At 62.7% G+C, this 57,215-nt stretch carries 49 protein-coding genes (2 of these 49 running past the window's edge); 26 read left to right on the plus strand and 23 right to left on the minus strand.

The window, feature by feature from the left end:
- The 8 genes from ACP7AD_RS07570 to ACP7AD_RS07605 form a co-directional block, all read left to right on the plus strand.
- Positions 1-757, plus strand: partial view of an aminotransferase class I/II-fold pyridoxal phosphate-dependent enzyme gene (locus tag ACP7AD_RS07570; protein ID WP_426148179.1) — the 3' portion only. Its footprint begins 314 nt before the window's first position; 757 of the gene's 1,071 nt are visible here — the last part of the coding sequence; its start codon lies off the left edge, out of view; it ends in the stop codon at positions 755-757.
- 43 nt (positions 758-800) lie between these two features.
- Positions 801-1,106 (plus strand): type II toxin-antitoxin system RelE/ParE family toxin, encoded by a 306-nt coding sequence (locus tag ACP7AD_RS07575; RefSeq protein ID WP_426148180.1) that lies wholly within the window; start codon positions 801-803, stop codon positions 1,104-1,106.
- Positions 1,099-1,392, plus strand: a complete 294-nt coding sequence (locus tag ACP7AD_RS07580; protein ID WP_426148181.1) for an addiction module antidote protein — start codon at positions 1,099-1,101, stop codon at positions 1,390-1,392. The genes ACP7AD_RS07575 and ACP7AD_RS07580 overlap by 8 nt, the downstream gene beginning before the upstream one ends.
- Before the next feature lie 65 nt (positions 1,393-1,457).
- Entirely contained in the window at positions 1,458-1,727 is a 270-nt protein-coding gene (locus ACP7AD_RS07585) for a DUF1778 domain-containing protein (RefSeq protein ID WP_426148182.1), read from the plus strand.
- Positions 1,728-2,330 (plus strand): GNAT family N-acetyltransferase, encoded by a 603-nt coding sequence (locus tag ACP7AD_RS07590; protein ID WP_426148183.1) that lies wholly within the window; start codon positions 1,728-1,730, stop codon positions 2,328-2,330. It begins immediately after the preceding gene.
- Positions 2,331-2,557: 227 nt separating this feature from the next.
- Positions 2,558-4,003, plus strand: coding sequence for a cobyric acid synthase (locus tag ACP7AD_RS07595; protein WP_426148184.1), 1,446 nt, complete (start codon positions 2,558-2,560; stop codon positions 4,001-4,003).
- 228 nt (positions 4,004-4,231) lie between these two features.
- A complete protein-coding gene (locus ACP7AD_RS07600; protein ID WP_426148185.1) occupies positions 4,232-5,734 on the plus strand; it encodes a DUF4331 domain-containing protein in 1,503 nt (500 codons plus the stop codon).
- Positions 5,735-5,745: 11 nt separating this feature from the next.
- Positions 5,746-5,994 (plus strand): hypothetical protein, encoded by a 249-nt coding sequence (locus ACP7AD_RS07605; protein ID WP_426148186.1) that lies wholly within the window; start codon positions 5,746-5,748, stop codon positions 5,992-5,994.
- A gap of 341 nt (positions 5,995-6,335) precedes the next feature.
- Here ACP7AD_RS07605 and ACP7AD_RS07610 read toward each other — a convergent pair whose 3' ends face one another.
- On the minus strand, positions 6,336-9,125 hold the full coding sequence (locus ACP7AD_RS07610; RefSeq protein ID WP_426148187.1) for a PAS domain-containing protein: 2,790 nt from the start codon (positions 9,123-9,125) through the stop codon (positions 6,336-6,338).
- Positions 9,126-9,444: 319 nt separating this feature from the next.
- On the minus strand, positions 9,445-9,873 hold the full coding sequence (locus ACP7AD_RS07615; RefSeq protein ID WP_426148188.1) for a hypothetical protein: 429 nt from the start codon (positions 9,871-9,873) through the stop codon (positions 9,445-9,447).
- 248 nt (positions 9,874-10,121) lie between these two features.
- On the opposite strand from ACP7AD_RS07615, the gene ACP7AD_RS07620 reads away from it, so the two are divergent.
- Both ACP7AD_RS07620 and ACP7AD_RS07625 read left to right on the plus strand, forming a co-directional pair.
- On the plus strand, positions 10,122-10,769 hold the full coding sequence (locus ACP7AD_RS07620) for a glutathione S-transferase (RefSeq protein WP_426148189.1): 648 nt from the start codon (positions 10,122-10,124) through the stop codon (positions 10,767-10,769).
- Positions 10,770-10,849: 80 nt separating this feature from the next.
- Positions 10,850-11,653 (plus strand): NYN domain-containing protein, encoded by an 804-nt coding sequence (locus ACP7AD_RS07625; protein ID WP_426148190.1) that lies wholly within the window; start codon positions 10,850-10,852, stop codon positions 11,651-11,653.
- 124 nt (positions 11,654-11,777) lie between these two features.
- Here the strand turns inward: ACP7AD_RS07625 and ACP7AD_RS07630 are convergent, their stop codons facing one another.
- From ACP7AD_RS07630 to ACP7AD_RS07670, 9 genes are all read right to left on the minus strand, one after another.
- Positions 11,778-12,311: an ureidoglycolate lyase gene (locus ACP7AD_RS07630; RefSeq protein ID WP_426148191.1), complete on the minus strand. Its 534-nt coding sequence runs from the start codon at positions 12,309-12,311 to the stop codon at positions 11,778-11,780.
- Between the two features lie 2 nt (positions 12,312-12,313).
- Positions 12,314-13,243, minus strand: coding sequence for a MurR/RpiR family transcriptional regulator (locus ACP7AD_RS07635; RefSeq protein ID WP_426148192.1), 930 nt, complete (start codon positions 13,241-13,243; stop codon positions 12,314-12,316).
- 22 nt (positions 13,244-13,265) lie between these two features.
- The gene (hydA, locus tag ACP7AD_RS07640; RefSeq protein WP_426148193.1) at positions 13,266-14,678 is read right to left on the minus strand and encodes a dihydropyrimidinase; all 1,413 of its coding nucleotides are present in this window, start codon (positions 14,676-14,678) and stop codon (positions 13,266-13,268) included.
- A complete protein-coding gene (locus ACP7AD_RS07645) occupies positions 14,675-15,925 on the minus strand; it encodes a cysteine desulfurase-like protein (RefSeq protein WP_426148194.1) in 1,251 nt (416 codons plus the stop codon). The genes hydA and ACP7AD_RS07645 overlap by 4 nt, the downstream gene beginning before the upstream one ends.
- 18 nt (positions 15,926-15,943) lie before the next feature.
- Complete coding sequence (locus ACP7AD_RS07650) at positions 15,944-16,729, minus strand: amino acid ABC transporter ATP-binding protein (protein WP_426148195.1); 786 nt, start codon at positions 16,727-16,729, stop codon at positions 15,944-15,946.
- Entirely contained in the window at positions 16,726-17,397 is a 672-nt protein-coding gene (locus ACP7AD_RS07655; RefSeq protein WP_426148196.1) for an amino acid ABC transporter permease, read from the minus strand. Before ACP7AD_RS07655 ends, ACP7AD_RS07650 begins: the two co-directional genes overlap by 4 nt.
- A gap of 92 nt (positions 17,398-17,489) precedes the next feature.
- Positions 17,490-18,272 (minus strand): transporter substrate-binding domain-containing protein, encoded by a 783-nt coding sequence (locus ACP7AD_RS07660; protein WP_426148197.1) that lies wholly within the window; start codon positions 18,270-18,272, stop codon positions 17,490-17,492.
- 393 nt (positions 18,273-18,665) lie between these two features.
- Positions 18,666-18,959: a DUF4389 domain-containing protein gene (locus ACP7AD_RS07665; RefSeq protein WP_426148198.1), complete on the minus strand. Its 294-nt coding sequence runs from the start codon at positions 18,957-18,959 to the stop codon at positions 18,666-18,668.
- A 10-nt stretch (positions 18,960-18,969) separates the two neighbouring features.
- Entirely contained in the window at positions 18,970-19,410 is a 441-nt protein-coding gene (locus ACP7AD_RS07670) for a universal stress protein (protein WP_029524536.1), read from the minus strand.
- Between the two features lie 499 nt (positions 19,411-19,909).
- On the opposite strand from ACP7AD_RS07670, the gene ACP7AD_RS07675 reads away from it, so the two are divergent.
- The 3 genes from ACP7AD_RS07675 (at position 19,910) to ACP7AD_RS07685 (ending at position 27,362) form a co-directional block, all read left to right on the plus strand.
- Complete coding sequence (locus ACP7AD_RS07675; protein WP_426148199.1) at positions 19,910-22,435, plus strand: hypothetical protein; 2,526 nt, start codon at positions 19,910-19,912, stop codon at positions 22,433-22,435.
- A gap of 86 nt (positions 22,436-22,521) precedes the next feature.
- On the plus strand, positions 22,522-25,656 hold the full coding sequence (locus ACP7AD_RS07680) for a hypothetical protein (protein ID WP_426166066.1): 3,135 nt from the start codon (positions 22,522-22,524) through the stop codon (positions 25,654-25,656).
- A 26-nt stretch (positions 25,657-25,682) separates the two neighbouring features.
- Complete coding sequence (locus tag ACP7AD_RS07685; protein ID WP_426148201.1) at positions 25,683-27,362, plus strand: caspase family protein; 1,680 nt, start codon at positions 25,683-25,685, stop codon at positions 27,360-27,362.
- A gap of 818 nt (positions 27,363-28,180) precedes the next feature.
- On the opposite strand, the gene ACP7AD_RS07690 is transcribed toward ACP7AD_RS07685, so the two are convergent.
- The 3 genes from ACP7AD_RS07690 to ACP7AD_RS07700 form a co-directional block, all read right to left on the minus strand.
- Complete coding sequence (locus ACP7AD_RS07690) at positions 28,181-28,561, minus strand: cyclic nucleotide-binding/CBS domain-containing protein (protein ID WP_426148202.1); 381 nt, start codon at positions 28,559-28,561, stop codon at positions 28,181-28,183.
- Positions 28,558-31,023: a phosphoenolpyruvate synthase gene (ppsA, locus tag ACP7AD_RS07695; protein WP_426148203.1), complete on the minus strand. Its 2,466-nt coding sequence runs from the start codon at positions 31,021-31,023 to the stop codon at positions 28,558-28,560. Before ppsA ends, ACP7AD_RS07690 begins: the two co-directional genes overlap by 4 nt.
- Positions 31,024-31,218: 195 nt before the next feature.
- A complete protein-coding gene (locus ACP7AD_RS07700; RefSeq protein ID WP_426148204.1) occupies positions 31,219-32,157 on the minus strand; it encodes a 1-phosphofructokinase family hexose kinase in 939 nt (312 codons plus the stop codon).
- Positions 32,158-32,411: 254 nt separating this feature from the next.
- Between ACP7AD_RS07700 and ACP7AD_RS07705 the strand changes: the two genes are divergently transcribed.
- Complete coding sequence (locus tag ACP7AD_RS07705; RefSeq protein WP_426148205.1) at positions 32,412-32,612, plus strand: hypothetical protein; 201 nt, start codon at positions 32,412-32,414, stop codon at positions 32,610-32,612.
- 325 nt (positions 32,613-32,937) lie between these two features.
- On the opposite strand, the gene nth is transcribed toward ACP7AD_RS07705, so the two are convergent.
- Positions 32,938-33,585 (minus strand): endonuclease III, encoded by a 648-nt coding sequence (gene nth, locus ACP7AD_RS07710; RefSeq protein ID WP_426148206.1) that lies wholly within the window; start codon positions 33,583-33,585, stop codon positions 32,938-32,940.
- A gap of 187 nt (positions 33,586-33,772) precedes the next feature.
- Between nth and ACP7AD_RS07715 the strand changes: the two genes are divergently transcribed.
- The 3 genes from ACP7AD_RS07715 (at position 33,773) to ACP7AD_RS07725 (ending at position 39,734) form a co-directional block, all read left to right on the plus strand.
- On the plus strand, positions 33,773-37,828 hold the full coding sequence (locus ACP7AD_RS07715) for a Pls/PosA family non-ribosomal peptide synthetase (RefSeq protein WP_426148207.1): 4,056 nt from the start codon (positions 33,773-33,775) through the stop codon (positions 37,826-37,828).
- 1 nt (position 37,829) lies between these two features.
- Positions 37,830-38,483, plus strand: a complete 654-nt coding sequence (locus ACP7AD_RS07720; protein ID WP_426148208.1) for a hypothetical protein — start codon at positions 37,830-37,832, stop codon at positions 38,481-38,483.
- Between the two features lie 63 nt (positions 38,484-38,546).
- Entirely contained in the window at positions 38,547-39,734 is a 1,188-nt protein-coding gene (locus ACP7AD_RS07725) for a PLP-dependent aminotransferase family protein (protein WP_426148232.1), read from the plus strand.
- 29 nt (positions 39,735-39,763) lie between these two features.
- Here ACP7AD_RS07725 and ACP7AD_RS07730 read toward each other — a convergent pair whose 3' ends face one another.
- The 3 genes from ACP7AD_RS07730 to ACP7AD_RS07740 all read right to left on the minus strand — a co-directional run bounded on the left by ACP7AD_RS07730 (position 39,764) and on the right by ACP7AD_RS07740 (position 41,931).
- The gene (locus ACP7AD_RS07730; RefSeq protein ID WP_426148209.1) at positions 39,764-41,023 is read right to left on the minus strand and encodes a hypothetical protein; all 1,260 of its coding nucleotides are present in this window, start codon (positions 41,021-41,023) and stop codon (positions 39,764-39,766) included.
- 292 nt (positions 41,024-41,315) lie between these two features.
- Positions 41,316-41,561, minus strand: a complete 246-nt coding sequence (locus tag ACP7AD_RS07735; RefSeq protein WP_426148210.1) for a hypothetical protein — start codon at positions 41,559-41,561, stop codon at positions 41,316-41,318.
- A 157-nt stretch (positions 41,562-41,718) separates the two neighbouring features.
- Positions 41,719-41,931: a DUF3606 domain-containing protein gene (locus ACP7AD_RS07740; RefSeq protein WP_426148211.1), complete on the minus strand. Its 213-nt coding sequence runs from the start codon at positions 41,929-41,931 to the stop codon at positions 41,719-41,721.
- Positions 41,932-42,226: 295 nt separating this feature from the next.
- Between ACP7AD_RS07740 and ACP7AD_RS07745 the strand changes: the two genes are divergently transcribed.
- On the plus strand, positions 42,227-44,266 hold the full coding sequence (locus ACP7AD_RS07745) for a penicillin-binding protein 1A (RefSeq protein ID WP_426148212.1): 2,040 nt from the start codon (positions 42,227-42,229) through the stop codon (positions 44,264-44,266).
- Positions 44,267-44,287: 21 nt separating this feature from the next.
- Entirely contained in the window at positions 44,288-45,520 is a 1,233-nt protein-coding gene (locus ACP7AD_RS07750; RefSeq protein ID WP_426148213.1) for an MFS transporter, read from the plus strand.
- Positions 45,521-45,640: 120 nt separating this feature from the next.
- On the opposite strand, the gene ACP7AD_RS07755 is transcribed toward ACP7AD_RS07750, so the two are convergent.
- Positions 45,641-46,690: an alpha/beta fold hydrolase gene (locus ACP7AD_RS07755; RefSeq protein WP_426148214.1), complete on the minus strand. Its 1,050-nt coding sequence runs from the start codon at positions 46,688-46,690 to the stop codon at positions 45,641-45,643.
- Positions 46,691-46,928: 238 nt separating this feature from the next.
- Here ACP7AD_RS07755 and ACP7AD_RS07760 point away from each other — a divergent pair, with 238 nt between their 5' ends.
- The 5 genes from ACP7AD_RS07760 to ACP7AD_RS07780 all read left to right on the plus strand — a co-directional run bounded on the left by ACP7AD_RS07760 (position 46,929) and on the right by ACP7AD_RS07780 (position 51,415).
- On the plus strand, positions 46,929-47,582 hold the full coding sequence (locus ACP7AD_RS07760) for a YidB family protein (protein ID WP_426148215.1): 654 nt from the start codon (positions 46,929-46,931) through the stop codon (positions 47,580-47,582).
- A gap of 84 nt (positions 47,583-47,666) precedes the next feature.
- On the plus strand, positions 47,667-50,084 hold the full coding sequence (locus tag ACP7AD_RS07765) for a penicillin-binding protein 1A (protein ID WP_426148216.1): 2,418 nt from the start codon (positions 47,667-47,669) through the stop codon (positions 50,082-50,084).
- 240 nt (positions 50,085-50,324) lie between these two features.
- A complete protein-coding gene (locus tag ACP7AD_RS07770; RefSeq protein ID WP_426148217.1) occupies positions 50,325-50,759 on the plus strand; it encodes a surface-adhesin E family protein in 435 nt (144 codons plus the stop codon).
- Positions 50,760-50,837: 78 nt separating this feature from the next.
- Positions 50,838-51,200: a translation initiation factor Sui1 gene (locus ACP7AD_RS07775; protein WP_426148218.1), complete on the plus strand. Its 363-nt coding sequence runs from the start codon at positions 50,838-50,840 to the stop codon at positions 51,198-51,200.
- A gap of 2 nt (positions 51,201-51,202) precedes the next feature.
- On the plus strand, positions 51,203-51,415 hold the full coding sequence (locus tag ACP7AD_RS07780; protein ID WP_029524564.1) for a DUF3820 family protein: 213 nt from the start codon (positions 51,203-51,205) through the stop codon (positions 51,413-51,415).
- Between the two features lie 103 nt (positions 51,416-51,518).
- On the opposite strand, the gene ACP7AD_RS07785 is transcribed toward ACP7AD_RS07780, so the two are convergent.
- Both ACP7AD_RS07785 and ACP7AD_RS07790 read right to left on the minus strand, forming a co-directional pair.
- The gene (locus tag ACP7AD_RS07785) at positions 51,519-52,250 is read right to left on the minus strand and encodes an amino acid ABC transporter ATP-binding protein (protein WP_426148219.1); all 732 of its coding nucleotides are present in this window, start codon (positions 52,248-52,250) and stop codon (positions 51,519-51,521) included.
- Positions 52,228-52,995, minus strand: coding sequence for an amino acid ABC transporter permease (locus ACP7AD_RS07790; RefSeq protein ID WP_426148220.1), 768 nt, complete (start codon positions 52,993-52,995; stop codon positions 52,228-52,230). Before ACP7AD_RS07790 ends, ACP7AD_RS07785 begins: the two co-directional genes overlap by 23 nt.
- 705 nt (positions 52,996-53,700) lie before the next feature.
- Between ACP7AD_RS07790 and ACP7AD_RS07795 the strand changes: the two genes are divergently transcribed.
- Positions 53,701-54,132, plus strand: a complete 432-nt coding sequence (locus ACP7AD_RS07795) for a hypothetical protein (protein ID WP_426166069.1) — start codon at positions 53,701-53,703, stop codon at positions 54,130-54,132.
- Positions 54,133-54,205: 73 nt separating this feature from the next.
- Here the strand turns inward: ACP7AD_RS07795 and msbA are convergent, their stop codons facing one another.
- Complete coding sequence (gene msbA / locus ACP7AD_RS07800) at positions 54,206-55,975, minus strand: lipid A export permease/ATP-binding protein MsbA (RefSeq protein ID WP_426148222.1); 1,770 nt, start codon at positions 55,973-55,975, stop codon at positions 54,206-54,208.
- A complete protein-coding gene (locus tag ACP7AD_RS07805; protein ID WP_426148223.1) occupies positions 55,972-57,162 on the minus strand; it encodes an O-antigen ligase family protein in 1,191 nt (396 codons plus the stop codon). Before ACP7AD_RS07805 ends, msbA begins: the two co-directional genes overlap by 4 nt.
- Here ACP7AD_RS07805 and ACP7AD_RS07810 point away from each other — a divergent pair.
- Positions 57,152-57,215: the beginning of a hypothetical protein gene (locus ACP7AD_RS07810; protein WP_426148224.1), read on the plus strand. It continues 119 nt past the right edge of the window; only the first 64 of its 183 coding nucleotides appear in the window; it begins with the start codon at positions 57,152-57,154; its stop codon lies off the right edge, out of view. The genes ACP7AD_RS07805 and ACP7AD_RS07810 overlap by 11 nt on opposite strands.

Genomic DNA, 57,215 nt, shown 5'->3' on the forward strand with positions numbered 1-57,215 from the left:
CACGCTGTGGTTGCCGCCGCACAGCTACGGCGACTATGCGCAAGCCGCCCGCGCCCACCGGCTGATGCTGGACAGCGAGCCCGGCCAGGCGCAACTGCTCTGGGCCTGCGAGCCGTCCAGCCCGCTGGGCGCCGCCCAGGCGGGGCTGGGCGCCATGGCCGATGCCTGCGCGGCCAGCGCCATGCTCGTGCTTGACCGCGCGTATGAACCGTTGCGGCTCGGCGGCGCGCCCACGCTGACGCAAGCGCAGTTGCAAACCGTCTGGCAGCTCTGGACGCCCAACAAGGCGCTGGGCTTGACCGGCGTGCGCGCCGCCTACGCGATTGCGCCCGTGGGTGCGGACGAGGCCGTGTTTCAACTCGACCAGCTCAGCGCGTCCTGGCCGGTGGGCGCGCATGGCGTGGCGCTGCTGCGGGCCTGGACCGATGGCGGCGTGCTGGCCTGGCTGGCCGGCAGCCTGAACACGCTGCGCGACTGGAAAGCGCGGCAAATCGCCCTGTGTGAATCCATGGGCTGGACCTGCTTGCCGAGCGACACCAATTTCTTCTGCGCGCGTCCCAAATTGCCCGAAGCCCTGAGCCTGCCGCAAGCCCTTGAGCAACTGCGCAGCCACGGCATCAAGCTGCGCGACACCGCCTCGTTCGGCTTGCCCGGCCATGTGCGCGTCAGCGTGCAGCCGCCGCTGGCGCAGGATGCGCTGCACAATGCCTGGCATCAACTCTCAGGAAAGCCAGTGAGAGCCAGTTGTTCACACTAAAATCACTGACTACTTGTAGTTTTTAAATTACAATTTCGTTACGATGATTGAGATAAAACAAACGGAAACATTCCGCTCGTGGGAGACAAGACTCAAGGATCGCCGGGCGCGAACCCTCATTGCAACTCGGGTGATGCGCCTGGCCGAAGGGTTGCCTGGCGATGTTTCTTCGATTGGCGAGGGAGTCAGTGAGCTCAGGATTCATCACGGTCCCGGCTATCGGGTCTATTTCCAGATGCGCGGAAATACCCTCGTTATCTTGCTCTGTAGTGGCGACAAAGGCACCCAGGGACGCGACATTGCGATGGCAAAAAAACTGGCTCAAGAATGGAGTACGCAAAATGGCTGAGAAACTGACAACCTATGATCCTGCTGCTGCGCTGGTCAACGATGAAGAAATTGCATTCTTCATGGCCGACGCGCTGCAAACCGGCGATGCCGCCTATATCGCCAAGGCACTGGGAATCGTGGCCCGCGCTAAAGGCATGACTCAAATTGCAGCTCAGACAGGGCTTTCCCGCGAGCAGCTTTACCGCTCTTTCAGTGAGAACGGCAACCCCACGCTAAAAACGACTCTGGCAGTCATGAACGCCTTGGGCATCGAACTCACCGCCAAGGTTCCGGCGGGCGCATAAGTAGCCTGGATCATAAAATTGTGTGTCAAAACGACGTACAATTTTGGTGAATCATGAGTTTTTCCATGCCCTCTAAAACTTCCCGCACCGAATCCGCCCGCATCAACCTGCGCACCAGCCCCGAGGCCAAGGCACTCATTGAGCGTGCTGCGTCCATCATGGGCGCCACCGTGTCCAGCTTCATGCTGCAAAACGCGTATGAAGCGGCGCGGCGCATCGTGGCCGACAAAGACACCCTGATGCTTTCGCAAGAAGCTTTTGAAGACTTCGTGGCATCGTGTGAACACCCCGCAGAGCCCACGCAAGCCCTGATTGACTTGATGGCCTTGCGCTGAATGGCGGTTCCCATTGAATTGCTGGCAGCGCATCACCAGCGCCAGGGCTTTGACTGCGGCGAGCCGGCCCTGAACGAGTTTTTGCAGCGCCAGGCCGGCCAGTTGGGCCGCAAGGGTTTTGGCAAAACCTATGTGGCGCTGGACGCGGACGGCTTGGCCGTGGTCGGCTTTGTCACCTTGAGCGCCGGACAGGTCCAGACGCCGCGCCTGCCCGCCGGCCTCAAGCTGCCGCGCTACCCGGCGCCGATACTGCGCATGGGCCGCTTGGGCGTGAACCGCCGCGCGCAAGGGCAGGGAGTCGGGCGGCAACTGCTGTCTTTTGCCTTGCAGCTGGCGCTGGAATTTTCAAAAAGCGTTGGCCTGTATGCCGTGGTGGTGGACGCCAAGCACGACAAGGCCAGGGCTTATTACCAATCCATGGGCTTTACTTCAACGCTGGATGATCCGCTGTGCCTGTATCTGCCGGTCAGCGTGCTGGAAAAAGCAAAGCCCGAGCGGATGCCGCCCGCTGCTTCACGCCAGGACTTTGAGAAGTTCCTCAAACTGGTGCCTGACGCGCCAGCGCAGGCTGGGGACGAACTTTTACCAAATACAGACAAATAATGATTGGTCATCACGCACTTATTCATGCTTATCCAAGACCAACTTCCCGACTTGCTTCATGCCAAGTCACAGCCGCGCTGGTGCGCGCCGCCGAGCGTGCGCGGGTCATCGCCGAGCAAACGGATACGAAGCTGATCGTGAGTTCGCCATCAAACAACATCGACGTAAATATCCAGCCACTGGCTGGAGAAGTAACCCAGCCGAAACCACCCAGAGCCAAAGCCGTCATGGTTTTAGGCACCACCAGCAACGCCGGCAAAAGCTGGCTGACCACTGCGCTGTGCCGCCATTACGCCCGCCAGGGGCTGAAAGTTGCGCCCTACAAGGCGCAGAACATGAGCAACAACGCCAGAGTGGTCGCCGGCGGCGAGATCGGCAGCGCGCAGTATTTCCAGGCGCTGGCGGCCCGCGCGGTGCCCGATGTGCGCATGAACCCGCTGCTGCTCAAGCCTGAAAAAGACACGCAAAGCCAGGTCGTGCTGATGGGCCAGGTGAATGCCGAACTCTCGCGCATGGAGTGGCGCGGGCGCAGCCTGTCGGTCTGGCCAGTGGTGGCGCAGGCGCTGGACGAGCTGCTGGCGGAAAACGACGTGGTGGTGATTGAAGGCGCGGGGTCGCCCGCCGAGATCAACCTCAAGTCCTGCGATATCGTCAACATGCGCGTCGCCCTGCATGCCAATGCGGCCTGCCTGCTGGTGACCGACATCGACCGGGGCGGCGCGTTTGCCCATTTGTACGGCACCTGGGCCATGCTGGACGAGGCCGAGCAAAAGTTGATCAAGGGCTTCGTGCTCAACAAGTTCCGGGGCGACGCGAGCCTGCTGGCACCCGGGCCGCAGATGCTGCAGGACCTGACTGGCGTGCCGACGGTGGCCACGTTGCCGATGTGGTGGCAGCACGGACTGCCGGAAGAAGACGGCGTTTTTGACGACCGCAGCACGGCCGCCGGCAAGGTGACGAAGACCGTCGCCATCGTCGCCTACCCGCGCATCAGTAACCTGGACGAATTCCAGCCGCTGAAGAACGTTCCCGGCGTGCGCTTGAAATGGGTGCGCAGCCCGTCCGAACTGGCGGGATTGGGGCCGGCCGACTGGGTCATTCTGCCCGGCTCCAAAGCGACCAGCGCCGACCTGGCCTGGTTGCGCGCGCAGGGGCTGGACCAGGCGGTTGCCGCGCATGCCGGCCGGGGTGGCGCGGTGCTGGGCATTTGCGGCGGTCTGCAGATGCTGGGCGAAGCGCTGATCGACCCGCACGGCATCGACGGCAACGGCCCCGGCCTGGGGCTGCTGCCGGTGGTCACGCTGTTTGACGAAGCCAAGACCGTGCGGCACCGGCAGGCTGCGTTTGCCAGCGTGGGTGGGTTGTGGGCCGGTTTGTCAGGCGTTGAGGTGCAGGGCTACGAAATCCACCACGGCCAGACCGCGCCGCATTCGGCCATGGCGGCGGCTGGCGATTTGGCCAGTGCCGTGATGCCCGATGGCCTGGCCTGGCAGAACGCCGACGGCAATGTGCTGGGCTTGTATTTGCATGGGTTGTTTGAAGACCCGCGTGTGCTGCAGGCCCTGTTTGGCGCGGCCACGCCGACGCTGGAGTCGGTGTTTGACGGGCTTGCCGACTACATCGAGCAGCACTTCGAGCCCGGCATTCTTGCCATGTTGACAGCGCCGCACTGAGGTTTTGCCGTGGGCGCCATGGGGAATTCGGCGTTTCGTTGGGCCGAAAACCGGGCATTTCTTGCCGTGCCGCACCCGCATGGAATGTATGGAAAAAAAAGAGCCATGTTTTTCGTTGAAAAATGGCGCTCGCACCTATTCAATGTGTCGTGCTTAACCTACAAATCCGTCAACCGGTGATCAGCCATCATGAATGTGGTTTTTCAATCAATTCAACTGGAGACATTCATGCCTGAGTTTGCCAAAAAAAATGTTGTTTGCGCTGCGGCCATTGCCGGCGCGCTGGCGCTGATGTATGCAGTTCCAGTGAGTGCATCCAGCCACCGAGAAGCGCCTTTTATCGCTGGACAACAAAAGGTTGACGGCACCGATTTGTATATGTTTCGAAGCTACGAGGCAGGTCGGCAGGACTATGTGACGTTGATTGCCAATTACATTCCTTTTCAGGATCCGCAGGGCGGCCCCAACTTCAATCAGTTTGATTCACACGCTCTTTATGAAATTCATATCGACAACGTGGGCGATGCCAAAGAACACCTGACGTTCCAGTTCCGTTTCAAGAATGACACGAAAAAACAGACACTGAAAGTGGGTGGCAAAGACGTGCTGATTCCGCTGATCAACTCGGGTTCCCTTAGCGCCGTCAACGATGCCAAGCTTAATGTGCGTGAAACCTACACCGTGAACATGGTCAGGGGTGACCGCCGTGGCGGAGTCAGCACACGGCTGACCAATGCGGTGGGCGGAGCCACTGAATTTGACAAGCCTGTGGACAACATAGGCGACAAGACTTTTGGCAGCGCCAGCGGTTACGAAACCTATGCCAACCAGCATATCTACCGTGTGGCGATTCCCGGCTGCGGCGAAGGCAAGGTATTTGTCGGCCAGCGCAAGGAACCGTTCTATATCGCGGTGGGCAAGATTTTCGATTTGTTCAACCTGAACCCGCTCGGCCCTGAGGTCAATGGCAACAAGAATGATCTCGAAAATAAAAATGTCAGCTCGATTGCCATGGAAGTGCCAATTTCCTGCCTGACCGCAGGTGGCGAGCCCGTCATCGGTGCTTACACAACGGCCAGTGTGCGCCAGGCGCGCCTGATCAATCCGTCGCCCAAGGGTTTCAACCGGGCCAGCTTGGAAGGCGGTGCATGGAGCCAGGTATCGCGGGTAGGCATGCCGCTGGTCAACGAGGTGGTGATTGGAATGGATGACAAGGATCGCTTCAATGCGTCAAAACCGTCAGGCGATGCACAGTTTCTCAACTATGTGACCAATCCGACCCTGCCTGCCCTGGTGCAGACCTTGTTCCCTACGGCACCGGCGCCGACCAACTTTCCCCGTACCGATTTGGTGACGGTATTCCTGAAAGGGCTTGAAGGGCTGAACCAGCCCAAAAACGTCGTGCCTTCAGAGATGCTGCGCTTGAACACCACGACCGCGCCAAAAGCTGCAGGGGCGCAAAATACGCTTGGAGTTGCTGCGGGCGACACTGCCGGCTTTCCGAATGGACGCCGCCCTGGTGATGACGTGGTGGACTTGTCGCTGCGGGTGGCCATGGGGGCGCTTTGCACCTTGACCGGAGCTGCCGATACCTTGAAGGTAGGTTGCAAACCAGCCGACGCGCCGGCTGGCGGGGCCGCCCTGACAGACGGCGTTCGCAAAACCGCAGCCGATTTTAAAAGCACCTTTCCCTATTTCAATACGCCCATTCCAGGCAACTTCAACAACTAAGGGGGAGAAAAATGACGCACAAAATCTTGTTCAAGGGTTGTGCCTTGACATTGCTGACCATGGCGCTGGCTGCTTGCGGTAGCGGCGGAGACGATGTGGCAGGCGGCGGCGGAGGAGGCGCAGGAGGAGGGCAGGACGCTTTCTTTTCAGTAGTCAAGGCCTTGGTCGCTGCAAGCCCGGATACTGCTGAGCCCAGGGAAATTGACTCCATTACGGTGACTTCACCTGAAAACAGTGAACCGGTAAATCTCGATAGCTGAAGCAGCGTAAAGGAATTGCATTATTTCTGAAACACTGCCGCGGGCCATTTGCGTGGTCGTGGCAGGTGTTCTACTGTGCATGGTTTGCCTGAAGGCAGCGACGCGGAATTTAGGCAAATTGCATGCGTTCGCAGACAACAACGTTGCGCAGCGCGGCATCAGCGCCATGAAGCGGGTCCGGGAATGGCTCCGAAGATCTACCCTTGATGGGACACCTCCTTCATATATATCGGGCGTGTCATTTTTGCTGACTGTTCCCTCCTGTCTTCAAGCCGCACGCGGATTCCGCTTGTTCAGAACTCAGGTTTTGATTAATCTGGAAACGGAACCAACGGTGTTTTTCAGGGCGCTGCATGTCCGACCGGTGCGGCAAGCAGTTCATGAAGCAAGGCGACGATCCGGTCCGGTTCGGCGGGCTTGGTCAGGTGTCCGTTAAACCCGGCCTCGGTCGCCCGGTCGCGGTCGCTGTCGTTGCCCCATCCGGTCAGGGCAATCGCCACCGGCTGCCTTGCGACCGCAAGCTGGCGCAGGCGGCGGCAGACTTCGTAGCCGTTGATGTCGGGCAGGCCGATGTCCATCAGCACTGCGTCGGGCATGTCTTTTTCCATGACGGCCAGTGCCGATTCGCCGGTGTAGGCCACGCTGACCCGAAAGCCCATCATGTCCATCATTTCCGCCAGCAGGTCAGCCGCATCTCGGTTGTCTTCCACCACCAGCAGGCGCGCGCCGGCACCATCGGCTGGGGGCGCTTCGGTGGCCTGCGCCGGCTCGCTCTCGGGAGCGCCGTTGGCTGGCAGTTCGATGCGAAAGGTACTGCCCTGGTCAAGACCGGCGCTGGTGGCCTGCACGCTGCCGCCATGCAGCAGCACCAGCTTGCGTGTCAGCGCCAGGCCGATGCCCAGCCCGGTGTTGCCGTGCAGGCCACTGGGGCGTTCCTGAACGAACAACTCGAAGATTCTTTCCAGGTTGCCCGCCAAAATTCCGCTGCCGTTGTCGCTGACCTCGATGGCGACTGCGCCGCCTTTGCGCGCAACCCGCACGGTGACGCAGCCACCGCGCGGCGTGAACTTGACGGCATTGGTCAGCAGGTTGACGACGCACTGGACCAGCCGGGTCGCATCGCCGCGAACGAAAATGGGCGGCTGGTCGGACAGGTGCGTGAGCGTCAGCCCGGCGGCGTCCAGCGTGGATTGCACCGAGTCAATGGCGCTTTGCGCCACGGCGCACAGGTCCAGCGTCGCGTGCTGCAGATGGACCGTGCCCTGCGTGATGCGCGAGATGTCGAGCAGGTCGTCCACCAGGCGCGTGAGATGCAGCACCTGGCGCTCGATGACGGTGCGCGCCCGTTGGACCGCCTGGTCAGCCGGGTTGCGAAGCCGTATCACCTCGGCGGCGGTGCGGATGGGCGCCAACGGATTGCGCAGTTCGTGCGCCAGCGTCGCCAGGAACTCGTCCTTCTGGCGGTCGGCTTCGCGCAGTTGTTCGTTGGCGGCGTTCAGCGCCTGTTCGGCAAGCCGCATGTCGCTGATGTCATGCGAGATATGGCCGGTGCCATAGACGCGGCCGTCGATGTCGATCAAGGGAAAACTGGTGTCGAGGTGGTACAGCGTGCCGCTGCCGAGCGGGGCGGTTTTTTCGGTCTGGATGGCCTGCCGGGTCTGCATCACTTCGAGGTCGTGCCGGCGCAGCACGTCGGCATCGGCTGCGGGCAGCAGGTCGTGCATCGTCAGGCCGCATATTGCCTGCCGGCTCATGCCCAGAACCTTCTCCACCTTGTGGTTCACGTCCAGAAAGCGGCCATCGATGTCCTTGAAGGCAATCACGGTGGGGAAGTTGTCCATGGTGCTCTGCAGCAACTGCTGCCGTTCGCGCAGCGCCTTCTCGGCATGGATGCGGTCCGTGACGTCCACCTGCGCCACGATGCCGCCCACCACATGACCGTCAGCGCCGAGAATCGGTGCCGACGACAGCATGGTGAACAGCCGCTCGTTCGGCCGGCCGAAAGGCTCGATCTCGATGAGGTCATAGCAGGTTTCACCCCGCAGCGAGCGCGCCAGGCCCCATTCATTCGCCAGTATCTGCTGTCCGTGCCGCGCCGATCCATCGGCCCACCAGCCCTTCCATTCGCCAAAGCTGCCGAGATTTTTCGAGAACGGCGCCATGCCCCAGATCTCTTTGGTAGCCTCGTTCATGCGCACTATCCTGCCTTCCATGTCGGCCACGATGATGCTGGCGGGCACTGCGTTGAAGGTGGCATCAAGCACACGGCGCTCGGCCTCTGCCGCTTCGGCAGCGCTGACGGCTTCCTTGCGGCTGGCGTGGAGCGCTGTCATGGCATCCACCCGGTCCGTCACGTCCACCCCGCTGGCCACCAGGGCCGTGATCTGTCCATTGCTTTCGCGCAAGGGGCCGACCTGGAAATCGATCGTCAACGTCTTTCCAGAGCGCTCCACTTCGATGTCAAAGCGCGCGGTTTCGCCGGTCGAGGCGCGCTCGATGGCCGCGCGCACATGCTGCTGCCGCCTGGCGTCGCTGGCCCACCAGGACGCCTCCCACAAGGGACGGCCGAGGATCGCGTCCCTGCTCAGATTGCCTGCCAGCAAGGCTTCCTCATTGACCTCCTGCAGGGTTCCGTCGAGGCTGAGGATGCTGACATAGACATACAGGTTGTCCAGCACCAGCCGCAGCCGCTGGCTGGATTCGCGTAACTGCCGCTCGGTACGGCTCACGCGTGCCAGCGCCGACTTCATGAAGTGAATCACCAGGCAGTCGATGAGCAGTATGGAGGAAAAAAAAGCCAGTACGACCATGTCGGCACCCGTCAGAGAAACAGACCGGTCCGGCTGGATAAAAAAGAGCCAGGCCGCCAGAAAGCTCAATCCCGATGCCAGCAGCCCGGGACCGAGCCCCGCCAGGTAAGTGGCCAGAAGCACGGCTGGAAAAAAGGTCAGGAAAGGAAAGCCCTTGTCAGGCAGCACGTCGACCAGTTCAAACCGCGCAGCAAGCGCGACGACGAAGAACACCAGCGCCAGCGCATAACGCTGCCACGGCGGCGATTCCGTCATGCGCTGGGCATAGGCCAGGCCCAGATAGCGCATGGGCAGGGACGCCGCAGGGAGATTTTGATACATAAGGTAATGACTGATTCAGAAGGATGCTGCATTGAGAGGTCGTGCGTTGCGCAAACCAGTCCTTGTGCCCAGCAGTTTCTGGGTAAAACGCCCTGATCATATCTTTGCCCGCTGCCAGCTTTTGGAGGGACGGGAACTTCTCTTAGGGCGTCTGTCAGCAGTCCCTTACAGATCAGCGTTGCCTGCTATCTGCCTTTGTGTGCATGGCAGGCCTGACGGCCTGCACGCCTGCTTTGCCGCGAAGCCCATCCTTCTTCTGGCCAGCCTTCAATGCCGGAAAAGGCCGGCATCCGGGCAGTGGCAGCATGATCTGGCCGGCCTAGCCGGGCAGGCGTTTCAAGGGACCAAAACAGGCCTTCAGCGACTCTTCCCGGCAGACGATCAGCTGGTCTTTCCGGGGGCTGAACTGGATGAAGCGTGTCAGCGGCTCGCCGGGCGCTTCGTGCAGGTCGCCCGAACAATCGCGTTTGCCGTTGCTGTCGGTCACGGTTTCGATCAGGCGGTAAAAGCCCAGCAGGCTGGGAATGGCCGCGACTTCGTAGCGGCTTTGCGTCGTTTCTTCGCCGCTGCTGCCCAGGCGCGAGCCATTGGCGCGGTAGTGATGTTGCTCGGTGCATGGCTTGTCCGGCAATGTCCAGGACCAGCTTCCTGTGAGGGGATGCGGCGCCGGCGCAGACGGCAGCGGCTCGGCAGCGTTCGCTGAAAAAAGGCTGCACAGCGCGAGGGAAAAAATGAATGGCGTTCGCAAATGGGTGACTCCTGACGTTGAAAAATGGGGTTAGGCCGGCCTGGCTTTGTGACGCCGATTATCGGGATGCTGACAGGGCTTGGTGCCGGCTGGACTTGGCAACCCGAGTTTCCTGTTGTGCTTTGGCCTGGTCCCGCTGGCACGGCTGTGGTGATTGACCCTGCGGCGGCGCTGTTGTCGCAGCGGTTGCAAGCCTGCGGCCAGACTGCACATAAACTGGCAATCCCAACTTGAGGAGACTTCATTTCATGCTTACCCTTTGCGGCTTTCCCGTTTCCAACTACTACAACAAGGTCAAGCTGGCGCTGCTTGAAAAAGACGTGCCTTTCAACGAAGAGGTGGTGACGCTGCCCATTGCCGACGAAGCGGCGCTGCAGGCTTCGCCGCTGGGAAAGGTGCCTTTCCTGCGCACGCTTGACGGCAGCCTGTGCGAGAGCCAGGCGATCATGGAGTACATCGAGTCGGCCTATCCCGCGCCGCCGCTGCTGCCGGCCGACCCGTTTGCCGCCGCCAAGGTGCGCGAACTCATCACCTTCATCGAACTGCACCTGGAACTGGTCGCGCGCGAACTCTACGGCCAGGCCTTCTTTGGCGGAACGGTCAGCGAAGCCACGCAGGTGCGGGTGCGCAGGCAGCTCGAAAAAAGCATTCCTGCCTTCAGGCAGCTGGCGAAATTCTCGCCATATGTGGCGGGCGAGGTGTTCACCCAGGCCGACTGCGCCGCCTTTGCCAGCCTGCCTCTGGTCGGAATGGCCACCCGGGCGGTTCTGGGCGAAGACCTGCTGCTGGCGGCCGGCATCGATTACAAGCCCTACATTCGTCTGGTCAGCGAACGGCCGTCGGTAAAGCGGGTGCTGGCTGACCGCAAGGCCTACCAGGCCAAGCCGGCCGCTTGACAGCGCGCGCCGCTTGGCCGCAATCCGCTGTGGCTTGGCGTCATGGGCGTTAGCATCAGGGCTTTGCCTCAGGAGCCCCCATGCGCCAGCGCGCCAGCGAACCCCAAGCCTCGGTGGCCCTTTACTGGGACTTTGAAAACCTGCACGCCAGCCTGTGCGAAGCCCGTCAGGAGGGCGCCTACAGCAAGCAGGACAACCGCTTTCGGGTGCAGGAGCCGCTGATCGACATCCAGGCCGTGGTCGAGCTGGCGGCCTCGTTCGGGCCGATCGCCATCAACCGCGCCTACTGCAACTGGCAGTATTTCAGCCGCTACCGTGATGCGCTGCTGCAATGCGCGGTCGAGTTGATCCAGCTGTTCCCGCCCGGCGGCTCGGCCAAGAACGGCGCCGACATCAGCCTGTGCCTGGACGCGATGGAAGACATGGGCCGCTTCGGCCATATCGGCACGGTCATCATCGTCGGCGGCGACAGCGACTTCATGCCGGTGTCGCAAAAGGTCAAGGCCGCAGGCCGCAGCCTGGTCGGCATCGGCACCCGCAAATCGACCAACCGCCACTGGGCCAAGAGCTGCCACGCTTTCCATTACTACGAAAACCTGCTGGAAAACCTGCAGGCGCCGGAACTGCAGGCCACGCAGCCGGCGCAGCCCCTGGCCGAGGACGCCGCCGCCGGGCTGCTGACGCGGGCGATTCGCCTGCTGGCCCAGGCCCAGGGCGATGCCTGGGTCAGCCCGCAAGCCGTCTGGCAGATGATCCGGCGGCTCGATTCGACCTTTGATCCGAAGGAGTACGACCACGCGAATTTCCCGGCCATGCTGTCGGCCTTCAGTGCGCTGCTGGAATTCAGCGAAGACGGCCAGGCGCCCCTGCTGCGGCTGCGCTGATGGGCGCTTTCAGGTGATCAAGGGACTATAAAAAAGATAGCTGCTTACGCAAGCTGGATATGCGGGAAGTGCCTGTTTGGTGCTGAAACCAGATCAATTCATGGCGCCATGCGTTCCATGGCCTTCAGGACCGGCTGGGCGGTCCATCAGCCGGCGCAAGAATCCGGATATGTTCGGGGGGCAGCGCGTGTTCTTCCAGGTTGACGCCGGGGCCGCCTCGGTCGATGGCCAGGAAATCCGTGGTCGCGTGCAGCGACAGCAGCGGATGGTGCCAGGTGCCGCGCGCGTAGTTCACGCCCTGTCCGGGGGCGGCCAGGAAGCAGCGCAGCGCCTGCACATCGGGCGCGTCGCCGCCGCCGGGCGCCACGACCACCAGATAGGGCAGGGCCGCCAGCGGCATGAAGGCCTGGCTGCCCAGCGGGTGGCGTTCCAGCACGTTCAAAAAAAGAGGGAACTGGCGCGGATGCGAGCGAAAGATGCTGATCAGTGCCCGGGCGCCGCTGCCGGCCAGGTCAACGCTGGCCAGGTCGTGGTAGCGCTCGGCATGGCCCTGGTTGACCTGGAAACGCTGGGCGCTGCCGCTGGCCTCGATGACATCGCCAAACGGCGCGAACGCGGCGGCGGTCAAGGGTTCAGGCTTGAGGATGCAGGGGTTCATGGCTAGCAGTCGATGTCTTCAAGACCGGTTTCAAAGGTTTCGCCGGCGCCCAGGCGCTGCTTGCCGCGCTTGCTGAAGGCCACGCCCATGGCCAGTGTCTGCGCCAGGCTCATGGCAGCGCACAGCGAGCGAAAACCCAGCAGCTCGGCATCGTTGACTTCCAGCACCAAGTCGGCGCCCTGCGCAATCGGGCTGAAGATCGAATTTGTCAGCGCCAGGCGCTTCACGCCGCGCCGGCTCAGCTGCTGGCACACCTGCAGGGTATCGCCGGCGTAAGGCGGAAAGCTGACGGCAATCAGGAGGTGGCCGGCGCCGGCAATCGAGGCCTGCTCGTTGATGCTGCCGCCCAGGCCGTTGATCTGCACCGTCGGGCAGCCGACCCGGTTCAGCGCGTAGGCTAGGTAGGCGGCCACGGCATACGACCTGCGCAGTCCCACCACATGCACCAGCGTGGCCTGCTCGATCAGGTCGATGGCGGCCTGTAGCGGCAGGCTGGCGGCGTCGGCGCGCAGATGCTCCAGCGACACCATGTTGGCCTGGCTGAAGGCCTGCAGCACCTGCGCCGGATCGTCTGGATTGTCCAGCGTCTGCTCGCCGCCGAAGTGCCGGATGCGTTCCGGAAAACTGGGCTTTCCGGCATGCTGGAGCGGTTCGCGAAACAGCCGCTGCAGGTCGCTGTAGCCTTCGCAACCCAGGGACTGGGCCAGGCGGATGAAGGTCGCGGCGGCCACCTTGGACGTGCGTGCCAGCGTGGCCACGGGGTTGAGCGCCACTTCGTTGGGATGGTCCAGCGCATAGCGCGCGGCGGCGCGCAGGCGGGGCGTGAGCCGTTCGCTCTCGCGTCCGATCAGTTCGCGCAACTCGGCCAGGTTGGCGGGCCGGGCTGGTCTGGCGGGGCTGGCCGGTGGTGCGGACTGGACGGTGGATGTCACGAGGATAGGGTCCAGTGGAGGTTCAAAAAGCCTGCACGGTACCACGCGGCACGAAGCGGCCCATGCCCTCGCGGCCCAGCCATAGCTCGCCGTCGACGATCAGCTCGCCGCGCAGGAACACCTTTTTCACCTGGCCGCGCAGCGTTCGGCCTTCAAGCAGCGTGTAGTCGCACTGGCTGTGCAGGTGTTCGGCATGGATCACCTGCGTGGCGGCCGGGTCGAACAGCACCACGTCGGCATCGCTGCCGACGGCAATCGTCCCTTTTTTCGGGAACAGGCCGAACAATTTGGCCGGCGTGGTCGAGGTCAGCTGCACGAAGCGGTTCAGCGAGAGCTTGCCCTGCATCACGCCGATGTCGAACAGGCTGACCAGCCGTGTCTCGATGCCGGGCGCGCCGTTGGGGATTTTCGAGAAGTCATGCTGGCCGCTCATCTTCTGGCGCTGGTAGCCCAGGTGGCCTTCCTTCATGCAGAACGGGCAGTGGTCGGTGGCGATGACCTGTAGGTCGTCGTAGCGCAGCGCGCGCCACAGGTGTTTCTGGTCATCCGATGTGCGCAGCGGCGGCGTCATGACGTACTTGGCAATCTCGAATTCGTCGCTGTTGTAGACCGAATCGTCAAAAAGCAGGTAGTGCGGGCAGGTTTCGGCAAACACCGGAATGCCTTCGGCGCGCGCGGTGACGATGTGCTTGAGCGCCTGGTTCGACGAGACATGGACAAAGTAGATCTGCGCCTCGGCCAGCTCGGCCAGCCGGATGCCCCGGTGCGTGGCTTCGCCCTCCAGGATGGCCGGCCGGGTCAGCGCGTGGTAGCGCGGCGAGGTGTGGCCGGCCTCCAGCGCTTCCCTGATGAGCAGGTCGATCACCGTGCCGTTTTCGGCATGCAGCGCCACCATGCCGCCGTCGGCGCCCACCTGGCGCAGCATCTGGAAAATCGCCGCATCGTCGGCCATCATCACGCCGGGATAGGCCATGAACATCTTGAAGCTGGTCACGCCTTCATGCCGCATGGCGTGGCGCACGTCGGCCAGCACCTGCGCATCGACCCGCGTCACGATGACGTGCAGGCTGTAATCGATGTTGACCTGCGGGTCGGCCAGGCGCTGCGCCCGCGCAATCGCTTCGAGCGGCGAGTCCTCGGCGGTCTGCAGGGCGAAGTCAACCACCGTGGTGGTGCCGCCGAAAGCCGCCGCCCGCGTGCCGCTGGCGAAGGTGTCGCAGGTAACGGTCGGGCCGATGATGTTTTGCAGGTGGACATGGGTGTCCACGCCGCCCGGCAGCACATACAGGCCGCTGGCGTCGATGATCCGGACGCCTTCGCCCACGGCCAGGTTTTTTCCGATGGCATGGATCACGCCGTCCTGCATCAGGACATCGGCGACGTAATCGTCGGTGGCCGTGATGACGCGGCCGTTGCGGATCAGGGTGGTGTTCACGCTGCCGAGCCTATGGCTTCGTCAAGGTGGCGGATCAGCCGGTCGATCTCTTCCAGGGTGTTGTAGTGCGCCATTGAAACCCGAACCACGCCGCCCTGGGCCTGCAGATCGAGCGCCTCGATCAGGCGTTTGGCGTAAAAGTCGCCAAAGCGGATGCCGATGTTGAACCGGTCCAGATGGCGCACGATGGATTCGGAGGGGCGGCCCTTGACCATGAAGCTGATGGTCGGAACGCGCTCGCCGGGCGTCTGCACTGGCAGGCCGATGATGCGAACGCCTGCCTTGCCGCGCAGATAGGACAGCAGCCGCTCGGCCAGCCGGTCTTCATGCTGTTCAAACAGGTCGAACGCCGCCTGCATCAATTGGCGCTGGCTGCCGGTGGCGCCGTGCGCCGCGCCCATGGCGCACAGGTAATCTGAAATGCCGATGCAGCCATACGACAGCTCATAGTTGACGTTGCCGGGCTGCAGCTTGTAGGGCAGCACCTCGGGGCCGATGAAGTAATGGTTCAGACTGGGCAGTTGCAAGAGCATGTCGCGTTTGCCCCAGAGCACGGCAAAGTGCGGACCGAACACCTTGTAGAAGCTGAAGACATAGGCGTCCGCGCCGCTGGCCTGCACATCGACCAGGCGGTGCGGCGCATAGGCCACCGCATCGACCAGCAGCCGCGCGCCGGCCGCATGCACCAGCTCAGCCACCTTCGCCACCGGGTTGACGGTGCCCAGGATGTTGGACGCATGCGTCATTGCCACCCAACGGGTTCGCGGACTCAGCAGCTTTTGCAGATCTGCCAGGTCCAGCGCCAGCGAGTCGAGGTTGACATTCCAGAACCTGATGACCGCGCCGGCTTTTTCCAGCCGCGTCCAGCCGCCGATGTTGGCCTCGTGGTCGGTGTTGGTGACGATGATCTCGTCGCCCGGCTTGATGCCCGGCAGCAGCGCCTGGGTGAACAAAAACATCAGGCTGGTCGAGGCGCTGCCCATCACGACCTCATCCTCATGCGCGGCATTGATCAGTCGGGCCACTGAACGCCGCGCCGCGATGACGCGCTCGCCGGCCGCGACCGATTCGGAATAGCTCGCGCCCAGCTGCACCGCGCTGGTCAGCAGGTAGTCGCGCACCCGGTCGGCGACGCGGGCAAGCACCTGCGAGCCGCCGGCATTGTCCAGGAAGGTGTAGCCGCTGGCGAGCGCCGGAAATTCGGCGCGCACCAGGTCGAGGTTCAGTGTGGTTTGCAATGTGCTCATGTTTCGGGAGTTCCGGATTCAATGGTTGACGATGGCCTGCAGGAAGGCTTGGGTGCGTGCTTCCCGGGGGTTGGTAAAGAATTCCGCAGGCCGGCCCTGTTCGATGACGCGGCCGGCTTCCATGAAGATCACCCGGTCGGCGACGCGGCGGGCAAAGCCCATTTCATGGGTGACGATGACCATGGTCACGCCGGACTTCGCCAGGTTCTGCATCACGTCGAGCACCTCGCCGACCATTTCCGGGTCGAGCGCGGAGGTCGGCTCGTCGAACAGCAAGACCTTGGGCTCCAGCGCCAGCGCGCGTGCAATGGCGACGCGCTGCTGCTGGCCGCCGGAAAGCTGCGTCGGCAGTTTGTGCGCATGCTCGGCCAGGCCGACCTTGGCCAGCAGTTCGGCGGCCCGCTGGTCGGCGTCTGGCCGGCTCAGTCCGCGCACGCGCAGCGGACCCAGCGCCACATTGCGCAAGGCCGTCAAGTGCGGAAAGAGGTTGAAGCTCTGGAACACCATGCCGACCTCGGCCCGCACCAGCGCCAGCGTCTTGCCGCGCACCACCGGCTGGCCATCGACGCAAATCTCGCCTTGCTGGTAGTCCTCCAGCAAATTGATGCAGCGGATCAGCGTGGACTTGCCCGAGCCAGACGGGCCGACGACAACGACCACCTCGCCCTCGGCAACGTCGAGGTTGATGTCGTGCAGCGCAATGAAGTCGCCGTAGCGCTTTTGCAGCTGGCTGATACGGATCAGTGGCGGGGAGTTTTCGGAAAGCGTCATGGCGACGTGGGGCGATGCGGTGGTGGAGGTCATCGGGTGGCGGCGCGGTGGCGCGCTTCAAAGTAGCCGACCAGCCGCACCAGCGGCAGCAGCAGGAGCAGGTAGAGCAGGGCGGCGCCGATCAGCGGCGTCGGGTTGGCGGCCAGGGCCTGCGCCTGCGTGGCCTGCTTGAGCAGGTCGGGCATGGCCACGACCGATGCCAGCGCGGTGTCCTTGAGCACATTGATGCAGTTGCTGGTCAGCGGCGGCACCACGATGCGAAAGGCCTGCGGCAGCACCACATCGCGCATGGTGTCCAGGAAGTTCAGCCCCATGGCTTCGGATGCCTCGAACTGGCCCTTGGGCAGTGCCTCGATGCCCGAGCGGAAAATTTCGGCGGCATAGGCGCTTGATACCAGCGACAGCGTCAGCACCGTCGAAGCGAATGACGACAGGCGAACGCCCACAAAAGGCAGGGCGTAATACACCAGCACCAGCAACACCAGGATCGGAATCGAGCGGAACACGTCGATGTAGATGCGGGCCGTGGCGCGCACCGGGGACGGGCCGTACAGCCTCACCAGCGCCAGCAGCAGCCCGCCGGCTAGGCCCAGCACGATGCTCAGTGCGCCCAACATGACGGTGATGCCCAGACCCTGCATCAGCATCGGCAGCGCGCCGCGCAGCACGCTCCAGTTGAAAAAGGTGTCGATCAAATCCATGCGTATGGGCCTGTTGGGTGGGTGGGGTCGTTGCCGGATTCAGGAAAGAAGCCGCGCACCGGCAGCCTTGGGCCGCCGGTGGCGATGGCCGCTTACAGCTTCGGAACGTCCATGACCTTGACGGTGGACGAGTCGGCAGGCGGCACGGTGCCGAACCATTTCTGGTGGGTTTTCGACAGGAAGCCGTCTTTTTTCATTTCCGTCAGGATGTCGTTGAGCCGTGCGCCTTCAGGCCAGTTCTTCGCCGTCATGAACGAGTAACGCTCGCCGGTGGGAATGCGCGCGGCGATGCGGTACTGCGGCTTGTCCTTGATGTAGTACTCGACCGCCGGAATGTCGCTGATATAGCCGTCGATGCGCCGCGCCGCCAGGTCGAGCATGGCCGGGGCCAGGCCTTCATAGCGGGTGATCGTGGCAATCTTGTATTTGGCGGTGTTTTGCGTGGCGTACATGTCGCCGGTGGAACCGGTGTCCACGCCGATGGTCTTGCCGGCGGTGTCTTCCAGGCTGTTGATCTTGGTGGCCTTGAGCACCGACAGCGACTGGTCGCTGTCGTAGTAAGGCTGGGCAAAGGCCACCGATTCCAGGCGCTTGGGTGTGATGGTGATGGACGACACCGCAATCTGGATGCGGCCCGACTGCACCGCCGAGAACAGGCCGTTGAACGGAATGTTTTCAATCTGCACGGTCTTGCCGGCGCGTTTGGCGGCTTCGTTGACCAGGTCGATTTCAAAGCCGATGATCTTGCCGCTGGCGTCCTGGAATTCCCAGGGCACGTTGCCGACGTTGGCGCCGACCGTCCAGTCGGCGGCAAAAGCCGGGACGGCAGCCGAGGCGGCCAGGGTGAGCATTGCGGCGCAGAGTTTGAATTTCATGCTGTCTGACTCCAGTGAATGGAAACGGTGAAAGGGCGGGAGGCCGGCTTGGCGAGAAGAAAAAAGCTGTCCGGTAGCCGTCACTCTATCAGAGTAAATTATTTGATTCAATAAATTTTTAAAATGAATTATTTGCGCCAATATGGTGCGATGCGGTATTTTTTGCACGCTTCCAGTGCATCGATTTGAGGGCAAGACGAACAGTGGCCCGGACAGCATGCAGGCCGCTAGAGCGCATTGCTTATTCGTTTTTAGCCAGAAAGCAGAAATTTCAGCATGAAATATGCCTCTGGCGCATTCGTGGTGTGCATGGGCAGCTATGAATACAGTAGCGAAAGACGGTCAGGCGCCTTGTGCGCCGTGAGGGACAGCCAGGGAGATTTCGCGCTATAGCTACAGATTGATCTGACCGTTGCCCGCCGGCCAGGGGCTGAACGGGAAGGGCAGTTCTTCGCTGCCGAAGCTTTCAAACTCGGCAATCTGCAACAGGTAGCGGCCCAGGCTGCGGCCCAGCTGCTGCAGCCTCGGGTTGGGCGCGCTGGCGGCGGCCAGCACCAGTTGCAGCACGCAAAGAAACAGCAGCACCGAGGCCGCCAGCTGGAACGCCGCCGCCAGCAGGATCATCAGCAGCGCCCGCACCCACAGCTTGCGGGGCGGCGGCGGGAGTGCGCGCATGTCGTCGGTCATGGGCGGCATCCTAGCGCGTGATCAGCACAGGAATCAATGCGGCCGCCAGCACCTTGGCGGTCACGCTGCCGACCACCAGCCGCGCCAGGCCGGTGCGGCCGTGCGAACCCATGACGATCAGGTCGGCGCCTTCGTCCCTGGCGGTCGTCACAATGCCCTCGGACGCGGTCAGGTCCTCCGAGATGCGGGTGGCCAGCGCCACCGGCGCGCTGCCCTGGCCGCACAGGTCGGCGACCTTGGCATGCGCCTGCGTGGCGTGTTCATGGGCGGCGGACATATAAGACTGGAAACCCAGCGGATTGGATTCGCCAATGCCCAGATAAGGATACGGATCGACCACATAAAGCGACGTCAGCCGGGCGCCGTGGGTGCGGGCCATGTCCACGGCAATCTGTGCGGCGTGCTCGGAAGCTGCTGAGCCGTCGGTGGCCAGGAGGATGTGCTTGAACATGCTTGGGTTTCTTTCCTTGGTTTTTGAAAATGGTCTGGTTCACCATGTCACAGCCGCCCGGTCAGGTCAAGTCCCCCGGTTTTCAAGGGTTAACGCCCCCCGGCTGGCATCGGCGCGGCATCCGGGGGGGCTGTCATGGTGGTTTCACGTTTCGCAAGCCACACTGTTTTGCTGCAGATTGCAACAGGCGTTTCAGGTTGAGCTTGGGTCTCGCGCTTTCGGGTGGGTGATTTTGAGGTCGAGCTGTCTTTGTTGTTTTATATAAAAATTTACAAATCAGGCCTATTACCCTTTCTGCTGAAAGCGCCTGTTTGATCAAGCCAGGTTATCTAGCACGCGCGTCAGTTGTAACTTGGCCGGCTTGCGGCCGGTTGATGCTTGACGGGGACAGGCGTATAAATTTGCGCATCGCGAAGAACAGATTGCCTGAAAAATTCCTTCGTGATGGCAGGGCATTCAATACCTGGAAGCCCTGAACTCAACCAGAGGAGAACCCGATATGTCCGATCCTGTAGGCCCGGTTTTTGCCGGTGGCTTCGAAGAGTTTGTCATTCAGGACGAAGCGGGGGAGGGGCATACGCTGCTTTTCCTGCCGGATCGCAACAACGATGCCTTGCAGCGCGAGCGCAAGCCCCCCGTTTTCTACTACATTCCGGAAAAAGTCCGGCTGGCGCGCAATGCGGCCAACAACGACTTCAAGTTCCGGCACATTCATTTTGTCGGCGTGTTCGATGAAAGCATCGCCGGCATCGACAAGGGGGAAACCTCGGGCGGCGTGCTGTCGCTGACCACGACGTCGCGCTTTCCGCCCAGCGTGCTCAAACAGGCTGAAGCGCAGATTCTGGAACGCTTCAGCGGGCGCAACGACAAATACTGGGGCCTGCGCACGCGCGTCGCCCCGCAGATACGCATTGCGCCCATCACCTCCAACCAGACCGCCATTTCCAGCCTGGCGCCCGATGCCTCGGGTGCCACACCCGGCATGGGCACGGATGTCGGCGGCGGCGGCGGGGTGGCCAACCCCACGCCCGGGGGCGGCGAACCCGGCGCGCCCGAAGGCCCGCGCAGCCGCGACTTCATGCAGCTTGGCTCGCGCTCGGCCTGGGCGCCGGTGCCGCACGGCCGCAATTTCCGTGGCGCGCAGCTCGACGCCTGGGCCTGGCGCATCCAGGGCAGCGGCCCGGGCTCCATCACCGGCGGCGAGAACGCCTATGGCGGCGTGATCGGCCCGATCCCCAGCGAGATCGTCTGGGCCGGCTTTCATGGCACCTACAGTCCGCTGTTCGTGACGCAGAACCTGGTCATGCCGATGTGGTCGCAGCTCATGCGGGTGAAGATCGTTGGCAGCTGGGAGCGCATCTTCAAGGCTTTCGCGACCCACGTGAACGCCCGCTACCTGTGGTTCTCCGCCGACATCAAGGCCGAGTTCAACAAGCTGCGGGTCAACGGCGACATCAAGGTCGAGGTCGATATCGACGGCACCATGCCGGGCGCGCAGGAAATGGAAAAGATGATCAACCAGCGCATCGACCTGATCGTCACGCAGTTCACCGAGCAGGCCAAGAAGGTGATTTTCGACCCGCCCCCTCCGCAGGTCGAACCCGCCCAGGCATCCACCTCGGGCGGCGGCCTGTTCGGCTCGCTGTTTGGCTATAACGCGGGCTTGGCGCTGAAGTTCCGGCGCGATGAAACCCAGCTCGACCTGAAGTATGAGGAAACGCGCTATTTCCGCTACAACCAGCCACACACCATTTCCAGCTCACTCGAAGGCTTCTACAACGAGATCAGGAACGATCCCAAGGCCGAGGGCAAGTACTTCCAGCGCTTGGTGCTGGGCCTGATTAACCGCAAGCTGTTCCGTATCGTCAAGCCGGTGGTTAACTGGCCCGACAAGGCCCGAAACTGGGCTGGCGAGCCGGTGGCCTTCATCTCGGCGCAGGTCGGCTACCCCGATTCGGGCGGCTCGATTGGCTGGAAGCCCGCCACCTTCCAGAAGAGCGACTCGCCCGACCTGACCTTCCGGCCGGTCTGGATCCAGTGGCGCAAGGGCGAGGTCTCGAATCCGCCCGCCTTGTGGGAGCCTGACGCCACCTACATGAAGCGCAAGATCCATTTGCTGGAGCCTCCGACCGAAAGCGAGTTTCCGTTCTTCCATATCGATGTCGAGCAAAACGTGATTGACCTGGACCCCGGCGCCAACGGCACGCTGTCCAACGACAACATCATGGAAGTGCGCGCCGACTCGGCGGGCACCCTGGATGTCGGGCCGATTGCGCTCAGCGTCGAGCTCCAGTCCACCGCCGAGATCGTCGAGGTGGAAATGCGCGCCAAGGGCCAGCGCGCCGACGGCAAGAACCGGGCCGACAAGGTCACGCGTTTTCGCTTCCTGTCGTCCGACCAGCTGGAGCCGCGCTTCTGGCGCATCTACACCGGCCAGGCCGACTTCAAGACCGACTACCAGTACCGCGTCAATGTCACGGTGCGCGGCACGCTGACCACCAAGGGCCAGGCCTGGACCGGCCCGTGGGAAAACGCCATCGGCAACGGCGCGATCATGATCAACGTGCCGATGGCCGATGACCCCGGCGTGACCAAGCGATCGCTGACGCAGCGCGAGATGTTCCTTGACGTGGTGGTGCGCGCCGCCGACGGGCTCGATGCCGGCGCAGGCGGAACCGGCGCGGGCACCGCCACGCCGCCGGCACCGCCGGATGCGGTTGGCGGCACGGGCCAGCCGCCACCGCCTCCCGGCGTCACGCCTGTGGAGCAGCCTCCCGTCGCGACGCCGGTGGCTGTTCAGCCGCCGTCGCCACCCACCGAGCCGCAGGCACCGCGCGAACGGCCATCTTTTGGCGAAGTCAGCGGCTACCGGGTCAGCGCCGATGCCGACGCGGTGGAAGGCTTCAGGCAAGACGACGGCTATGAATCGGCCAGGGGCGCCAAAGGCGGCAAAGGCAAGGCCGCCTCGCGCCAGACGGTGTCCAGCGGCGAAAGCCAGGACCCTGAAGGCTGGGTCAATACCTGAGCTGTTCCCAGGCGGCGCCGGGCAGGCGCCTTCAAACCAAGCGTCTGCCCGGCCGTATCGGATGAATTACCCAAGCGGGGTGGTCTATGACAATGCCCTCAACCCTCAGCCCTTCGCCGTTGCGCGAACGGGTAGCCGAGCCGCCGATGCAACGGCCAGTCGAGCCTGTCCGGCCCATGGGCGGGGATCAAGACAAACCCCTGCGCCATGGCGTTCTGGATGTTCCGCAGCTGGTGGCGGGAAAGACATCGCCGATGTTCTCGCTGGTGCTGCTGTTGTCGCGCGCCCCTGCCGCCGGTGAAGATTCGATCCGCCCGCTGCTCATCTCAAGCTACCTTGGCATGGAGCTGAGCTACCGGCTGCCAGCGGCCAGCGCCAAGTCCCCGCAGGCGCAGCCGGTCTTTGCGCGCCAGGCACGGGTGTTGCTGCATTCAGCCGGACAGCCGGCCTTTGCCACGGCCAGCCTGAGCGCGCCGCTGCTGCGCGGCGCGCTGCACACGCCGCTCAACCGCGAGCAAACCCTGGCGGTGCTCGATGCGCTCAATGACGTGCCCGGCCCACTGGAACTCAAAGCGCATGTTGAATACCGCGCCGCCGCGCCGGCCTTCGCCTTTGCGCAAGGCGTCTCGCCCGCCGAGCTGTGGGACCGGCTCAAGGCGGTGGCGCTGGAGGGCACGCTGGCGGAAAACGCCTTTCAGCAGGTTTTCGATCAGTTGCGGCTCGCGCCCGAGCTGTTTCCCGCCTTTCGCCGGGCCTGCGACAGCCTGCTGGTGCCCAGCCGGGAGGGCGCCTTGCTGGGCCGCCGCCCGGCACCCGGTTCCAGCTGCGAGGACGAAGAAGGGCGGTTGCGCGCTATTGATGTGTCGTGCCCGCTTCAGGCCGTGCTGGGCAATGCTCTGAGCCCCGCCGACCGGGCAGCCTGCATCAGCGTGGTCGGCCCGTCGGGCAACCTGCAGGGCGGCCCTGCGCTCGAAACCTTGAGGCGCAGCAGTTCGCGGGCCAGCCGGGGCGCGGTCGGCATGGGCGCGATGCTGGCGGGCAGCCGGATTCAGACCGTGGCCGCCACCTTGAAGCCGTCGCAGCAGCCGTTAGTCACGGCCCATCTGATCTCGACCCAGGCCATCCGCATTCAGGAGCCGGTGTCCGGCACCGGGGCGGTTTCACGCCCTGCCGTGGCGCACTACCTGCTGCCCGAGGCCGTTTTCGTTCGTCCCGATATTGCCGCCGAATCGCTTCCCATCCTGGGCGACCTGAATACCCCGCTGCTCAGCGACAGGAGCAACCCCCGCCTGCGCTGGTATCTGCCGGCCATTACTTTGTTGCGGCCTGCGGCCAGCGAGGCACCAAGCACCAGCCCGTTTCTGTTTGAATTCGAACGCATCGGCACCAGCGCATCGGGCAGGCCGGTCATTCGCGCCAGCCTGCGCTTCACGCTGGAACTGTCGCCTTCGGCGGCGACCAGCGCCGCGCTGGCGGCGAACTCTTCCTTCACGCCTCGCATGATCGAGCCGGTCGAGCCCTCGGTCACGCTGAGCGTTCCGTACATCGACGACGCCTCCGGTGCGCTCAAAAGGGCCAGTTGCCGGGGTGCTGTGGCGCGCTCGGGCAACCGGCTGCAGGTCACGGTGGAACTGATGAACGACGCCGCCCGCACTGCCTACGGTTCACTGTCCACGGCCGGCTTTCAAAGCGAGCCGGCGCGGCTGGAGGTGGCTTTCCAGTTTTCCGGCTATGCGCCGGTTCTGAGTCGGCCGCAACTGGTGCTGGGCGGCAAGATTTCCAGTGCGGTGCTGGTGGCCAAGCCGCGCATGGATTCCGACAGCATCCTGGTGGCCTCGGGCGGGCGCGAGTTTGTCATGCGGCCCGGTGCGCTTCAGGCGACCAAACCCAATCTCGCTAGCCTCACGCTGGCCGGGCGCCTCAGCAATTCGACCGTCGCCATTGCCCTGCCGTCGAAGTTTCAGTATGTCCAGCGCACCACCATCCGCCAGCAGTCGTTTGATGCGTTTTTTTCGTGCGCCGAGTTGGGCGCTTTCTACCGCGAAAAGCAGGCGGTGGCCACGGTGTCGATTGGCTGCGCCGAGGCCTTTCGCCTGGGCCAGGCTTCGTCGCTGGCCTACCAGGAAGTGGTTGCGCTGAACCGGCCGAATTACCGCGTGTTTCGCAACCTCAGGCAGCCCGGCCGTTTTCTTTTGGTGCCGCTGCGCTACGAGATCACCCGCTATGCGCCCGGTACGGCCGAGCGCGAGTACCGCCCGGCGCTGATCGTCTATGCGGCGCTGGACGCCGACCAGCCGGCCAACAACCGCATCCGCTTCGAGGCCATGCTCGGCCCGTCGCTCTCGCCCTACGAGGTGGAAGACCTGCGCCGCCGGTTGCTGCTTGAGGCCGCCAGCCCGGTGCTCGAACTTCCAAACATGCTGGCCCAGCGCACCGAATTCAGCTGGAACCTGACCTCGACGCCGCCCATCGAAGCCGTCACCTCGGCCACGCCCGAATGCCTGCACACGGCGCTGTCCACCGACCTGACCAGCGCCTTGCTGCTGAAAACCGTGATCCAGAACACCGGCTTGAGCGGTTCCGCCCGCTTTGTGCTGGAAGACGGCAGCGTGGTCACGTCGGCGCTGTCGGTGCACCTGGGGCGCATCACCGGGCCGTGGATGCACGGCCCCATCGCTTTGCTGCCCAAGGGCGACCAGCTGCAATTGACCAACCGGGTCGAAGGCTCTGTGGCGGTGAATGATGTTTATTTGTTCAACGGGCCGGCCGAGCCGGTTCGTATCGCGGTGGAGGCGACGCTGGCGCCAGGCGCCTCGATAGACATTGCCGCGCCCGCCGGCTACACGGCGGCTTATGCCGATGCGGTGCCGCTGGACGACGGCAACCCGAGCTTTGAAGAAGTCCGCGCCATGATCGAGGAGATTGAATGCAACGTGGTGTTCCTCGACATGGTCAATTACGAAAACCACGGCCTGACCCGGCTCGACCTCGACGCCCGGCTGCAGGGCGTGCCCGGCGTTTACCGGGTCGGCATGGACAGCCGTCGCGGCGCGGTCAATTTTCTGCTGCCGCTCACCACCTACCTGGCGGCGCGCATCGTCGAGTTCCAGGTGACCAAGGTCTTTCCCGGCAAGCCTGCGGAATTGGTCCCGTGGCAGGCCTGGGACATGGAGGCTCGCAGCAACATCGTCACCCTGACGGCGGACATGATTTCCGTCTAACCGAAGACAACCCAAGGAGCGCTCAAATGGCAAAAGGAATTGCTGTCAATATCGGGCTGAATTTTGTCAACCCGGCCGCCTACAACGGATGGAACGGGGAACTGGCAGGCTGCATCAACGACGCCCGCGACATGAACCAGATCGCCACCCAGCTCGGCTACACCGCGACGATGCTCACCGACGCGCAGGCCACGGCGTCCGAGGTGACGCGCTCAATCGGCCAGGCGGCGCGCCAGCTGGCGGCGGGCGACATCTGCCTGGTGACCTACTCCGGGCACGGCTCGCAGATCATTGATGCGACCGGCGACGAGCCCGACGGAAAGGACGAAACCTGGGTGCTCTGGGACCGCCAGCTGCTCGACGACGAACTGAATGGCCTGTGGTCCAGCTTTGCCGCCGGCGTGCGCATTTTCCTGCTGTCCGACAGCTGCCACAGCGGCACGGTTGCGCGCGTGATGAGTTTCCAGAAAAAGTTCAAGAGCGCCGAATTTGCCGCCCAGTACGGCCGTCCGGTGAATGCGCCGCCCCGCGTGCGCGCCGCCGATCCGGCCGCCGTCCATGCCAACTACCTGGCCAATAAAAGCAATTACGAGGTCAGCCAGTGGACGCACCGCGCGTCGGTCAATGCCAGCGTGACATTGATTTCAGGCTGCCAAGACAACCAGCTGTCGTCCGACGGCGACGCCAACGGCCTGTTCACCCAGCGCCTGAAGGAAGTCTGGAACGGCGGGTCTTTCAGCGGCAGCTATGCCCAGTTCCATTCGGCCATCGTGGCCCGCATGCCGTCGGACCAGACGCCCAACCTGTTCCGTTCGGGCGTGAGCAATCCGGCCTTCGATGCTGAAAAGCCGTTCACGATTGGCTCCGGCAGCGCTGGCGGCGGCACGGGTAGCGGCGTCCTGTCGATCTCGGCGCCGTCGTCCTTTGCCAACGACGCTACGCCCGTCACCTTCACGGTGTCGGTGCCCTCTGGCCAGTTCTTCGCGGTGGAAGTCGCCACCGATGCCGGCCTATTCAACAGCACGGCCAATGGCGGGCAGCGGAGCGACAACAATTTCTACGCCTCCTGGAAGGTCAGCCCGTTTCGCCAAGGCACATCCTTCACGATGCCGCTGGACGCCTGGAACCGCCTGCGCCAGGGCGCGTCAACCCTTTACTACCGGCTCTGGGCTACCACCAGCCCGACCGCGTGGGTGAACTACCGGGTCACGACCCTTGACAGCAATGCGCAGGCCGCGCCCAGCTTGACCCTGACGGCGCAAACCCAGCCCGTCAGCGGCGACACCGGCATGCCCGCCATCACCGCGCCCACCACCTTTCCGGCCAACGGTGCGGCGCCGCGTTTCCAGGTCAACCCGGGGGCTGGCCGTTTTTATGCGGTCGAGGTGTCCACCAACAGTTGGTATTTCACCGACCAGTACAGCGCGCAGCGCAACGACAACAATTTTTACGGCTCGTGGAAAGTCTCGCCCTTCCAGTCGTCGGCGCTGTACCCGGCGGGCTACACGCTGCCCGCTGAAGTGTGGAGCCGGCTACGCGACAACGCCACGAACGGCCGGCTCTACTACCGCATGTGGTGGACCGAGTCGCCCGCGCAATGGGTCGGGCATGGCTGCACGACGCCCAACAGCTCGGGCCAGAATGCGCCGAGTTTTGCGCTGTCGCGTGAGTTCGACATGGAAGCGTTCGCGCAGTCGGGCAAGTGAGGCTACTGACAGGTGAGGCGGCCTTTTCTGTTTTCTTCTTTTTCGGGGGCTTTGCGTGGGTTCTTCTGTGGTTTGCGGGGTGAGCGCCTGCCCGGCGGGGGGTAACTTTCTTTTCTGGCAAAAAAGAAAGTCACCAAAGAAAGTTGCCTGAGGGCGGGAGCGGGTTAGAGCTGAGCGCTCTGTCGGGCCATCGCTTCGCTCGGCCCTTGGCACCTGGATCTGAGGGCTGTTAGCGTTGTCAAAGGCTGGCTGGTGCTACCGCTCGTTCGCCAACAGCTTCACGCTCTGCTTGATCGGTTCTTTTGTGCTTCAAATACTGCTGGCAGTTTCTTGCCCTTTCTTTACTCGGCCAAGGCAGGCAACGAGGGCTGACATCGAACAGTGAAAAGAACCATCGTGGCTCTACAGCCACTGACTCACCGCACCCAGCAGGTGAGGGAATACAAAAATGGCACAACCGACAGCGATGCGCGAAGCGCGAAGCGCAAGCCAAGCAGATTAAGCAGAGCGTGAAGCTGTTGGCGAACGAGCGGTCGAACCAGCCAGTCGCCGGCATGGGCGACTGGCTGCCGATCAAAGAACCCAGGGCCGAGCGAAGCGACGGCCCGTCAGAGCGTTCAGCTCTAACCCGCTCCCAAGGCAACTTTCTTTGGTGACTTTCTTTTTTGCCAGAAAAGAAAGTTACCCCCCGCCGGGCAGGCGCTCACCCCTCAAACCACAGAAGAAGCCACGCAAACCCCAAAAATATGCATCAAATTGCCTTCTTGCGCAGGCCCGGCAGGCGAAGTCAGCTACTAAAAAAGTAGCAATTTCACCCGCTAGTCCATGAAGGTCCGGACAAAGTCCATGGACGACACCACGCCCTTGATGGCGCTGCCATCCCGGACCACGACGTGGTGGATGCCGGCTTCGACCATCAACCTAGCCACCTCGGCCACGCTGGCGTCCAGCGGCACCGCAATCGGTTTGTAAGTGCAGATCTGCCAGGCGTAGACCTTGGCGGCGTCTTTGGCGTCGGCATGAAAGCGCAGCAGGTCCAGGCTGCTGATGACGCCCAGCATCGCGCCGCCTTCGTCCACCACTGGCGCCCAGCTCAAGCCCCGCGTGATCATCTGTTTTTCGACTGACGCGACGGTGTCGTCGGCGCCGACCTGATGCACCTCGTGCCGCATCAGCGAAGCAATGCTTTGATCGTTCATGACCGCCTCCCTTGTGAACCGGACGGTGTTGACGCGGCAGCTGTCTCGCCGCGCGGCGCGCGTTCCAGCCGCGCTTCGACGGCCAGAACGTCGCGCGTGGTTTTCAGCAGCGTGTCGGGCGTGACGCTCATCGAGTCGATGCCCAGCTCAACCAGGTATTGGGCCATTTCGGGATAGTCCGACGGTGCCTGGCCGCAAATGCCCACGTGCCGGTGGTTGCGGCGCGCGCCCTCGATGGCCTGGCGCAGCACCATCTTGACGCCCGGGTCGCGCTCGTCAAAGTCAAAGGCGACGATCTCCGAATCCCGGTCCACGCCGAGCACCAGCTGCGTCAGGTCGTTCGAACCAATCGAAAAGCCGTCGAACAGCTGCGCAAACGCATCGATCTGGATCACGTTGTTCGGAATCTCGCACATGACGTAGATTTCCAGCCCGTTCACGCCGCGTCCCAGTCCATGCGCGGCCATGGCCTGCAGCACGCGCTCGCCTTCGTCCACCCGACGGCAAAACGGGATCATCAGCTTGACGTTGCTCAGGCCCATGTCGTCGCGCACCCGTTTCATCGCTGCGCATTCCAGCGCAAAACCCTCGGCGTAGGCCGGATGCGCATAGCGCGAGGCGCCGCGAAAACCGATCATCGGGTTCGCCTCTACCGGCTCGAACCAGCGCCCGCCCAGCAGGCTGGCGTATTCGTTGGTTTTGAAGTCCGACATGCGAACGATCACCGGCTTGGGATAAAAAGCCGCGGCGATGATGCCGACGCCCTCGGCCAGCTGCCGCACGAAATACTCGGCCGGCGTGGCGTACAGCTGCGTGAGCCGAGCGATTTCTGCCCGCACAGCAGCGTCTTCGACCTTCTCGGGATGCACCAGCGCCATCGGATGCGCATGGATGTGCTCGGCAATGATGAATTCCATGCGCGCCAGGCCCACGCCGTCGTTCGGCAACAGGGCGGTCTGGAAAGCCATGTCCGGATTCGCCAGATTGACCATCAAATGCGTCTGCGGCCGCGCCATGCCGGCCACGTCGGTGCTGGTGACGGTGAAGGGAATCCTGCCGGCATACACATGGCCGGCGCTGCCTTCGGCGCACGACACTGTGATCTCGTCGCCGGTCTTGATCACCGTGGTCGCATGGTCGCAGCCGACCACGGCTGGAATGCCCATCTCGCGCGCCACGATGGCCGCGTGGCAGGTGCGTCCGCCCCGGTTGGTCACCACGGCGGCAGCAATCTTCATCACCGTGCCCCAGTCCGGCATAGTGGTGTCGGCCACCAGCACCTCGCCGGGCTGGAACTGATTGAGCTCTGACACCTCGCTGATGACGCGCGCCCGGCCGCTGACGATTTTGCCGCCCACCGCGCGGCCGCTGACGACGGGCTGGCCCTTGTCGCCCAGGCGGTATTCATCGACCTGGCCCAGCGGCTTGCGCGACGCCACGGTTTCGGGCCGCGCCTGGACGATGTAGAGCTTGCCGTCAACGCCGTCCTTGGCCCATTCGACATCCATCGGCGTGGGCTGACCGGCCTTGCGGCTGTAGTGAGCCTCGATCTTGATGGCGGCGTCGGCCAGTTCGAGCACCTCGTCGTCGGTGATGCAAAAGCGCGCCTGGTTTTCCGGCGGCGTCGGCATGTTGCGCGTGGTTTCGCGGCCTGCCGCCTGCGCATAGACCATGCGGATCTGCTTGGCGCCCAGCTTGCGCCGCAGCACGGCCCGGTGGCCCTGCGCCAGTGTGGGCTTGAAGACATAGAACTCGTCAGGATCGACCGTGCCCTGCACGACGTTTTCGCCCAGGCCGTAGGCGCCGGTGATGAACACCACGTCGCGAAAGCCGGTTTCGGTGTCGAGCGAAAAGGTGACGCCGCTGGCGGCCAGGTCGGAACGCACCATTTTCATCACGCCGACCGACTGGTAGACCTTGAAATGGTCGATGCCGTGGTCCACCCGGTAGGCGATGGCGCGGTCCATGAACAGGCTGGCAAAGCACTGGCGGATGGCTTCGAGCAGCCGGGCTTCACCCGAGATGTTCAAAAAAGTCTCGTGCTGGCCGGCAAAGCTGGCGGTCGGCAGGTCTTCGGCGGTGGCCGAGCTGCGCACTGCGAGCGTCACCTGCTCGCCGTATTCAGCACGCAGGCGGGCATAGGCTTCATTGATTTCCGCCACCATGCCGTCCGGCAGTGTCGCGCCGTGGATGATTTCACGCGCACGGCGCGCGCGCCTTGCCAGGTCATCAACATCCTTCACGTCCAGGCCGTCGAGCGCCTCGTGCAGACCGCTCCAGGCGTGGGACTGGTCGAGCAGGTGGCGGTAGGCCCCGGCGGTGACCGCAAAGCCGTTGGGTACCCGGACGCCCTGCGCGCCAAGTTCGCGGACCATTTCGCCCAGCGATGCGTTCTTGCCGCCGACCTGCGGAACATCGGCGATGCCGATGTCTGAAAACCAGCGGATGAAGGGTGTCGTCATGGTGTTGTCTCCAGCTTGACATGGAACACAGGGCTTGCCAGTGGCGTCAAGCAGGCATGGCGCCTGTCCTTTTTGCTGTTGGCCGCCTTTTGTTGCCACTACGGTAGCCGCCGCATTGCGCTGTGACTTGCGCTAGATCAATGGGCCTGAAAAACTCCTGACGGTGCCGGCAAGGCACGCCTTCCCGGGCTTGAATCAGACCGGGTGGATAGCCACTTCCCGGTGCAGCCGTTCCACATCCGCCGCCTGGCACAGCGCCGTGCCGGCCGCGAGCAGGGCGGCTGCGCCGGCTGCCATGCCGTAGCGAAAAGCCTGCTCCAGGCTTTCCTGCCGATTCAGTGCCCAGAGCAGGCCACCGACAAAGCTGTCGCCCGCGCCAATCGAGCTGGCGACTTTCACTGGCAGGCTGCGCGCGCGCAGCGCCCTGTCGGCCGTCACCAGCAAGGCGCCGTCCTCGCCCAGGGACAGCGCCACCACCTGCGCCTGGCCGGCCCGGATGATCTGCAGCGCCGCCGCGTGCCAGTCCTGCTCGGTATCGAGCGGATGGCCGGTCAGTTCGCGCAGTTCGCGAAGGCTGGGCTTGACCAGGTAAACGCCTTCGGCCAGCGCTGCGGCCAGGGGCGGCCCCGAGCTGTCGAGCACCAGCCGGCTACCGTGTTCCTTCGCCAGCCGAGCCAGCCGCGCATGAAAATCGGCCGGCAAGCCGGGCGGCAGGCTGCCGCTGGCCACCAGGTAAGCCGGCGGCGCCTGCAGGTCGGCGACATGACGCAGACAGGCCTGCCATTCGCTCGGTGCCAGTTCAGGCCCGGGCAGCAAAAAGCGAAAGTCGCGACCGCTGGACTGTTCGTGCACCGAAAAGCTTTCGCGCGTCTCGCCGGCAATCGGGATGGAATAGCTGCGCACTTGTTCCTGGTCGATGAGCTGGCGCAGCCGCTGGCCGTTCGCGCCGCCCGCCGGGAACAGCGCCAGGCAGTCGCCGCCCAGCCGGTGCAGCACGCGCGCCACGTTGATGCCGCCGCCGCCAGGGTGCAGGATGGCGGCCGTGCAGCGCAGCTTGTGCGTGTCCATGACTTTTTCAGTCGAGGTGGACACGTCCAGGGCGGGATTCATGGTGACGGTGAGGATATCTAACATAGGCTGGAGGCGAGTTTGTTTGCAGGCATCGTAATTCCAATCCGAATTGGAAACGATAACTGCGCTGCTTTGCCGTGCCGTGCCATGGCCTGTTCCCTGGCCTCGCGTCTGATCCCGGATGGCCTTAGAAACGGAATTAAAGGGACGGCAGCAGGTGCGTCCGTCCTACAGTTCAGTGGGTGTTGCGCGGTTAATCTAGCATCCGCACAAACCTTCGCACCGCCGGTGCGGACCCATTTACGCAAAGGATTCCCATGAAATACGCACTGCTCACTGCCGCAATCGTCATGACACTTGGCCTCGCCGCCTGTGAAAAAAAAGTGGTCACCCAGCCTGGCCCCGCAGGCGCGACGGGCGCAACCGGTTCCACAGGTAGCACAGGCAGCACAGGCGCTGCGGGTGCCGTCGGCGCAACAGGCGCCGAAGGCAAGCCTGCGGAAACTCCAGCCAAATAAAAAATACGGCAACGCCAGCGACGCTCCTGGAGCGCCCTGGCCGCCAGCGGCATGCACGCGCGCCTGTGTTTCACGCGGCGTGCTGCCCGCAACCTTGAAGAGGTTTTGAAGGCCGCATCCGAGCGCAGCATTCAACGATGCAGAGCAAGGCTTCGTCCTTCAAGATGATGATTTTGAGAACTCGAGCTGTCCTCACCCCCTCGCCAATCGGCCAGGGGTTTTTTTCGTCTTGCATTGACTGGCTGCGCTGCGTGATGGGCCATCGCCAGCCGCAGCCTGACGTTCAATCACCGATGCAAGTACCCAAGCTGGCGCCAAGCGCGTGTCATGAACCCGGTGGCGGCTCGGTCTTGGGCTTGTAGTCGCAATAAGGCGCGACCGCGCATTGCCAGCACAGTGGCTTGCGGGCAATGCAGACATAGCGGCCGAGCAGAATCAGCCAGTGGTGCGCATCGACCAGATACTCTGGCGGAATACGCTTGAGCAGCTTTAGCTCGACTTCCAGCGGGTTCTTGCCCGGCGCCAGTCCGGTGCGGTTGCCGACGCGAAAGATGTGCGTGTCCACCGCCATCACGGCCTCGCCAAAGGCCGAGTTGAGCACCACATTGGCCGTCTTGCGGCCCACGCCGGGCAATTTTTCAAGCGCTTCACGGGTGCGCGGCACCTGGCCGCCGTGCTGCTCTGTCAGCATTGCGCAGGTCGCCAGCAGGTTCCGGGCTTTCGAGTGGTATAGCCCGATGGTCTTGATGTAGGCCTCCAGCCGGTCTACGCCCAGGTCGAGTATTTTTTGCGGCGTGTTGGCGACGGCAAACAGCCGGCGCGTGGCCTTGTTCACGCTGACGTCGGTGGCTTGCGCCGACAGCAGCACGGCGGTCAGCAATTCGAACACGCTGGTGTATTCCAGTTCGGTCACCGGCATCGGGTTGGCCGCCTTGAGCGTGGCAAAAAACGGGGCAATGTCTCTGGTTTTCATGGCGGGAAGTGTAGGGCGCCAAGGCCGCGCCTGCGCAGGTCCCGGGAAGCGCTTCATAAACCATAGCAGCGTGCGGCGGCTGTACATGCGCAGGCGCCATTATTTATTACAAGGCGCGGCGCCAGTTTCAAAAGATAATCGTGGGCTAGCTCGGCTTTCCCCTTTGTTTTTCGGCAACTGGTTTTTTATGACGTCATTTTCCCTGGCCGATCTTCTGCCCAGCTTGCGCTTGCTGGACATCTCTGACGCTGGCAGTGCCAGCCATCCGGATATCTTGTCCGGACCCATACAGCCGGAATTGATTCGCGCTGAGGTGCTTGCAGATATTCTTGAAGCGACGGCCGACCGTATTCCGCACCAGGTTGCGCTGATGTTTGCGGATCGTCACCTCACGTACCAGGACCTGAATGCACAGGCCGACCAAGTAGCTTCCGGCCTGATTGAGGCCGGCGTGCGCCCGGGTCACATCGTGGGTCTGTGGCTGCCACGCGGTATCGGTCTGCTGGTGATGCAGGCCGGGATTGCCAAGGCCGGTGCCGCATGGTTGCCGTTTGACGCGGATACGCCGGTCGAGCGCATTGCCGTGTGCCTGGAAGATGCCTGCGCGGTGGGCGTGGTCAGTTGCAAAGAATTCGCACCGCGCCTGGTGCACATCAGGGCCAGCGTCTGGACGGCAGAAGCCTTGCTGGTACCGACGCCTGAGCGGGTTCGCCGGCAGGGTTTGCTGCCTTCGCACCCCGCGTATGTAATTTACACCTCGGGCTCCACCGGCAAGCCCAAGGGCATCGAGATCACCCAGGGCAGCATCTGCCACTTTCTGCGCAGCGAAAACGCCATGCTGCGCGTGCTCGAAACTGATCGCGTGTACCAAGGGTTTTCGGTCGCCTTCGACATGTCTTTCGAGGAAATCTGGATCAGTTACCTGGCCGGTGCCACGCTCTGGATTGCTCCCAAGGCGCTGGCCTCGGACCCCGAAGCCCTGCCGCTGGCCTTGACTGAAAACAAGGTCACCGTGCTGCACGCAGTGCCGACGCTGCTGGCCTTGTTCAACCAGGAGGTGCCGAGCCTGCGCCTGATCAACCTGGGCGGCGAGATGTGTCCTCAGTCACTGGTGGCGCGCTGGGCCAAGCCCGGCCGCCAGGTGTTCAATACCTATGGCCCGACCGAAGCCACCGTGTCGGCCAGCCTGGCCGAGTTGCAGCCGGGCGAGCCCGTGACCATCGGGCGGCCGTTGCCCAATTACGGCCTGATGGTGATCGACCCGTCCGTTGAAAACGGCTTGGTGCTGCTGCCGCGCGGGGAAGTCGGCGAGTTGTGCATCACCGGCCCCGGGGTGGCGGCCGGTTACCTGGGCCGGCCCGACCTGACGGCCGAGAAATTCCTTGCCAATCCCTGGCGCAGCCATGCGCATGACGACCGTTTGTACCGCACGGGCGATCTGGCCCGCATCGACCCCGATGGCCGCGTGCACTGCCTGGGCCGCACCGATGACCAGGTGAAAATACGCGGCTTTCGGGTGGAGCTGGGCGAGATCGAGGCGGCGCTGGCCAAGCTGCCCGGCGTGGGCACCGTCGCCGTTGTCCAGCGCCAGGAAGGCGGCATCGACCAGCTGATCGCCTTCCTCGTTTTTGAAGGCGGCATGAGCCGCTCCAGTGCCGAACTGCGTGCCGCGCTGGCAAACACCTTGCCTTCCTACATGGTGCCCGGTTACTTCGAGCCACTCTCGGAAATGCCGCGCCTGACCTCCGGCAAGATCGACCGCAACAGCCTCAAGGCGCGTCCCTTGGCGGTGGCCAGCGGGGAGGCTAGCGGCTCCGACACGCCACGAACGCCGGCGGAAGAAGCCTTGTTTGCGGCCCTGGCCACGCTGTTTCCCGGCCAGCCGATTGTGCGCAGTGCCGATTTTTTCTCTGACCTGGGCGGCCACTCGCTGTTCGCGGCGCGCCTGGCCTCGGCCTTGCGGACCGACCCGCGTTTTGCGCACATCACGGTGCACGACATTTACCAGAACCGCCAGGTCGGCCTGATCGCCGAGGTGCTGGGTCAGCGCCATGAGCCTGTCATGGCGGTGGACACCCGTTGGGTGGCGCCGTCCTGGCTCAAGCGCTGGACCTGCGGAGTGGCACAGGCAGTCGTCATCCCTGGCCTGGTGACGCTGCACATGGCGCAATGGATGGCGCCGTTCTTTACCTATCATTTCTTTACCGGCGAGCCCGACGATTCGATGGCGCTGGCCATTGCCGCATCCGTGGCCGCCTATTTGCTGTCCACCCTGCTGGCGTTTGCGGTGGCCGTTGCGGGTAAGTGGCTGATTTTGGGGCGCCTGAAGGCCGGGCGTTATCCGCTCTGGGGCATGACCTATTACCGCTGGTGGCTGGCCGACCGCCTGATCGAGGCGGCGCCGACCTACCTGCTCAGTGGATCATCGATGTACGCCTGGTGGCTGCGCGCACTGGGCGCCAAGGTGGGGCGCGACGTCATGATCGGGTCGATCACCCTGCGCGCCCCGGACTTGCTGAGCATTGGCGACGGCGTCAGCATCGGCAACGCGGCCAATTTTGAAAATGCACGGGTCGAACATGGCGAACTGCGCCTGGGGCCGATCACGCTGGAGCGTGAAGCCTGCGTGGGTTCCTATGCCGTGCTCGAAGGCAATACGCACATCGGCGCCTATGGCCATCTGGAAGGCCAATCGGCGCTCAGCGACGGGGAGTCACTGCCCGCCGGACGCATCTGGAAAGGCTCGCCGGCGCGCGACGTGGGCATGTTCGACCACACGGACCGGCCCGCCCGGCCCGCTGTCTCTGGCCTGCGCAGTGTCGTCGAAGGCGGGTATTTTGTGTTCGGCGCCCTGCTGATCGCCACGCTGTTTTTCCTGCCGGTGTTTCCCAGCTTTGTGCTGATCGACTGGATCGACGACGCCGAGCGTTTTCCGGTATTGCGCGGCAGCGACCTGTCGTTCCAGCTGGTTAAGTATTTCATCCTTGCTTTCCCGGCCACAGGCGTGCTGATCGTCAGCACTGCGCTGCTGTCGGCCGGCATCCGCTGGACGGTTTTGCCGCGTCTCAAGCCTGGCAGCTGGCCCGTACACAGCAACCTATATTGCGCCAAATGGCTGGTCAACCAGATCCAGGAGTCCAGCTTGGCGGTCTTGCATGGCGTTTATGCCACGGTGTACGCCCCTTTCTGGTACCGGCTGCTGGGGGCCAAGGTCGGGCGCGATGCCGAGATTTCTTCCGCACTCGGGCTGGTGCCGGACATGCTCACGCTGGGCGATGAAACCTTCATCGCCGATGCGGTCATGCTGGGCGACGAGAGCATCGACGGCGGCTGGATGTCCATGCAGCCCACGGTGATTTCGCGCCGCAGCTTCGTGGGTAACGGCTCCTACATCCCCGACGGCACCACGCTGCCGGAAAACGTGCTCATTGGCGTGCATTCCAGCGCACCCGCCAACGGCGCGATGAAGGACGGCGACACCTGGCTGGGCTCGCCGCCGATCAACCTGCCGGCGCGCGAGCAGACCAGCGGTTTCCCCGAACATCTGACCTATCGGCCATCGCCCTTTCGCCGCCTGGCGCGCGGGCTGATTGAAGCCTTTCGCATCGTGGCGCCGCATGCGATCGTGATTTCTGTCGGCTACACCATGGTCCTGGACATCATGCCCGTGGCGAGCGACGGCCAGTGGGGCGTCGTCATTCTTTACCTGATGGGCGCCGGTCTTTTTTATGGGGTGGGGGCCTTCTTTTTCATTGCTGCCATCAAGTGGGCGCTGATGCGGCGCTACCGCCAATGCAGCGTGCCGATGTGGACCCCGTTTGTCTGGCTGTCGGAGGGCGTGACCAATTTGTATGAAGGGATTGCGGTGCCTAATTTCCTTCGCTACCTGCGCGGCACCCCATTGCTGCCCGTGGCCTTGAACTTTCTGGGTTGCCGTATCGGCAAAGGTGTTTACCTCGATACCACTGACATCACCGAGTTCGACTGTGTCACCATCGGCGACTACAGCGAGTTGAATGCGCTGGCCTGCCCCCAGACCCATCTGTTCGAAGACCGCGTCATGAAGGTCGATCACGTCATCATTGGCGAGCGCGTCTACATGGGGCCGCGCAGCGCGGTGCTCTACGGCGCGGTGGTGGCCGACAACGCCAAGCTCGGTGCCCTGACGCTGGTCATGAAAGGGGAGTTCATCCCTGCCGCATCGAGCTGGAAGGGCTGTCCGGCCGCGCCCGCGCGCAACTGACATGCTGCCCCCACACAAGCTCGTCGCCGTTCATGCGTGGCCGCAAGGCATGCAAGCTGCCGTTGATGAAATGCGCGACTGCCAGGCCATGACTGTCATCAGCGTGGCAACCCCCGCCACGGGCGAGCGCTCGCTGGCAAGGGCCCTGATCCGCACGGCTTTGCGCGAGACGATGGCGATGTTCCTCGATCAACCTGCCGCACCCATCGCGCTGGTTTCGCGCCCGGGGCAGGCGATTGGCGTGGATTCGCGCCTTGCGCGCCTGCATGTGTCGGTGAGCCACATGCCTGGAATGAGCGTGGCCGCCATTGGCAGGAGCGGTGCCATGGGCCTTGATGTGATGCATGTCGAACAGGACGCTGCCGGGATGTCCGACTGGGCGCGTGTGGCGCTGGACTATCTCGGTCCGACAGTGTCTGACACGCTGCAGCGCACGTCGCCCATGCAACGGCCGGCCACCTTTGCCCAGGCATGGGTGCACTTCGAGGCCCGCCTGAAGTGCCTGGGCCTGGAGTTGACCGAATGGACCCCCGCGCTGGCGCAACGCCTGGCGACATGCCGCGTCATGGCGCTGGCCTTGCCTGAAGATTGCCGTGGAGCGATCGCCGTTCCTTCCCGCCTTGCTGGCGCTACCATTCATGCCAGCGCTTCCTGAAAATCACGCATCCAGTCCCCGCCTTGCACGCCAACCTTCCATCCAGAGACTTACGCCATGCCCCTGCCATTCGCCGACCGCCTGAACAACGTTGAAACCTCCGCCATCCGCGAACTTTTCAAGCTGCTGGGCAAGCCCGGCATCATCAGCTTTGCCGGCGGCTTTCCCGACCCGGCGATGTTCGACATCGAAGGCATCAAGGACGCCAGCAGCAAGGCGCTGAACGAGGAACCCGGCGCGGCATTGCAATATGGCGCCACCGAAGGCTACGGCCCGCTGCGCCAACAACTGAGCGCCTTCATGGCGAGCAAGGGCGTGACCGTGGCGCCTGAAGGCCTGATCGTCACCACCGGCAGCCAGCAGGCGCTCGATCTGCTGGGCAAGACCCTGATCAATCCGGGCGACAAGGTGATCGTCGAAGGCCCGACCTTTCTGGCGACCATCCAGTGCTTTCGCCTGTATGGCGCCGAGGTCATCAGCGCGCCCATCGACGCGCATGGCGTGAGGACCGACGAGCTGGAGCGGCTTATCGCTGAACACAAGCCGAAATTTGTTTATTTGATTCCGACCTTCGGCAACCCGAGCGGCGCGCTGCTCGGCTTGGAGCGCCGTCGGCAAGTGCTGGACATGGCCGTGAAATACCAGACCCTAGTGGTAGAAGACGATCCCTACGGCGACCTGTATTTTGGCGAAGCGCCACCGCCGTCATTGCTGTCGCTGAGCGACGGCGTGCCCGGCAGCCGCGAGCTGCTGGCCTATTGCGGCTCGCTCAGCAAGGTGCTCTCGCCCGGCCTGCGCATCGGCTGGATGATTGCCCCGCCGGCGCTGCTGGCCAACGCGGTGATGTGCAAGCAGTTCAGCGACGCCCACACCAGCACCTTTGCCCAGGCCACCGCCGCGCAGTACCTCAAGGCCGGCCGCATGCCCGCCACGCTGGCGAATGTGCGCAAGGTGTATGGCGAACGCGCCGCCGCCATGGGCGATGCCTTGGAACGCGAACTGGGCGACGCTGTGGCGTTCGAGCAGCCGCAGGGCGGCCTGTTCTTCTGGGCCCGCCTGACGGGCGAGGGCGGCAAGTTGAAGGACGCGGGTGAATTCGCCAGGAAGGCGATTGAACAATGCGTGGCTTTCGTGCCGGGCGCCCCGTTTTATGCGTCGAATCCCGACAGGGCTGCTTTCAGGCTCAGCTTTGCGACGGCGGATGTGTCGAAAATAGAAGAGGGGATGAAACGCTTGGGGCGGGCGATATAGATCAACTGGATCACCCGGAATGCGTTGATTCAATTGGCTTCATCTGCCAGCTCGAAAGAAGGAACCTCATTGAGCGGGGTGCCCAGCTGTATGACGATCGATCTGTACGATTTCAATTCGATGGCGGCTGGGTCGCCCTGGTATACGCGCAGATTGCCGCCATCCCGGACATAAACAACGACCGGCGTATTGAGTTGACCGGCAACATTTGTACGGGTGAGCGGCTGTCCCCATATGTTGAAGAACTGTCCCAGCGTCACCCGGTCGTAGTTAAGGGGTTCAATATGAAGCGTGCCGTTGGCATCGTGCGTATGAATCGGATAAAAGCAGGTTGTGCTGAAGACTTCGTCATCCCCAACGACACCGATCAGCTGGGGAATGGCCAGCCGCACACCGTCCTTGTAGATGGCCAGATGCGTATGGGCGTGATAGACATATTCCAATGTCGACTGGTTTCGCGGTCCGTAGCACGATAGCCCATCCACCGGCTGCCCTTGTCCGCCGCGGCCATTGGACCGGTTGTCTTCCAAGCCGCCTTGGCCGATCAGTGCGGGTCCAAACACTCCTCGATTAACGATCAGCGATGTGGTGGACAGCGCAGGCGGATTTTTCCATTGAAAATTTGGAATCGGATTGATTGCCGAACCGATCTGGATTGTGATTTCGCGGTTTCCGGTCAGCGGCAATGCATCCAGTGCGCCAGTATATTCAGTTAGTGTGCTGCCATCCCGGATGAATACCTTGACGGGTTTTCCGGCATAACCTGCCACATTGGCTGTGGAGAGCGGTTGCCCCCACAGTGCAAAGAACTGACCCAGCGTGTAGGGAGTCGCGCCGCCGGATTTTGTGCGAATCTTGCCGCTGGTATCCGTCGTCGTGAGCGGGTAATAGCAGCCGACTTTTCTCAAGGTCGTATCAGTGATACCGGTGCTGCCTTGGGCAACTAGGCCGATGTCTTCTGGAATCGCAACCTGCTGGCCGTCCACTACGAGACTTAAATGCGTATAGCCATAGGCTGGAGACGATTTAACTGGCTTTTCACACGCAAGACCCAGAACGTCCTGCCCTAGCCCGCCGGAAGCAGTTGCGCCTTTCGCGAAAGTTATTTTGCCGACGCCGGTACCGTCCTCCAGCGTTGTGGCTGCGGCCAGCGCGGGGGCCGATGGCTGGACAGAATCTGGAACCGTCAGGCTTGCACCATTGTCGCCTCCACCACATCCATACAACATTGAAATACAAAAAACGGTAAGGCTGAGGTTGGTTGTTATGGATTTAGCTTTTATATGCATTAATTACCTTTCGAAAAGAATCAGAAATAACTTATAGATACTGATTTCAAACTTGACGCTTAATTAAGAATTTTATTCTAGATGAAGAGATCAAGTGAAAATGGGTAAACTGCATTGAAACAAAAGTAACTAAGCTTGATACATGTTAAACGCAGTTAACGAATGTTTAAAAACAAAAACAAAAACAAAAACAAAAACATTTAATATTTTTGTTATTTAATTTGATATTTTTTAAAAATCAAGGTTGTGTATTTCATGATGAAAATTTTGAATGCATTGATAGATCAAGCATTTATTCGGCCACAGATAATGCGATGGCGATTTTCATTTTTTTGATTGGGAGCATGCAGGATCCGCTGTGCTCGCGCCATGCCAACCTGGCAACAGGAGCCTGATGGACTCCTTGGCAATCTTTTTCCATTCGCTGCAGGGCGTTGAAGCCCTGTGCATTATTAATGGGCCTGCTAGTGGGCAGCGGCTTCGGGCAGCCGGTGAATGGAAGCATCGTTTTGCGGGGCTCAACGACGCTCACGCTCATGGAGGGTGAGGGAGCCAGTGCCGCTGGTGGCGGTGGCATGGTTCGGGCTGGTCAGGGCCGCTTCGCTGGTGCTGCACCGGGGCCATCGCTTTGGCATGCAACTGCTTGAAGCGCCGATTCCTGGCGCGCCTGGGCTGGTCGTGGTGCGGCGCCAGGCTCAGCTATCGCCAAGCTCGTTCATGCGGTCCGCATTCGTGGTGCTGTGGCTGCCCTTGAGGTGCATTTCCACGTCGGCGGCCCTGTCGCCCACCGCATCCACCGCATCGCGCAACTGCTGCTCGGTGGTGTCTAGCTTTTTCGCCCATTGCGCGCAGGCCGCCGGGTCGTTCATGTCGATGCGATCGGGCTCCACGCCGGGTCGGGTTGTCATGCTTGTCTCCTGAATGGTGGTTGATGGATCGACCGTAACGCTTTCGCTGCGCCCAGCCTGTAGGCCAAGGCCGCAGCCGGAATTAAACCGCCGACGATGGGTGGTGCCGGCAGCGCGCTGATCCGCATGGAGTTGCTATTGAATAAATAGCTGCAAGCGCATGCCTACCAAGCGCAAGAGGCATTTTTTGCCTGAATATCAGGATAAAAATTCGGCCGGCACTGAATTGCGCGAAGCCGTCGGCCCCGCTTGCTCCCTGGCGCCTGCTTGAGCGCGCCGCTTTAAACTCTGCCCCATGCCTCCCATCCTCCAGCGCGCCGCCGCCTTTGCCCGCGTGCAATTCCACCGCCTTGCCAGCCTTGTCAAGCAATATCCCGTCCGGGCCGCCCTGGCGCTTCCGGCGCTGATGCTGCTTTACGTGCTGGTGCTGATTCCGTTCACGCCGGGCATCGGCGACCTGCGCAAGGCCAAGTCCGAAACGCCGTCGGTGCTGCTGGCATCCAACGGCTCGGTGCTGGCCGAGTACCGGCGCAGCAACCGGCGCTGGGTCACGCTCGACAAGATTTCGCCGCATGTCGTCAATGCGCTGATCAGCACCGAAGACCACCGCTTTTACCAGCACCACGGCATCGACTTTCGGCGCACCTTTGGCGCGCTGCTGAGCACCCTGACGGGCGAGCTGCAGGGCGGCTCGACCATTACGCAGCAACTGGCGCGCAACCTGTACCCCGAGGAAATCGGCCGCGCCGCCACCATCACCCGCAAGGTCAAGGAGGCGATCACCGCGCTGAAGATCGAGTCGGTGTATTCCAAGGACGAAATCCTGGAAACCTACCTCAACACCGTGCCTTTTCTCTACAACGCCTTTGGCATCGAGATGGCGGCGCGCACCTATTTCGACAAGTCGGCCGACAGGCTCGACGTGCTGGAAAGCGCCACCTTGATCGGCATGCTCAAGGGCACCAGCTACTACAACCCGGTGCTCAACCCCGACCGCGCCCTCAAGCGCCGCAACCTGGTGCTGGCGCAGATGGTCAAGCATGGCAAGCTCGCTCAAGCCCGGCTCGACGCGCTGGAAAAGCGGCCGCTGCGGCTGGACTTTGAACGCCAGGTCGAACCCCTGGGCATTGCCCCCCACGTCGCCCAGCACCTGCGCAAATGGCTGATTGCGTGGGCCGACAGCAAGGGCTATGACATCCATGCCGACGGGCTGCGGGTGCGCACCACGATTGACGCCAACATCCAGAAACTGGCCAACCAGGCGGTGGCGCGGCAGCTGGCGCAACTGCAAAAGCTGGCCGACGGCCAGCGCAAGGCCGGCGCCGAGCGCGCCATGCTGCAGGCCGGCTTTCTGGCGCTCGACCCGCGCAGCGGCGCGGTGCGCGCCTGGGTCGGCAGCCGGGATTTCGCGCAAGAGCAGTTCGACCACGTCAGCCAGGCGCGCCGCCAGCCCGGCTCGACCTTCAAGCCTTTCGTCTACGGCGCGGCCTTCATGCAAGGGCTGAGCCCGTCGTTTGCCTTCATCGACCAGCCGATCGCGATTGACTCGGGCGGCGGCGACGTGTGGACGCCCAGCGATTCCACGCCGCCCACCGGCCAGCCCACCACGCTGCGCGACGGCCTGGTGTATTCGAAGAACACCATCACCGCCCAGCTGGTGCAGAAAATCGGCCCGGCCAGCGTCAGCCAGCTGGCCCAGGCCCTGGGCGTGCGCCAGAGCAAGCTCGATGTGGTGCCTTCGCTCGCGCTGGGCACCAGTCCGGTCACGCTGCTGGAAATGGTCGCCGCCTACGGCAGCATTGCCAATGGCGGCCACTACATGCTGCCGGTGCTGGTGGCCAGTGTCGAAGACCACCAGGGCAATCTGCTGGAAACCTTCACGCCGGTCAGGGAGGCGACGCCGGCCATGCCACGCGCCGACTCCTTGACGCTGGTGGATGTGATGCGCGGCGTGATCGACCAGGGCACCGGCAGCGCGATTCGCCAGCGCTACGGTATCCAGGCCGACCTGGCCGGCAAGACCGGCACCACGCAGGACAACACCGACGGCTGGTTCATCATGATGAATCCGCAACTCGTGGCCGGCGCCCGGGTCGGCTTCAACGACAACAGCGCGACGATGGGCAACTGGGGGCAGGGCGCACGCAGCGCTTTGCCCATGGTGGGCGATGTGTTCCAGGGCGCGTTTCGCAACCGCTGGCTGGACCAGAACGCCGAGTTCGACATACCGCGCAGGCGGCCGCCACCGCCACTGCCGCCCCAGCAGCAGCGCAACGATCCGCTGGCCGACATTGTCAATGGCCTGTTCGGCAGGATCTTGCGGCAGCTGCAATAGCCGCCAGCGCAAGTTCCGTTCATGTCATCAAGCGCTTCAACGATGGCGCCGGCCATCAGCCCGGCCACGCGCCGCACCATCTTGCTGCTGTCATTCGCCACCTTCGCCAGCATGGCCGCGCAGCGCATCTGCGACGCCATGCTGCCCGAGCTGTCGCGCGTGTTCGCGGTCGGCTTGGGGCAGGCGGCGCAGGTGGTGTCGGTGTTTGCCATCACCTACGGCGCGGCGCAGCTTTTCTACGGCCCGTTGGGCGACCGCATCGGCAAGTTTCGCGTGATCACCTTTGCCACGCTCGGCTGCAGCATTGGCAGCGCGCTGGCGGTGGCGGCCGGCTCGCTGGACATGCTGGTGTTTGCGCGCCTGCTGATGGCGCTGGGCGCCGCCGCCTTGATTCCGCTGTCGATGGCCTGGGTCGGCGACGCGGTGCCGTCAGACCAGCTCCAGGAAATGCTGACGCGCACCGGGCTGGGCAGCACCCTGGGCATCGTCGGCGGCCAGCTGGTCGGCGGATTGCTGACCGATGCGCTGGGCTGGCGCTGGGCTTTCGTGTTCATGACGGTGCTGTTCGGCGTCGTGGGTTCGCTACTGTGGCTGGACCTGCGCCGGCAGCGCGCACCGGCTGCGAAGGCCGAGGCGCCTGCCCAGTCAGCGCCGCGCCTGGGCTTCGTCACGCAGGCGCTGCTGATCGTGACCGGCCCCTGGTCGCGCATCATTTTGCTGATGGCGCTGGTCGAGGGCGCTGCCGGCTTTGGCGTGCTGGCGATCTGGGCTTCGCACCTGCACCGCTCACTGAGCCTGTCGCTGTCGCTGGCTGGCGCCATCGTGGCGCTGTTCGGCCTGGGCGGCATGCTTTACATGGCGGTCGGCCGCCACCTGATCCGCCGCTTCGGCCAGCAGGGGCTGGTGCTGTTCGGCGGCGGCATCGTGGGCGTGTCCGCGCTGGTGCTGGCCTACTCGCCACACTGGGGGCCGGCGCTTCCGGCCAGCCTGCTGGCGGGCTTTGGCTTTTTCATGTTCCACAACACCATGCAGGCCAACGCCACGCAGATGGCGCCACATGCGCGCGGCACGGCGGTGTCGCTGTTTTCCTCGTCGCTGTTCCTGGGCCAGTCGATTGGCGTGGTGCTGGCCGCCAGCCTGATCGACCGCATCGGGACCGGCGCGGTGATTGCGCTGGGCGGCGCGGTGATGGCGCTGGAAGGCGTGTACTTTGCCTGGGTGCTGCGGCGGCGCGAGCGGCTGTTGAAAGACTGACGCCAGGGTGCTGGTGCACATTCGTTTTAACCCGCAAACAGACTCTCAAGCATCAAATATGCTTTTTTCGCACGACCAGTGAGTGCAAGCAGCTATGAATTTAGTAGCGGATCGCATGCTTCATCGGCAGCTCATGTCCGGTTGCAATCCCAGCGTCAGGTCGTCCTGGGTCATGCTGGTGAAGTGATCGAGCGACGCCGCATGCAGTGGCGTGTCGATGGCGTTCACCACCCGGTCCAGCGCGGCGTAATGCGCCATGTGGCCGACGCCGGGTGCGAGAAACAGCTCGCTGTGCGGCAGTTCATCGTGCAGCCGGACCGACTGGGCTTTCGGATCAACCACCACGTCATCTTCTCCGGCAATCAGCGTGACCGGCAGGACGAGTTCGCCGTAGCGTTTGGACATCGTATTGGCCGCCGGCACCATGAAGGCCGCATCCTCGGCATTGGCGCGCAGCTGCACCGGCCGCAGCATCATCTCGCGCGAGACGATCGGGAAGAAATTGTCTGGCAGCTCCCTGGGCGCAAACATGGCCTGGGCCATTTTCTTGAGCATGAGCCGGCTTGACAACGCCGTGACCGTGTAGCGCATCACATCGCCCAGCACCGGCAGGGCGACCGGCGCGGTCAGGAAGGCATCGACGCGAAAGCTGGGGTAGAAGTAGCCGCCCACCAGCACCAGGCTGCGCACGTTTTGCGGAAAGTTCAGCGCCATGGCCATCGCCACCATCGTGCCCATCGAGTGGCCGACGACGACCGGCCGCTCAATGCCAAGTCGTTCCAGCGCCGCGCGCAGCAGGTCGGCCTGCGCCGCTGGCGTCCAGAGCCGGTCGCGCGGCCGGCTGCTGTGGCCAAAACCGGGCCGGTCAAAGGCAATCACGCGGTGCCGTCTAGCCAGCCGGTCCATCAGGCCGCTGGCGATGAAGTCCGCATGCGTCACGGCATTGCCATGAATCAGCACCACCGGCGGGCCTTCGCCGCGCTCGACATAGTGCAGGTCAGCGCCGTCGATGTCGATGAAGTCGCCAGCGGGCGGGTTGTCGCGCTCGGCCCGGCGCGCCCGGGCTCCAACCCACGCGGCGGTGGCGGCTGCGCTGATGGCAGCGGCAATGGCGATGGTGCCGGAGCGGGACATCGCCGGGGATTTCGTGCGGGGACTGAAACGGTTCATAAGGACTTTCAAGGGTGTTGAAAAAAGATGCGGTTTGCCCAAAATGCAAACCGCAAAAATTAAAGACTAACGGGGATGGGTGTTTACCCGCGTGACAATGTGTTTTGTTACCAATTCAGCGCGTGCCGCAGGCAGCTGAAAAAAGCATCCGGCATGCCTGCCATGCGGCCTTTGCCTACGCTGGGGCGCACCACGCGCGTTTAACGTTCTACCTTTTACAAACGAATGGGAGCATGCAATGGCGAATGATTTCCTGGGGCAGATCTTGGGCAGCGTGCTGGGCAATGCCCGGGCTGGCCAGCAAAGCCCGATGGGCGGCGGCGGGCTCGGTGACCTGCTGGGCGGGCTGATGGGTGGCGGCGCGCGGCAGTCAGGAGGCGCCTCCGGCGGCTTGGGTGACTTGCTCGGCGGACTCATGGGCGGCGGCGCGGGGCAGGGCGGGAATCGGCCTGCAGACCTGGGCGGTTTGGGTAGGGATCAGGGCCAGGGCCAAAGCGGCTCGGGCATGGGAAACAAGGGCGGCGCGCTGATGCTCCTGCTGCTGCCGCTGGCCATGCAATGGGTGCAGCGCAATGGCGGCATTGGCGGGGTGCTGGAGCGTTTCCGCAACCAGGGTTACAGCCAGCAGGCCGCATCCTGGGTATCCACCGGCGAAAACGAGGAATTGCAGCCGCAGGCGGTCAATGAGCTGATGGGCACGGAGGAGCTTTCGCGCATGTCGCAGCAGCTCGGTGTCAGCCAGGAAGAGGTTTCTTCAAGTATGGCGCAAATCCTGCCGGAAATCGTGAACCAGCTGACGCCTCAGGGCGGCGTGCCCGATGACGGCGACGAGGTGCTCAACCGCGGAACGTCGATGCTGGAACAGCTCATGAACGCCGCGCAGCGCCGCTGACCCGTTTGACTTGGGGGCTGCGCGCAAAAGCGTGCCGGCCGGCACCGCCCGAGTGTCGTGTGACGCGACACTAAAATCGCGGCCATGAAAACGCTCCTGCCCCGCTTCCAGCCATTTGCCGCCTCGCTTCTCGGCCGGCTGCGTCGTCTGACCCGGCGCGAGTTGGCCTGGGTTGCGCTGGCCTTGCCGGTTTTATTGCTGCTTTACGCGCTGGTCCAGGTTCCGTTCACGCCCAGCATTTCCGACCTGCGCAAGGTCAAATCCGAGAAAGCCTCGGTGCTGATGTCGCTTGACGGCCAGGAACTGGCCGTGTTCCGGCAGGCGAACCGTGAATGGGTCAATCTGGCCGACATTTCGCCCAAGGTCATCGACGCGCTGATCGCCACCGAGGACCGGCGGTTTTACCAGCACCACGGCATGGATCTGAGGCGCACGGCTTCGGCGCTGTTCCAGAGCGTCACGGGCGACCTGCAGGGCGGCTCAACCATCACGCAGCAGCTGGCGCGCAACCTGTTTCCCGACGAGATCGGCCGTGCGGCCAGCTTGAGCCGCAAGATCCGCGAGGCCGTCACCGCCCTGAAGATCGAGTCGGTCTACACCAAGGACGAGATACTGGAAACTTATCTCAACACCGTGCCGTTTCTCTACAACGCGCACGGCATCGAGATGGCGGCGCGCACTTATTTCGACAAGTCGGCCGGCCAGCTCGACGTGCTGGAAGGTGCCACGCTGGTCGGCATGCTCAAGGGCACCAGCTATTACAACCCGGTGCAAAACCCCGAGCGGTCGGTGCAGCGCCGCAACATCGTGCTCGCGCAGATGGTGAAAAACGGCACGCTGCCTGAAGCCAGCCTGACCGGTCTGCAGAAACGGCCGCTGAAAATTGATTTCGAGCGGCAGACCGAGCCGCTGGGTTCGGCACCGCATCTGGCCCAGCAGCTCAGGCGCTGGCTGATCGAATGGGCCGACCGCAACAGCTACAACATTTATGCCGACGGGCTGGTGGTGCGCACCACGATCGATTCGCGCCTGCAGGACATGGCTACCAAGGCGGTGACGCGCCATGCCGACAAGCTGCAGCGGCAAGCCAGCGCGGCGTGGGGCCTGAACGCCGGCTGGAAGGCGCGAAAAAACCTGGTGCAGTCCTTTGTGCGGGCCACGCCCGACTACAAGGCCGCGCTGGAGTCCGGCCAGACGCCGGAGCTGGCGCTGCAGCAACTGCTGGCCGACACCGGTTTCATGCAAAAGCTGCATGACGGCAAGACGCGCCTGCAGGCCGGCTTCATGGCGCTGGACCCGCAGAGCGGGCAGGTGCGGGCCTGGGTGGGCAGCCGCGATTTTGCGCAGGACCAGTTCGACCATGTGCAGCAGGCGCGCCGCCAGCCCGGTTCGACCTTCAAGCCTTTTGTCTATGGCGCTGCGTTTGAGGACGGCGCCAAGCCGACCGATACCTTTGTCGACCAGGCCGTGGCCATACCGTTGGGCAACGGCGCTTTCTGGCGGCCCGGCGATGGCGGCGGCCCGAGCGGCGCCACCATGAGCCTGCGCCAGGGGCTGATGTATTCCAAGAACACCATCACTGCCCAGGTCATGCAGCAGGTCGGGCCGGCGCATGTCGCCACATTGGCCCGGTCGATGGGCGTGCGCGACAGCCAGCTGGAAGAAGTGCTGTCGCTGGCGCTGGGAACCAGCCCGGTGACCTTGAAGGAAATGGTGGCGGCCTACGGCACGATTGCCAATGGCGGCAACTTCATCGAGCCGGTCCTGGTCACGCAAATCGAAGACCGCAACGGCAAGGTGTTGGAAGCCTTCGCGCCTCAGGTACCCGAGCTGGCCATGCCCGCCGAGGTGGCGCAAACCCTGCTCGACACCCTGCGCGGCGTGATCGACCAGGGAACGGGCACCGGCATCCGCAGCCAGTTCGGCATTCAGGCCGATGTGGCGGGAAAGACCGGCACCACGCAGGACAACACCGACGGCTGGTTCATCCTGATGCATCCGCAGTTGGTGGCGGGCGCCTGGGTTGGTTTTAACGACAACCGCATCACCATGGGCAATGGCTGGGGGCCGGGCGCCCGCAGCGCTTTGCCGATGGTCGGCGAATTCTTCCAGCAGGCCCTGCGGGCCAAGGTGCTGGATGCTGCGCTGCTGTTTGACGCACCCAAATCCTCGCGGCCTGCCAACCGATGGAGCAATCCAGAAGATGTGGAGCCGCTGCAGGCAGACGAAGGCGGCGTTCAAAACGGTGACATACCGCCTGACGACGCCGGGCCGGCAGGTCCGGTTTTCAGGGACGACCAGTCCTACCCGGACGAGTCCGGCGACATGCGTGCGCAAGACCGCCAGCGGCTGCCGCAAGAAGGCCAGGCCATGCCCAGGGCGTATGAACTGTTGCCGCCCGAGGGACGGCGGCCGCGCCCTGCGGAGCGTGCGCCGCAAACCCTTCGGGAAAACCCCGATGACCCGGCCTATCCCTACAGTGACCGGCCCGGCCAGCGCTGAACGCCAGACCGCCAGGATCGCGGGGCATGGCGTTCAGCATTTGCCGATGCTGCGATCGGCAATCAGTTGATTCGTCTGAAACCTGCTGGCGGGTTACCCTATTACGGATGAGCTGGTGCACTGCGGATTCATAATTGTTCCATTGCAGATGGTTTGAAGCCAGCCAGCTTCCTGTCTTTTCGCGTAATCCATCGGGCTCGGGTTCAACCTGAAACACCTGAAAATTCGGGTGATCTGTACATGAAAAATTTAATGATGGTGTGCTGCCTGTGGTGTTGCACGCTGGCGCAGGCCGGGGCGCAATGGTTCAATGTCATGGGCGATGCAGTCGATGAAAGCGTCAACACCATCGAGGTGGACCCGACCCCCGTTTCCATCACCGGCGAGACGCGCATCATGCGGGTGCGGGTGAGCCGTTCGCAAGAATGCGTCAATTGCGACGGCGTTGCCTACCGCTCCTTTGTCTCCGACGTTCTTTTTGATTGCCCCCAGAATGTGGCCCGCTACCTGTCGATAGACTACTACCGCCTGCCTGTTTGGAAGGGTGAGCCTTTCCTGCGGCAGGTGTACCCGCAGACGGAACCCAGCATGATGCAGTTTCGCGATGTCGAGCCCGACTCCTACAGGCGAATCCTCCGGGCCGCCTGCCATACCTCCACCATCACCAACAATTGAAATGCCTGAAGCCGGTGTTTTCCTTCAGCCAGCGAATTGCCTGAAGACCGGCGGCGTGCATCCAGCAACTTTCCGATCATGAAAAAAGCGTTATCAGCCACAGGCCTCGTCTATTCAACCGACGCCGGACGCATGTGCCCCGATTGCCGCCAGCCGGCATCCGCCTGCATCTGCAAGCTTTCAAAAGCGCTGCCCAAATCCGACGGCGTGGCGCGCGTTTCCCGAAGCACCAAGGGGCGCGGTGGAAAGACCGTTACGCTGGTGACGGGCCTGGCGCTCGGCGAGCCGGCGCTGGTGCTCCTGGGCAAGCAGCTCAAGGCTGCCTGCGGCTCGGGCGGAACGGTCAAGGACGGGGTAATAGAAGTGCAGGGCGACCACTGCGAGCAGGTGATGCAGGCCTTGGCCAAACAGGGCTTCGCCGCCAAAAGGGCAGGCGGCTGAAGATGACGCCCGACGACCTGCCGCTGCTGCTGACGCGCGTCATGCCCTTCGGAAAATACAAGGGCACGCCGATTGCCGACCTTCCGGGAAACTACCTGAACTGGTTTGCCCGCGAAGGCTTCCCGAAGGGAGAAATCGGCCGCCTGCTGGCGCTGATGCAGGAAATCGACCACAACGGGCTGTCGCATCTGCTCGATCCGCTGCGCAGGCGCTGAACCCCGCCGCAGGTCAAACTGCTATTTTAATCATAGCTGCTTGCGCCCGTGGGATAAGCGCAAGAGGCAGTTTTGATCATTAATTTTCAACGGCGTGACGCGTTTACAGCACCTTGCTCAGGAAGCGGCGTGTGCGGTCTTGCTGCGGCGTGTCGAAAATCGCCGCCGGCGTTCCCTCTTCAACGATCACGCCTTCATCGATGAACACCACCCGGTCGGCCACCTGGCGGGCAAAGCCCATTTCATGGGTCACCACCACCATGGTCATGCCTTCCTCGGCCAGGGCCTGCATGACCGCCAGCACTTCGCCGACCATTTCGGGGTCCAGCGCGGAAGTAGGTTCGTCGAACAGCATGATGCGCGGCTGCATCGCCAGCGCCCGGGCAATCGCCACCCGCTGCTGCTGTCCGCCGGACAACTGGCTGGGGTAGGCTTCGATCTTCTCCAACAGCCCGACCTTGTCCAGCAACTCGCAGGCGCGAACCCGAGCCTGGGCATGCGTGAGGCCGCGAACCTTGGACGGCGCCAGGGTGATGTTTTCCAGCACGGTCTTGTGCGGGAACAGGTTGAAGCGCTGAAACACCATGCCGATTTCGGAACGCAGCGCATCGACATCGGTCTTGGGCTCATGCACCGACACGCCATGCACCAGCACCTCGCCGCCCGAGGCATCCTCCAGGCCATTGAGGCAGCGAAGAAACGTGCTCTTGCCCGAGCCCGACGGGCCGATCACGCACACCACCTCGGTCGCCTTGATGGCGCAGTCAATGCCGCGCAATACCGCCAGCTTGCCAAACACTTTGGTCAGGCCCTTAACGCGAATCACCTCGTCCATAACGTGCCTCCAGTCGTTTCACGCCATAGGCCAGGCCGAGCGTGAGTACCCAATACATGAGCGAAATCGTGAGATAAGGCTCCCAATAGCGCGAATAGGCGCCCGCCACGGTGCGCGCCGCATAGGCCAGTTCGGCCAGGCCAATTGCCGAGATCAGCGAAGAGTCCTTGAGCAGCGAAATCGCGTTGTTGCCCAGCGGCGGCAGCATCCGGCGAAAAGCTTGCGGCAGCACGATGTGGTACATGGTCCGGGGAAAAGACATGCCCAGCGAGCGTGATGCCTCCACCTGGCCTTTGTCGATGGACTGGATGCCAGCCCGGAAAATCTCCGAGATATACGCGCCGGAATTGAGCGTCAAAGCCACCACGCCCGACAGGAAGGCGCCGTAGTTTTGCTTCAGGTCACGTGCCGATTCGCCTGAAATCAGCAGGCCGTCTGTCGGGTTGATGAACAGCGGCAGCAAGGCGAAGTGGATCAGCAAAATCTGCACGAACAGCGGCGTGCCCCGGAAAAAGCTGACATACACCGCTGCCGGCCACTGCAGCAGGTATTTGCACAATTGCTTTGCTGGCGCATGGCGCGCTTCAGCGACGCGCGCCAGGCCAACGGCCAGGCCCAGCGCCGTGCCCTGCACGATGCAGATCAGCGTGACGGCAATGGTCATTTGCAGGCCGCGCCAGAACAGGCCGGCGTATTGGGAAACGATGTCGGCTCGAAACCAGCCGAACCAGAGAACTTGCTCCATAACGAATCCGGCCGGCGTTCAGCGAACGCGCAGCACGAGGGCCGCGATGTCTGTTCGATTTCTGCGTTCTACCCGCAAGCGCATGCCTGGTGCCATCCAAGGGTTGGCGGCAGCAGCCGAAATTCTGTACGGGAGATTCATGATGAGCTTGAATGGGTAAAAGTAAAGGTTGGCGGGAACTGTCATGGAAAGGAGTGCTGAAAATGACGCTGGCAATGTTAACGCGTGCAAGAGCCATGCCGGTCGATGGATTTTGATCACGGGAACTTATAAAGTTTCTGGAACGGTGTGGTGGCCGTGCAGCCGGTCAAGGCTGTGCGCAGCAAAGACGGCAGCACGGCGCTTGAAACTCAAGGAATCCGATTGCCGTTCGCCGACATCTCGTTCATGATGCAATGTGGTTAAGTTCCAGTATTGACACTGGAACGCGCCTCGGTGTCGGCAACCCGCTGACCAGGCAAACAGTGCAACCCAGGGGAAGTTATCTTGAGTGAATGGCCAGTCATGGTATCGGTATTGAGTCTGCTGGTCGGGATGCTGTCGGGTGCCTGGCTATGGGCCGTTTGGCCGGGCCGGCGCAAGGTCGGCAACAAGCTGGTTTTGCCGTTGCCGGGCTTGTGGCCATTGAGGGGGCGACCCATTCTCAGCAGCCATGAGCAGGAAGTATGGCATTCGCTGAGGAGCGTTTTTCATGACCATGCGGTCATGGCGAAGACGCCCATCCTGCGCTTCACCCAATTGCGCGAACCGCCCATGCCGAAGTCGGCAAGCAACGCCACAACCCAGACCGAGCGGCGCCTTAAAAGCGATCAATGGCTGGAAATGCTCGGCGGGCTTTACACGACCTTCACCATCTGCACCCTGGACGGCAAGGTCGCCGGTTGCGTGGATGTGCTCGGCAAGCATGAAGGCAGCAAGGCCAGCCGTGAACTGAAAGAGGCACTGCTGCTCGATTGCGGCATTGCCTACATCGTGACGAGTGCCTTCAACGTGCCTGACGCCAGTGCGCTGCGTGAATTGTTTCTGGGCGAACTGCCCGACGCGCCTGTCGATCAGCAGGCCACCCGTGGCGGGGACAGCGACTTTCATTCCGATATGGCTGCCTTTACCAGGCAGCAGGCCAAGCTGGTCGACTAACCTGGCTTGGATTGCATTTGCTGATGCCTCTGGGTTCCAGCCTTCAAGCCGCTATCGGCCACGCTGGAACCACTCAGGAGGATTGAAAACCCAAACGGTGAAGATGGGCAAAAGCACCATTCATGGCCAGCAACTCCTTGTGCGTGCCTGATTCGATGATCCGCCCTGCATCCATCATGATGATGCGGTCAGCATTCTGGATGGTGGACAGTCGGTGCGCTATGACCAGCGAAGTACGCCCCGTGGTTAGCCGCCGGATAGCCCCCTGCACAGCAATTTCTGATTCGGTGTCTAGCGCCGAGGTGGCTTCATCAAGGATCAGGATTGGCGCGTCCTTGTAGAGCGCGCGTGCGATGGCCAGCCGCTGGCGCTGGCCGCCCGACAACTGCATCGCATTGTGGCCCAGCACGGTGTCCAGGCCTTCGGGTAGTCCGGCCAGCAAGGATGCCAGGTTTGCGGCTTCGAGGCAGTCACTGACCCGGGCCGCATCGACCGGCTGCCCAAGGGCCACGTTGTCGGCAATGCTGCTGTTGAGCATCACCACATGCTGGCTGACCACCGCAAACTGCGAACGCAGGCACGCCAGGTCCCAACCGCGAATCTCCTCGCCATCGAGCGTGATGCGACCTTCCGTGATTTCGACAAAACGGGGCAGCAGGTTCACCAGGGTCGTCTTGCCGGAACCCGAAGCTCCCACGATGGCAAGTGTTTCTCCAGCAGAAATGGACAGGTTGAAGCTCTGAAGCACTGGCACCGCATCTGCCTTGTACGCAACGCTGACACCCGAAAATTCAATGTCGCCAACGGCTCTTGCCTTGACAAAATGGCCGCTGGTTTCGTCCGGGGTCAACTCCATGAGGTCCAGGCCGCGCTCCACAGCCGCAAGCCCTCGGGTGATGGGTGTGGCAGCGTCCGACAGGCTTTTGATGGGGGCGATCAGCAGCAGCATGGCGGTGACGAAAGCCACGAAACCCCCCACTGTCGTCGTGTTTTCCGCGCTTTGCATCAGCGCGATCGAAATCACGGCCGAAAGCGCCATGGCGGCAAGCACCTGTGTGATGGCGCTCATGCCGGCATAGGCGGCCGTTGACTTCATCGACAGGCCGCGCAGCGAACGGCTTAGATGGTCAAAACGCGTGGCCTGCGAGGCCTGGGCGCCATGCAGGCGAACATCCCGATGCGCCATGACATTTTCTTCCACCACATAGGCCAGGCTGTCCGTGGCTGTCTGGCTCTCTTTGGTCAGGCGGTATAGGCGTTTGGACAGGACCTGAATGACCAGGGCGACTGCAGGAAACAGAAAACCGACAATCAGAGTGAGCTTCCAGTTCAGGTAGACCAGGTAGCCAATGAGGGCCAGCAGCGTCAGCACGTCCCGCGCCAGCCGCATCACCGCATTGATCAGTGCTGACGAGCCATTGAATACTTCATACACGACCGTGTTGGCAATCATGCTGGAACTTTGGTCGGAAAACAGGCTTAGCCGGGCACTGAGCAGCTTGCCAAACATGGCTTTGCGCAGTTCCAGCAAACCATCGTTGGTCACCTTGGCCAATGCGAACTGCGCCAGAAATCCCGAAAGCCCCCGGATGATGAACAGCAGCATCAGCGTGACGGGTACCAGCCAGAGATTCAGGTCATCTTGCTGGAAGCCCCGATCCAGCAAGGGTTTGAGCAATGCGGGCACAAAAGGCTCGGTCGCCGAGGCGACGATGGTGGCGCCAATGGCGAGCGCCCAACCTGCCCGCGAGCCGCTGAAATAAGGCCAGACGCGCGCCAGCCTGCGCAGCAACGTCTGTTTTGGGGCCAGGGACACGATTTTTTTGGGAGAGGGCTTGGTCACGCAGGCTGCTTGTATGGGTGGATGGCAGTTGGCTGGTCAGCGGTTTTTTGATGGCCCAGGGCAAGCAGCAAGCCGATCAGGATGCAAAAAAACTCTCCTATCTTCCCGTCGTAGATAGAAGAGTTGAAAAGGCAGGCCAGAGCCAGTGCCAGGACTGTTGACTGCGCTGCACGAGCACACGGCGGCGCCAGCTTTAAGGTGTCTCGCCACAGTGAAAACAGCAGAAAAATAAAGAGAAGAATGCCCGGAATGCCAAGCTGCACCCCCCAGAGGAGAAATTCCTGGTGCGGATTGCCGTTGCCGGCAATATCGACGTGGGCCGGATCTCTCTCTCGTTCAAGCCGGTTGAACTGTGTGCTCCAGCTTCCAATGCCTGAACCTGCCGCTGGATGTTCGCCGATGGCTTCTAACGCCGTGATCCACAGGTTTAGCCGTATTCCGGCCGATGTATCGGCCTTGTGCGTTTCAGAGTAGGCCGATACTTCGGTTTGAACCAGGGTCAGCCTGTCCCTGATCTGGCTGGACGTGATAAAGAGGCCGGCGCCCAGCAGGAATGGCAGCAAGACAATGACCGCGCGGTATTTTTTTGGCAACTCCCACATGATGGCGATTGATATCAGCGCAATCGAAATTACGTAGCCGCTGCGACCCTTGAGCACAAAAAAGACATTGGCCAGTGCCACCAATGCGATGCAGATTGCAAGCTTTCGGCCAAACCGCCCGGGAGCGTGTCCGCGCAGATGCCAGCAAATTGCAGCAAAGACGCCACTCATGATGCCTTCGTCAAGGTAGCTTGAAAACACTGCATAGTCCGTCAAGGCGCTGCGGGAAGTTGCCCATGGAACAGGCAACTGCGCGAACAGCATCCAGGAACTTGCCAGCAGGAAAGTCTGCGCCGCAGCAAACGAACCCAAGGCATAAATTGCCTCGCGTCGGTCACGAATGAGGAACACCATCAGGACGATCAGGAGCAGCTTGCCGTACTTGATTAGCGAGCCCAACGCATCAGCTGGTGGCGCCACGGTCCAGAAAAGACTCAATGCAAATGCAGCAAGGGCCAGAACGACTGCAAGTGGTGTGTTCAGGCCCTTTAGCGGGCTGTCTGAGGTTGGGGAGCGCTTCGCAAAAATCAGGACGTACAACCCGAGTACCACGAGGAAAAGCTTCGAAATGCTGATGAGAACCATCGACAGTCCGACGCATGCTGCTGCCAGGCAAATGACGGCAAGCCGAAAATTGA

It is taken from the genome of Polaromonas sp. DSP2-3-2b2 (genome assembly GCF_049895905.1).
Lineage (GTDB): Bacteria > Pseudomonadota > Gammaproteobacteria > Burkholderiales > Burkholderiaceae_C > Polaromonas.

Excerpts from the sequence above, each read along its gene's own strand:
- ACP7AD_RS07690 (WP_426148202.1), bottom strand. The coding sequence starts at position 28,561 with ATGAACGATCAAAGCATTGCTTCGCTGATGCGGCACGAGGTGCATCAG.
- ACP7AD_RS07740 (WP_426148211.1), bottom strand. The coding sequence starts at position 41,931 with ATGACAACCCGACCCGGCGTGGAGCCCGATCGCATCGACATGAACGAC.
- ACP7AD_RS07600 (WP_426148185.1), top strand. The coding sequence starts at position 4,232 with ATGCCTGAGTTTGCCAAAAAAAATGTTGTTTGCGCTGCGGCCATTGCC.
- ACP7AD_RS07685 (WP_426148201.1), top strand. The coding sequence starts at position 25,683 with ATGGCAAAAGGAATTGCTGTCAATATCGGGCTGAATTTTGTCAACCCG.
- ACP7AD_RS07680 (WP_426166066.1), top strand. The coding sequence starts at position 22,522 with ATGACAATGCCCTCAACCCTCAGCCCTTCGCCGTTGCGCGAACGGGTA.
- ACP7AD_RS07675 (WP_426148199.1), top strand. The coding sequence starts at position 19,910 with ATGTCCGATCCTGTAGGCCCGGTTTTTGCCGGTGGCTTCGAAGAGTTT.
- ACP7AD_RS07660 (WP_426148197.1), bottom strand. The coding sequence starts at position 18,272 with ATGAAATTCAAACTCTGCGCCGCAATGCTCACCCTGGCCGCCTCGGCT.
- ACP7AD_RS07590 (WP_426148183.1), top strand. The coding sequence starts at position 1,728 with ATGGCGGTTCCCATTGAATTGCTGGCAGCGCATCACCAGCGCCAGGGC.
- ACP7AD_RS07575 (WP_426148180.1), top strand. The coding sequence starts at position 801 with ATGATTGAGATAAAACAAACGGAAACATTCCGCTCGTGGGAGACAAGA.
- ACP7AD_RS07790 (WP_426148220.1), bottom strand. The coding sequence starts at position 52,995 with ATGGAGCAAGTTCTCTGGTTCGGCTGGTTTCGAGCCGACATCGTTTCC.
- ACP7AD_RS07735 (WP_426148210.1), bottom strand. The coding sequence starts at position 41,561 with ATGAGCGTGAGCGTCGTTGAGCCCCGCAAAACGATGCTTCCATTCACC.
- nth (WP_426148206.1), bottom strand. The coding sequence starts at position 33,585 with ATGAAAACCAGAGACATTGCCCCGTTTTTTGCCACGCTCAAGGCGGCC.
- ACP7AD_RS07700 (WP_426148204.1), bottom strand. The coding sequence starts at position 32,157 with ATGTTAGATATCCTCACCGTCACCATGAATCCCGCCCTGGACGTGTCC.
- ACP7AD_RS07805 (WP_426148223.1), bottom strand. The coding sequence starts at position 57,162 with ATGGTTCTCATCAGCATTTCGAAGCTTTTCCTCGTGGTACTCGGGTTG.
- ACP7AD_RS07645 (WP_426148194.1), bottom strand. The coding sequence starts at position 15,925 with ATGAGCACATTGCAAACCACACTGAACCTCGACCTGGTGCGCGCCGAA.
- ACP7AD_RS07720 (WP_426148208.1), top strand. The coding sequence starts at position 37,830 with ATGCTGCCCCCACACAAGCTCGTCGCCGTTCATGCGTGGCCGCAAGGC.
- ACP7AD_RS07750 (WP_426148213.1), top strand. The coding sequence starts at position 44,288 with ATGTCATCAAGCGCTTCAACGATGGCGCCGGCCATCAGCCCGGCCACG.
- ACP7AD_RS07715 (WP_426148207.1), top strand. The coding sequence starts at position 33,773 with ATGACGTCATTTTCCCTGGCCGATCTTCTGCCCAGCTTGCGCTTGCTG.
- ACP7AD_RS07630 (WP_426148191.1), bottom strand. The coding sequence starts at position 12,311 with ATGAACCCCTGCATCCTCAAGCCTGAACCCTTGACCGCCGCCGCGTTC.
- ACP7AD_RS07760 (WP_426148215.1), top strand. The coding sequence starts at position 46,929 with ATGGCGAATGATTTCCTGGGGCAGATCTTGGGCAGCGTGCTGGGCAAT.
- ACP7AD_RS07670 (WP_029524536.1), bottom strand. The coding sequence starts at position 19,410 with ATGTTCAAGCACATCCTCCTGGCCACCGACGGCTCAGCAGCTTCCGAG.
- ACP7AD_RS07795 (WP_426166069.1), top strand. The coding sequence starts at position 53,701 with ATGGCGAAGACGCCCATCCTGCGCTTCACCCAATTGCGCGAACCGCCC.
- ACP7AD_RS07770 (WP_426148217.1), top strand. The coding sequence starts at position 50,325 with ATGAAAAATTTAATGATGGTGTGCTGCCTGTGGTGTTGCACGCTGGCG.
- ACP7AD_RS07580 (WP_426148181.1), top strand. The coding sequence starts at position 1,099 with ATGGCTGAGAAACTGACAACCTATGATCCTGCTGCTGCGCTGGTCAAC.
- ACP7AD_RS07650 (WP_426148195.1), bottom strand. The coding sequence starts at position 16,729 with ATGACCTCCACCACCGCATCGCCCCACGTCGCCATGACGCTTTCCGAA.
- ACP7AD_RS07665 (WP_426148198.1), bottom strand. The coding sequence starts at position 18,959 with ATGACCGACGACATGCGCGCACTCCCGCCGCCGCCCCGCAAGCTGTGG.
- ACP7AD_RS07730 (WP_426148209.1), bottom strand. The coding sequence starts at position 41,023 with ATGCATATAAAAGCTAAATCCATAACAACCAACCTCAGCCTTACCGTT.
- ACP7AD_RS07765 (WP_426148216.1), top strand. The coding sequence starts at position 47,667 with ATGAAAACGCTCCTGCCCCGCTTCCAGCCATTTGCCGCCTCGCTTCTC.
- ACP7AD_RS07595 (WP_426148184.1), top strand. The coding sequence starts at position 2,558 with ATGGTTTTAGGCACCACCAGCAACGCCGGCAAAAGCTGGCTGACCACT.
- ACP7AD_RS07775 (WP_426148218.1), top strand. The coding sequence starts at position 50,838 with ATGAAAAAAGCGTTATCAGCCACAGGCCTCGTCTATTCAACCGACGCC.
- ACP7AD_RS07705 (WP_426148205.1), top strand. The coding sequence starts at position 32,412 with ATGAAATACGCACTGCTCACTGCCGCAATCGTCATGACACTTGGCCTC.
- ACP7AD_RS07785 (WP_426148219.1), bottom strand. The coding sequence starts at position 52,250 with ATGGACGAGGTGATTCGCGTTAAGGGCCTGACCAAAGTGTTTGGCAAG.
- ACP7AD_RS07625 (WP_426148190.1), top strand. The coding sequence starts at position 10,850 with ATGCGCCAGCGCGCCAGCGAACCCCAAGCCTCGGTGGCCCTTTACTGG.
- ACP7AD_RS07610 (WP_426148187.1), bottom strand. The coding sequence starts at position 9,125 with ATGTATCAAAATCTCCCTGCGGCGTCCCTGCCCATGCGCTATCTGGGC.
- ppsA (WP_426148203.1), bottom strand. The coding sequence starts at position 31,023 with ATGACGACACCCTTCATCCGCTGGTTTTCAGACATCGGCATCGCCGAT.
- ACP7AD_RS07780 (WP_029524564.1), top strand. The coding sequence starts at position 51,203 with ATGACGCCCGACGACCTGCCGCTGCTGCTGACGCGCGTCATGCCCTTC.
- ACP7AD_RS07755 (WP_426148214.1), bottom strand. The coding sequence starts at position 46,690 with ATGAACCGTTTCAGTCCCCGCACGAAATCCCCGGCGATGTCCCGCTCC.
- ACP7AD_RS07585 (WP_426148182.1), top strand. The coding sequence starts at position 1,458 with ATGCCCTCTAAAACTTCCCGCACCGAATCCGCCCGCATCAACCTGCGC.
- ACP7AD_RS07605 (WP_426148186.1), top strand. The coding sequence starts at position 5,746 with ATGACGCACAAAATCTTGTTCAAGGGTTGTGCCTTGACATTGCTGACC.
- ACP7AD_RS07655 (WP_426148196.1), bottom strand. The coding sequence starts at position 17,397 with ATGGATTTGATCGACACCTTTTTCAACTGGAGCGTGCTGCGCGGCGCG.
- ACP7AD_RS07620 (WP_426148189.1), top strand. The coding sequence starts at position 10,122 with ATGCTTACCCTTTGCGGCTTTCCCGTTTCCAACTACTACAACAAGGTC.
- ACP7AD_RS07745 (WP_426148212.1), top strand. The coding sequence starts at position 42,227 with ATGCCTCCCATCCTCCAGCGCGCCGCCGCCTTTGCCCGCGTGCAATTC.